Below are 47,426 nucleotides of genomic sequence, written 5' to 3'. Positions count from 1 at the left end.
ACGATCCACTCCCGGGAGGCTTCGGGGCACCGCCCTGGGGACACTACGATCCCTGTGCGAGGAGCTCGCTGGGAACGGCCGATGGCATCACGCCTTCGTCCCATGCCCGAGTAGACGCGACAAGGCGCTGAGCCGAACTGGCGTCGAAAGGGCTCGCGGCGAAGGATGGCTGCAGGCCCGGTAAGCGCGGCCCGGAGACTTAAGAACGCCGATAAGCGGAGCGCCACGGGGCGTGCGGAGGGTGGCTCAATCCCTCCGCGCCGCATCCTGGCTCAATGGAAGCGGCCTGATACCCAACCGCGCCTCGCGGCGCTCCGCTGCCCCTCATCTCTCAACGCCCCCGCCCGGCGGCGTGGGCGGCGATGATGCGCGTCCTTTCGCGGTGAAGCGCGGGCAACCCGCTGCCGCAGCGAAGCCGGCTTTTGCAGCGTTCGACGCTTCGCGGGCCGGTCCCGGACAAGTCCGCGATCGGCGGGAAGGGCAGGGCGGGAGAGCACCGCCGACGATCGAGGTGGCGACAGGGCGGCCGCGCCTTGCCCGGTGACGGCAGGCCCGCCCTTCTCCACACGGGAAACGGGTTCATCGCGCCTTTTCGGGCCCGATTAGGGTAAGCTCACCGCGCAAAGCGATTCACGGAACCCTCCCCATGGCCAAAAAGACCCCCGAACAGCTCGCCCAGGAATTCGAGGGCCGCAAGGCCAAGGGGCTGGCCAAGGGCGGGGCGGCGTATTGGCCCAACATCATCGCCAATGCCGTGCTGAAGCTCACCGCGGCGCGGGCCGAGATTTCGCCGGAAACGCTGATCGAGATGATCGAGCGCGAGGCGCCGACGCTGGAGATCACGGTCCGGTCCGGCGCGACGGAGGCGGTCGCGCGGTTGAAGCAGGCCATCGCCAAGGGAGCGTGAGGCGCGGGCTTGAGGCGCGACGGGCGTGAGACGCGATCTCTTGGGGGCGGTGGCGGATGGATAATCGCGCGGGTGAGATGGATGTCTTCGTCACGGCGGCGGATGCCGGGAGCTTCTCGGCGGCCGGGCGCAAGCTCAACCTCTCGCCCTCGGCCGTCAGCAAGCTGATCAGCCGCGTCGAGGACCGGCTCGGCACGCGGCTTCTGGTGCGCACGACGCGCGCCCTGCAGCTCACGCCGGAAGGCGAGGTCTATCTGGCGCGGGCGCGGCGCATCCTCGCCGAGATCGAGGAGACGGAGAGCGCGCTCTCCAGCGGGGCGCGGGCGGTGCCGCGCGGCCGGCTCAGGGTCAGCGTCTCCGTCGGCTTCGGGGTGATGTATGTCCTGCCGCGGGTGCAGGAATTCCTGACGCTCTATCCCGAGATCGAGCTGGACATCTCGCTGAACGACGAGGTGATCGACCTGGTCGAGGAGCGCGCGGACATCGCCATCCGCGCCGGCATCCTGCGGGATTCCCGGCTCAAGGCGCGCAAGCTCCTGGAGACGCGCCGCATCGTCATCGCCTCGCCCGCCTATCTCGAACGGCACGGCACGCCCCGGACCCCGGACGATCTCGAGCGGTTCAACTGCCTGCGCTTCAATTTCCGCTCGAGCTTCGACGAATGGCTGTTCCGCGATCCGGCAAGCGGCGAGCGCTTCAGCCGCACGGTCGCCGGGAACTTCCTGGCCAATAGCGGCGCCACGCTGCGCAATCTCTGCCTGCGCGGCATGGGGCTGGCGCGGCTCGGCCGGTTCCATGTCGAGCCGGATCTCGCCGCGGGCCGGCTCGTGCCGGTGCTGGAGGCCTATGACGCGGATGACCGCGAGCTGATCCACGCCGTCTTCGCCGGCCACGAGCATATGGCGGGGCGCATCCGCGCCTTCGTCGATTTTCTCGCCGAGCGGATGCGGGAGCCTCAGGCGGTTTCCGGCTCGCCGCCCTTGGCGAGATAGCGCTCGACCGAGACGACGACCTTGTCGTCGAGCGGGCCGATCGCCGCCTCGTCCTTGTCCTTGTAGGGGATCGCCCGCAGGACATGGCGGATGGCGTTGAGCCTAGCGCGCAGCTTGTCGTTGCTGCGCACGACGACCCAGGGCGCGTCTTTCGTCGAGGTGCGGCCGAGCATCTCGTCGAAGGCGCGGGAATAATCGTCGAAGCGCGGGATCGCCTCGAAGTCGATCGGCGAGAGCTTCCAGCGCTTGAGCGGATCGTGCCAGCGGGCATGCAGGCGCATCATCTGCATCTCGCGGCCGATGGTCAGGAAGAGCTTGACGATGCGGATGCCGCCGCGCGTCAGCATGCCCTCGAAGACGGGGGCCTCGCGCAGGAAGCTCTCGGTCTGCTCCGGCGTGCAGAAGCCCATGACGCGCTCGACCCCGGCGCGGTTGTACCAGGAGCGGTCGAAGAAGACGATCTCGCCGGCCGTCGGCATTTCGGCGGCGTAGCGCTGGAAATACCACTGCCCCTTCTCGGTGTCCGAGGGCTTGGGCAGGGCGACGATGCGGGCCTGGCGCGGATTGAGATGCTGGGTGAAGCGGGCGATGGTGCCGCCCTTGCCGGCGCCGTCGCGGCCCTCGAAGACGACGACGATGCGCTCGCCATGCTTCTGGGCCCAGCGCATCAGCTTCTGCAGTTCGATCTGCAGCGGCTCCAATTCGCGGTTGTAGCGCTTGCGCTTCATCCGCTTGCCATAGGGGTAGTCGCCGCTGTGATAGGCCGCGTCGACGATCGCTTCCGGCAGGGTATCGGCCTCGATGTCGAAGCCCTTGGCCTTGCCGGCCTTTCGGGCCTTGCCGGTGCTCTTGGACTTGCCCGGCTTGGGCGGCCGCTTCTCCTTCGGGGTCGATTGCGTCGCCGGCAGCTGGATCAGGTTTTCGATCTCGGCGCCTGAGAATTTCTTCGCCATCGTTTCTGTCTCCTCGCCGGGGCGAGCCCGTTTCTTCCCCGGTGGAGCCTAGCCGGCTACCGCGCCGAAGGGAATTGACGCCCTCTGCCGTTCCGCGCAGGAAGAGCCGAGCCGGCAACGGCCGGCAGCTTCGGACGTTCCATGATCGACACCGCCGTTTTCCCCATCGCCGCTGCGCGCGGCTTCGTCGAGGCGCTCGGCACTGCCGTCGTGCTGCTCGACGAGCTCGGCGTCGCGCAGGCGCTGAGCCCGGCGATGCGCGCGCTGATCCCGGGGCTCGAGACCGGCAAGCTCCTGGCGCTGGTGCTGCGCGACCCCGACCTGATCGAGGCGATCGAGGCGGTGGCGCTGGATGGCGGGCGCAAGACGATCGAGCTCGTCGAGCGCGTTCCGGTGGAGCGGACCTTCCGCATCCACATCGCCGCGCTTGCCGGGCGGGCCGAGCGCCGTCCGACGCTCCTGACCTTCGAGGATCTGAGCGAGCAGCGCGTCATCGAGCGCATGCGCGTCGATTTCGTCGCCAATGCCAGCCATGAATTGCGCACGCCGCTGGCCTCGCTGCTCGGCTTCGTCGAGACGCTGCAGGGGCCGGCGCGCAACGACGAGAAGGCCCGCGAACGCTTCCTCGGCATCATGCGCGAGCAGGGCTTGCGCATGGCGCGGCTCGTCGACGACCTGCTCTCGCTGTCGCGGATCGAGCAGCGCGCCCATGTCGCGCCCGACGCGCCGGTGGATCTCGCCGGCATCGCGCGCGAGATCGTCGATTCCCTCGCGCTGCTGGCGCGCGAGCGCGAGGTGACCCTCAAGCTGAAGGCGCCGTCCGAACCGCTGCAGGTGCCGGGGGACCGGGACGAGTTGCTGCGGCTGATGGAGAACCTGGTCGAGAACGCGATCAAATACGGCAAGCGCGGCGGCGAGGTCGCAATCGCGGTCGAGATTCATGACGGGGAGGCCAGCGTCTGCGTCCGCGACGACGGGCCGGGCATCGCGCCCGAGCATCTTCCGCGCCTGACCGAGCGCTTCTACCGCGTCGATACGGCCGCCAGCCGCGAGGCCGGCGGCACGGGGCTGGGCCTCGCCATCGTCAAGCACATCGTGCTGCGCCATCGTGGCCGGCTCACCATCGAGAGCAAGCCGGGGCAGGGCGCTGCCTTCAAGGCGATCCTGCCGCGCTACGGAACGGGCCGCAGCGCGGCCTGAGCCCTGACAATCCGGAACGGCCTGAGCCTTTGTTCTGGCGACGAGCAAATATTGGCACTCGGAGACCTAATAAGCCGCTGATATCATTGACGCAGATCAGCGCTTTGACCACGCGATCCGTGGTTCGGAGCTCCTTCCTGGCTTGAGTCATCGTCGGATCTTCGAGTGCCCTCCGACGCACGAGGCCTCGGATTTCATCGGCGTCAAGTATCAACGAACTGAGTCCGTGGAGATCCGGTCGGCGCCGAACTCTGGATAGTTTCTGCGCGAGGAGAAGTTTGACGATGTCGATCTGGCTGCAATACGCGCGCTTCGCGGCTGTGTGAAGATCCTCACCGGGAGCATCCGCTTCGTCGGCGATCGGCATAGCTGCCGCCGGTGACGTTGAAGAAGCATAGATATAGCTCTCGGCATGATGGAAAAGCCCTGCGCCGCCCAGCACAGGAGCCGCCATAGATCGGCTGCGGACCGAAGCAGTCGCGAAGGCGGGCGATCTTGGCCGCGAGCCGGTCGAGTATTCGTTTCGGATGATCGCGATGAGATCGTCCGAAAAGCCCCGGTTGATCTCTGCTGAAATTCGTGCAATTAAATGACCGACCGGTCGGTTGATAAAAACAAGACAGCGGATTTCGGAGGAGACACCGTGGCGGACGCTTTCATCTGCGATGCGGTTCGGACGCCCGTCGGCCGTTATGGCGGAGCGCTTTCCAGCGTCCGTGCCGATGATCTTGCGGCGATTCCCCTTGCGGCGCTGATGCAGCGCAATCCGTCCGTCGATTGGGCCGAGGTCGACGATGTCATTCTCGGCTGCGCCAATCAGGCCGGCGAGGATAATCGCAATGTCGCGCGGATGGCCGTGCTCCTGTCCGGGCTGCCGGTCGATGTTCCCGGCACCACGGTCAACCGGCTTTGCGGCTCGGGTCTCGATGCGCTCGGCCTGGTCGCTCGCTCAATCCGCGCCGGCGACTGCGATCTAATGATCGCCGGCGGCGTCGAGAGTATGTCGCGCGCGCCTTTCGTGATGCCGAAGGCGGATGCCGCCTTCTCGCGCGCCATTGCCGCGTACGACACGACGATCGGTTGGCGCTTCGTCAATTCGAAGATGAAGAAGGCCTACGGCATCGATTCCATGCCTGAGACGGCCGACAATGTCGCGTCGGATTTCTCGGTGTCGCGCGCCGATCAGGATGCCTTCGCTCTACGTAGCCAGCAGCGCTGGGCCGCCGCCCAAGCGGCGGGCCGGTTCGCCGACGAGATGGCACCGGTCTCCGTCCTGCAGAAGAGGGGCGATCCGCTTGTCGTGGATCGCGACGAGCATCCGCGCCCTGATGCGACGCTGGAGCAGTTGGCGAAGCTGAAGGGCGTCAACGGCCCCGATCTTGGCGTGACCGCGGGCAATGCCTCTGGTGTCAACGATGGCTCAGCCGCGCTGATCGTGGCGAGCGAACAGGCCGCGCAGGCGAACGGCCTGACGCCGCGCGCTCGCGTCGTCGCTATGGCTGCTGCCGGGGTCGCCCCGCGCATCATGGGCATTGGTCCGGTACCAGCGGTGCGCAAGGTGCTGCAACGTGCAGGACTCGAGCTCGCGCAGATGGACGTGATCGAACTCAACGAGGCGTTTGCAGCGCAGGGGCTCGCCGTACTGCGCGAACTCGGTCTGCCAGACAACGCTCCGCATGTGAACCCGAACGGCGGCGCGATCGCGCTCGGCCATCCGTTGGGAGCGAGCGGCGCCCGGCTGGCGACGACGGCGATGTGGCAACTCCAGCGCACCGGCGGACGTTTCGCCCTGTGCACGATGTGCGTCGGGGTCGGACAGGGGATTGCAGTGATCCTCGAGCGCGTCTGACGCGCGAACCGGAAGAGGAGGCGAGCCGATGTATGCCCAGATGGTGAAGACCGAGGCGAAGCGCGTCTGCAGACTCGACGAGATGGAGCCGCAGGAGCGCGCCTTCCAGGAGCGTATCGACGCCGGCCAGAAGATCGAGCCGAAGGAGTGGATGCCGGAGGATTACCGCAAGACGCTGATCCGCCAGATCAGCCAGCACGCCCATTCCGAGATCGTCGGCCAATTGCCGGAGGGCAACTGGATCACCCGCGCGCCGACGCTGGGGCGCAAGGCGATCCTGCTCGCTAAGGTCCAGGACGAGGCCGGCCACGGCCTCTATCTCTATTGCGCGGCCGAGACGCTCGGCATCAGTCGTGACCAGATGTACGAGCAGCTCCATTCCGGCAAGGCGAAGTACTCCTCGATCTTCAACTATCCGACGCTGAGCTGGGCCGATATCGGCGCGATCGGCTGGCTGGTCGACGGCGCCGCGATCATGAACCAGGTGCCGCTGCAGCGCTGCTCCTATGGCCCTTACGCCCGCGCCATGGTGCGCATCTGCAAGGAAGAAAGCTTCCACCAGCGCCAGGGCTTCGACATCATGACGGTGCTCAGCAAGGGCACGCCGGAGCAGAAGGCGATGGCGCAGGACGCGCTCGACCGCTGGTGGTGGCCGTCGCTGATGATGTTCGGCCCCTCCGACGACGCCTCGGTGCATTCGGCGCAGTCGATGGCCTGGAACATCAAGCAGGATTCCAACGACGAGCTGCGCCAGAAATTCGTCGACCAGACCGTGCCGCAGGCCAAGTATCTCGGCCTCACCGTCCCCGATCCCGCGCTGAAATGGAACGAGGCGAAGGGCGGCCATGATTTCGGCGAGCCGGACTGGACCGAGTTCTTTGCGGTCATCGCCGGGGAAGGGCCGTGCAATCGCGAGCGGCTGGAGGCGCGGCGCAAGGCCTGGAACGACGGCGCCTGGTTCCGCGAGGGGCTCACTGCCCATGCGGAGAAGCAGGCGGCGCGGCGCCAGGCCGCCAGGATCGCCGCCGAGTAACACTCCGACGGAAGGGAGCTGATGATGTCGAGCGAATGGCCCCTCTGGGAGGTTTTCATCCGCGGCCAGCACGGCCTCAACCACCGGCATGTCGGCAGCCTGCACGCGCCGGATGCCGAGATGGCGATCCTCAATGCCCGCGACGTCTATACGCGCCGCAATGAGGGCGTCAGCATCTGGGTGGTGCGCTCGGCCGACATCGTCGCCAGTGCGCCCTCCGACAAGGGCCCGCTGTTCGACCCAGCCAACGCCAAGGTCTACCGGCACCCGACCTTCTTCGACGTGCCGGACGAAGTGGGGCACATGTGATGAGCGCTTCGGCCTCTTCCTCGGCGGTCGCCGAGTTCGCGCTGCGCATGGGCGACAACTGCCTGATCCTCGGCCATCGCAACTCGGAATGGTGCGGCCATTCCCCGGCGCTGGAAGAGGACATCGCGCTCGCCAATACCGCACTCGACCTGATCGGCCAGACCCAGCTCTGGCTCGGGCTCGCCTGCGAGGCCGAGGGCAAGGGCCGCACGCCCGACAATCTCGCCTTCCTGCGCGACGTCTCCGGCTATCGCAATCTCCTGCTGGTCGAGCAGCCCAACGGCGATTTCGGCCGCACGCTGATGCGGCAATATCTGTTCGACGCCTGGCATCTGCCGCTGCTGAAGGCGCTGATGGTCTCGGTCGACAGGCGCATCGCCGAGATCGCCGAGAAGGCCTCCAAGGAGGTCGCCTATCACCTCGAGCGCAGCGCCGATCTGGTCGTCCGCCTCGGCGACGGCACTGCCGAAAGCCATGCTCGCATGCAGGCCGCTCTGGATTTCCTCTGGCCCTATACCGGCGAGATGTTCCTTGCCGACGCGCTCGACGAGGAGCTGGCGGCATCAGGCCTCGCGCCGGAGCCGGGCTCGCTGAAGGCCGCCTGGCAGGAGCATGTCGGCCGGACCCTGGCCGAGGCGACATTGAAGGCGCCGGAAAAGAGCTTCGCCCAGAAGGGCGGCCGGCGCGGCGTCCATTCCGAGCATCTCGGCTTCATCCTGGCGGAGATGCAGTTCCTGCAGCGCGCCTATCCCGGCGCCAGCTGGTGAGGAGGCGCTGATGGACGCCGCCACCATTTCCCGTCCGGCCGTCGCCGAGATCTGGTCCTGGCTCGGCGAGATCCCCGATCCCGAGATCCCGGTGATCTCGCTGGTCGATCTCGGCATCATCCGCGACGTGGCCTGGGCTGGCGATCTGCTGGAGGTGACGGTGACGCCGACCTATTCCGGCTGCCCGGCGACCGGAGTGATCAATTTCGAGATCGAGCGCGGCCTGCGCGAGCGCGGCATCGAGAAGTTCGTCCTGAAGCGGCAATTGTCGCCGGCCTGGACCACAGCCTGGATCAGCGCCGAGGGCCGCGCCAAGCTGCGCGACTACGGCATCGCTCCGCCGGTCGAGGGCACCTCCGCCTGCGCCGGCGCGCTGGTGCCGCTCAAAGTCAGCTGCCCACGCTGCGGCTCGTCGCGGACCGACCGCGTCAGCCAGTTTGGCTCGACGCCGTGCAAGGCGCATTTCCGCTGCACCGACTGCCTGGAACCGTTCGACTACTTCAAGAGCATCTGAGGGACCGATGGCCCGCTTCTTTCCGCTGGAGGTCGCCGATATCCGCCGCGAGACGCGCGATGCGGTGGTCGTCACGCTCGCGCCACGACTTGAGGACCGCGCCACCTTCGACTTCACCCAAGGCCAGTACCTGACCTTCCGCCGGGATTTCGAGGGCGAGGAGCTGCGCCGCTCCTATTCGATCTGCGCCGGCAAGGACGAGGGCATCCTCAAGGTCGGCATCAAGCGCGTCGATGGCGGCGCCTTCTCGACCTGGGCGAACGAGGAGCTGAAGCCCGGCGACGTGGTCGAGGCGATGCCGCCGATGGGCGCCTTCCATGTGCCGCTGAAGCCGGAGGAGAAGCGGCATTATCTCGGCTTCGCCGGCGGCAGCGGCATCACGCCGGTGCTCTCGCTGATCAAGACGACATTGGCGCGCGAGCCGGGATCGCGCTTCACGCTGGTCTACGGCAACCGCTCGGTTAGTTCGATCATGTTCCGCGAGGAGCTGGAGGACATCAAGAACACCCATCTTGGCCGCTTCAACGTCGTGCATGTGCTGGAGAGCGAGGCGCAGGAGGTCGAGCTGTTCTCCGGGCGCATCGACGCCGAGAAATGCGCCAGGCTGTTCAAGGGCTGGATCAACATCGCCGCCATCGACATGGCCTTCATCTGCGGCCCCGAGCCGATGATGCTGGCGATCGCGGCGGCCTTGCGCGAGCACGGCCTGCGCGACGACCAGATCAAGTTCGAGCTGTTCGCCTCCGCGCCGCGCCGCGGCAAGCATGTCGTCAGGACCGCAGCCGACACCGGCAAGGCCGCGACCTGCACTGCGACGATCACCCTCGACGGCACCACACGGGTGATCGAGATGGCCAAGACCGGGCAGACCATCCTGGAGGCTGCGCTCGGCGCCAGTCTCGATGCGCCCTATGCCTGCAAGGCCGGCGTCTGCTCGACCTGCCGCGCCATGGTCGTCGAAGGCGAGGTCGAGATGGCGACCAACCATGCCCTCGAGGACTACGAGGTCCGCCAGGGCTATGTGCTGAGCTGCCAGTGCTATCCGCTCTCGGACCGGGTGGTGGTGACCTATGACCAGTGACGCCGACACCATGCCGCTCGAAGCCTATCTGGCGCAGGGCGGCAAGCTGACCACGCCCGAGAACGCCCCGCCGCGCTATCGCGGCGAGTTGCTGCGGCTGATGGCGACCTTCGTCGACAGCGAATTGGCCGGAGCCGCCGGCTTCGCGGATATCATCAATCAGGGGCCGGGCATCAAGGAGCGTATCGCGGCATCCCGCATCGTGCTGGAGAAGCTCGACCATGCCGAGCGTGTGCTCGCCGTGATGGGTGAGTTCGGCGCCGACATCTCGCGCTATGCCAATCACCATCCCTGGGCCGAGCGCGTCGCGCGCGACAGCGATCTCGGCGCCGCCCGCCACGGCGCCGACATGCGGCTCGCCGTGCTGCATTATCCGCTGCAGGGCTGGCTCGACGCGGTCGTGATGAACGTGCTGATGGGCCACGCCGTGGTGATCCAGATCGAGGAATTCGCGGGGCTTTCCTACCAGCCGCTCGGCGAGATCTTCCGCGCCATCCTGCCGCGTGAGCGCCGGCATAAGGAACTTGGCGAGGAAGGCTTGCGGAAGCTTTTGGAGGACGCCGGCAATCGGCCGCTGGTTGCCGACGCGCTCGCTTATTGGCGCCCGCGCGTCGCGGCGAGCTTCGGCCGCGGCAGCTCGGCGCATTTCGAAACGCAGAGGAAGTTCGGCCTGCGCCGTACCGGCAATGCCGAGCTCGCTGCCGCCTGGGAGCGGCAGGTGGGCGAGCTCCTGCACGCCATCGGCATGGCCTGACCCGCACACCTAACCGACGACGGCGACAAGCCGCACACTGCGATCGACAAGGGATCTCAAGGGATGAACGCGCCAGTGAACACCGCCCGCCAGCTCGAATCCTACATCGCCGGAGATTGGGTCCGCGGCGCCGGCAAGGCCGTGCCGCTGCTCGATGCGGCGACCGGCGCCGAGGTCGCGCTGATCGACGCCAGCGGGCTCGACATGAAGCGCGCGCTGAACCATGGCCGCGAAGAGGGCGGCCCGGCGCTGCGCAAGCTCAGCTTCCACGAGCGCGCCCTGATGCTGAAGGCGCTCGGCCAGGCGCTGATGGAGGCGAAGGAGGAGTTCTATGCTCTCTCCACCGCCACCGGCGCGACGCGCACCGATAGCTGGATCGACATCGAGGGCGGCATCGGCACCTTGCTGTCCTATGCCTCGAAGGGCCGTCGCGAACTGCCGAACACGCGCGCCCTCGTCGACGGCGAGGTCGAGCCCCTGTCGCGCGACAATACGTTCTCCGGCCAGCACATCCTGACACCGCTGGAAGGCGTCGCGATCCATATCAACGCCTTCAATTTCCCGTGCTGGGGCATGCTGGAGAAGCTCGCGCCGACGCTGCTTGCCGGCATGCCAGCCATCGTCAAGCCGGCGAGCCAGACCGCCTATCTGACCGAATTGATGGTGCGCAGGATCATCGCGACCGGCATCCTGCCGGCCGGCGCGCTGCAACTGATCAGCGGCTCGGTCGGCGACCTGCTCGACCATGTCGATTGCCAGGATGTCGTCACCTTCACCGGTTCGGCTGCCACCGGCCGCAGGCTCAGGACCCATAAGGCGATCGTCGAGAACTCCGTGCGCTTCACCATGGAGGCGGATTCGCTGAACGCCGCCATCCTCGGACCGGACGCGGTGGCGGGAACCGAGGAGTTCGATCTCTTCGTCAAAGAGGTGGCCCGCGAGATGACGGTGAAGGCCGGGCAGAAATGCACGGCGATCCGCCGCGTGATCGCGCCGCGCGCCACAGTCGAGCCGCTGATCAAGGCGCTCGGTGAGCGCCTGGCCAAGACCGCGATCGGCAATCCCGGAGAGGAGGCGACGTGGATGGGGCCGCTCGCCAGCCTCGCCCAGCGCGACGAAGTTCGCGCCCGCATCGCCGATCTGCAAGGGGAGGCCGAGATCGTCGCCGGCGATCCCGCTCGCGCCGATCTCACGTCCGGTGATGCCGAGGCCGGCGCCTTCCTGAGCCCCGTTCTGCTCTATTGCGACAAGCCCGGCGGCGCCAAGGCCGTGCATGATGTCGAGGCCTTCGGGCCGGTCAGCACGATCATCCCCTACGAAACCTTGGAGGAAGCGGCAGAGCTCGCACGCCGCGGCAAGGGCAGCCTCGTCGCCTCGGTCTTCACCAATGACGCCGCCTTTGCCCGCGAGGCCGTGCAGGCGCTCGGCCCTTGGCATGGCCGCGTCATGCTCGGCAATCGCGTCAGCGCCAAATCCTCCACCGGCCATGGCTCGCCCTTGCCGGTCTTGGTCCATGGCGGGCCGGGCCGGGCCGGCGGCGGCGAGGAGCTCGGCGGCATGCGCTCGGTCAAGCACTATATGCAGCGCACCGCCGTCCAGGGCGCGCCCTGGCTCCTGTCGGAGGTCACAGGCCGCTGGATGCCGGGCGCGAAGACGCGCCGTGACGGCATCCATCCCTTCCGCAAGTCGCTGGCCGAGCTGGAGATCGGCGATCAACTCGTCACGGCGTCACGCGTCGTGACGCTGGAGGATATCGAGCATTTCGCGCATTTCACCGGTGATACCTTCTATGCCCATATGGACGAGGAGGCGGCAAAGGCGAACCCGTTCTTCGACGGTCGTGTTGCGCATGGCTATTTGATTGTATCGTTTGCGGCGGGCCTTTTCGTCGATCCGGCGCCAGGCCCGGTGCTCGCCAATTATGGTGTCGATGCGCTGCGCTTCCTGACCCCGGTCAATCCGGGCGACGCATTGCAAGTGACGCTGACCTGCAAGCAGATTAGCCCGCGCGAGACCGAGAGCTATGGCGAGGTGCGTTGGGACTGTGCGGTCAGCAACCAAGATGCCCAGCTCGTCGCGCAATATGACGTGCTGACCATGGTAGCGAAGAACTGGCCGGCGGCGTAAGTGCCGCCCGGTCGGGCCTATTTCAGCGTCGCCGCGCCGTCAAGGAACAGCGCAGTGACCATGTCGGCATAGCCTTCGCGACTCAGCGCGCCGCTGGGCCGGAACCATGTGTAGACCCAGTTCAGGATCCCGAAGAGCGACATGGTGACCGGCGTCACGCCGGCGCGGCTGTCCGCAAGGGCCGGGTTGATGTCGACCAGCACATCCGAGAACGCCTTGACGATGCGGCGCTCCATTTCGCGCAGCTCCAGCCGCTGGGCCTCGGTCAGGGAGCCGGTGCCGTTGAGCAGCACCTGATGGAAGTTGGAGGCCGTGCGGTAGTTCTCCAGCACTCCGCCGATCAGGTGGCGAAAACGCGCCCGTGGCGCAAGATCGGGCCGGTCGGCCTGGCTGATCGCCGCTTCCAGCTCGACGAGATGGGTGCGGCCGATATCGAAGATCAGCAGGTCCTTGCTCGGGTAGTAATGGTAGAGCAGCGCCTTGGAGACATTGTTCTCCTTCGCGATCTGCGCCATCGAGGCGCGCTCCATGCCGAGCTTGGCAAAGACGGCGGCGGCGCTGTCGAGGATGCTGCGCCGCTTCTCGTCGAAATCCGCAGCCCTGGTCCGGGCCATCGCCTGCTATCCTTTCGGCCTGTTGTCGACGACGCGCCGGGCCTTGCCGGCCGAGCGCTCGACCGAATCGGGGTCGCCGACCATCACTTTGGTGCTCACTCCCACCACGCTTTTGACGTGGTGCGCAAGCTCCCTCGCCGAGGCGGCGCGCGCGCCGGCATCGGCGGCGTGGGGCATGGCTTCGACACGCACGATCATGTCGTCCATCCGGCCGGCACGCACCAGCTCGATCTGGAAATGCGGAGCAAGGCCGCTGCATTTCAGCAATTGCTCCTCGATCTGCGTCGGGAAGATGTTGACGCCCCGCAGGATTATCATGTCGTCCGTCCGGCCGGTAACCTTATCGATCCGGCGCATCGCCCGCGCCGTGCCGGGCAAGAGCCGCGTCAGGTCACGCGTGCGATAGCGGATGATCGGCAGCGCCTCCTTGGTCAGGGAGGTAAAGACCAGCTCGCCTAGCTCGCCATCGGGAAGGACCTCGCCGGTCTCGGGATCGATGATCTCCGGATAGAAATGGTCCTCCCAGACATGCAGCCCGTCCTTGGTCTCGACGCATTCGCTGGCGACGCCCGGGCCGATCACCTCCGACAGGCCGTAGATGTCGACGGCGTGCATGTCGAAATCCTGTTGGATCTCCTCGCGCATCGCATTGGTCCAAGGTTCGGCGCCGAAGATGCCCACGGCAAGCGAGGATTTGCGGGGATCGAGACCCTGGCGACGGAACTCGTCGAGGATCGACAGCATGTAGGATGGCGTCACCATGATGATGCGCGGCTTGAAATCCTGGATCAGGCCGACCTGGCGTTCGGTCATGCCGCCGGAGATCGGGATCACCGTGCAACCGAGTTTCTCGGCACCGTAATGCGCGCCAAGGCCGCCAGTGAACAGGCCGTAACCATAGGCGACATGGCAGATATCGCCGGCCCGGCCACCCGCCGCCCGGATCGAGCGGGCGACGCAGGTCGCCCACATGGCGATATCGTTCTGGGTGTAGCCGACGACGGTCGGTTTGCCGGTCGTGCCGGAGGAGGCGTGAATGCGGGCGATTTTCTCGCGCGGCACCGCGAACATCCCGAACGGATAGGTGTCGCGCAGGTCTTTCTTCACCGTGAAGGGGAATTTCGCGAGATCGGACAGCGTCTTGAGGTCGCCAGGATGAACCCCGACCTTGTCGAAACGGGCCCGGTAATGCGGCGAATTGCGATAGGCATGCTCCAGCGTCGTCTTCAGCCGCTTGAGCTGGAGCGCCGAAATCTCGTCGCGGGAGGCCGTTTCGATGGGGTCAAGATCGCCCGGCCGGGGCGAAAGGTCTTCCATATGCTTCCTCCGCTTCTTGGCGGCCGCCTCGTTCAGCCTGTTTGGGCGATGGGCGTGCCTTTGATGGTGCGGGAGTGGCCGCGGAATTCCGCGACATGCTCGCCGTTCTGGTTGGTCACCTTGATATCGTAGATGCCGCCGCGGCCGATGCGCGAGACCTCGCGGGCGGCGGCGGTCAGTCGATCACCCTCGAAGGCCGGGCGCAGGAACGTCACCGAGCAGTGCTGCGCGACGGTGTTCTGGTTGTAGCTGTTGCAGGCGAAGGCGAAGGCCGAATCCGCCAGGATGAAAATATAGCCGCCATGGCAGGTCTTGTGACCATTGGTCATGGCGGCGGTGACGGTCAGGGACAAGGTCGCTGCGCCTGGGCGGGCTTCGTCGAGGCTCATGCCGAGGCTGCGGGAGGCGAGATCCCTGTCCCACATCACCTGCGCGACAGCGCGGGCGAGCGCGTCGGAATCGGAAAAATCGAGACTCATCGCCCGGAGAACGCGGGCTGGCGTTTGTCGAGGAAGGCCAGAACGCCCTCGGCATAGTCAGCGCTTTGCCCGGCGCGGCGCTGCAGATCGCGCTCGAGATCGAGCTGCTGGTCGAGCGTGTTCCCGGCCGAAGCCTGGAGCGCCTGCTTGATCAGCCCGAGCCCGAAGGTTGGGCCGGTGGCGAGCTTCTTGCCCAGCGCCTCGGCTTCGTTCATCAGCTCGGCGTCATCGACGACGCGCCAGATCAAGCCCCAGCTTGCGGCGGTCTCGGCCGTCAGCTGTTCGGCCAGCAAGGTCAGCGCCTTGGCGCGCGCTTCGCCGATCAGGCGAGCGAGGGTCCAGGTCCCGCCTGAATCGGGAACGAGGCCGATCTTGGAAAAAGCCTGGATGAACTTCGCCGAGCGGGCGGCAAGGACGATGTCGCAAGCGATCGCGATATTGGCGCCTGCACCGGCAGCCACGCCGTTGACGGCACAGATGACCGGCTTGTCGAGGCTGCGGATCAGCCGCACGAGCGGATTGTAGAAGGTCTCGATGGTTCGGCCGAGATCGGGCCTCGTCTCTTTGCGCGGGTCGCGGTCGCCCAGGTCCTGGCCGGCGCAGAAGCCCCGGCCGGAGCCCGTCAGCAGCACCGCCCGGACGTCGTTGTCGTCATGGGCGCGCTGGAAACCGGCGCGCAGCGCCAAATGCATCTCGTCGTTGAAGGAATTCAGCTTGTCGGGACGATTGAGCGTCAGCCGCAGCAAGCCGTCGGCAAGCGCCACCTTGACTGTGTCGGACACGTTTCGTCCCTCCGCATCGTTGCGGCTTTTTTGCGCCGCTTCAAAAAAGCCTTGCATAGTCCGAACGGTCGGTCAATTATTAATCCAACAACGGCGCGAGCAGCCCAGCCGGATACACATGTCCGGCTCGTGGCTCAGCTTCATGCCTCAGGGGAAAACGCCGCCAGCGCTTTGAATTTTCAGCCGCGCGGGCGACGAGAGACGAAAACGCTTCGGCACGAAAGCGCTCGGGAACGCGGAGGAAACAATGAAGTTCGGACTTTTCGGCAGTGCGCTCGCGCTGTCGCTCGGCTTGGCGAGCCCTGCTTTCGCCGACATCAAGATCGGCGCCTCGGTCTCCGAGACCGGGCCGGCTTCCTCCCTCGGGGATCCCGAGGCCAAGACCCTCAAGCTGCTGGTCGACGAGATCAACGCCGCCGGCGGCGTGCTCGGCCAGAAGATCAAGCTCTTCCTCTATGACGATGGCGGCGACCCCAACAAGGCGCGCACTTTCGCCACCCGCCTGGTCGAGGACGACGAGGTTGTCGCGATCGTCGGCGGCTCGACGACCGGCACGACCATGTCGATCATCTCGGTTGTCGAGAATGCCAAGATCCCGTTCATCTCGCTGGCGGGCGCGATCGAGATCGTCGATCCCGTCAAGCCCTTCGTCTTCAAGACGCCCCATACCGACCGGATGGCCTGCCGCAAGATCTTCGAGGACATGAAGGCCAAGGGCTTCACCAAGATCGCCCTGATCTCCGGCTCCGACGGCTTCGGCGCCTCGATGCGCAAGCAGTGCCTGCAGGTCATCGGCGAGTTCGGCATCACCGTATCGGCCGAGGAGACCTATGGTCCCAACGACGCCGACATGACGCCGCAGCTCACCAATATCCGCTCCAAGGCGGAGGTGCAGGCGATCCTCAATCCCGGCTTCGGCCAGGGGCCGGCGATCGTCACCCGCAACTACGGCCAGCTCGGCATCAAGACGCCGCTCTACCAGTCGCACGGCGTCGCCTCGAAGAGCTTCATCGACCTCGCCGGCCCGGCTTCGGAGGGCGTGCGCCTGCCCGGCACCGCCGTGCTCGTCGCCAACCTCTTGCCGGCGAGCGACCCGCAGAAAGCCATCGTCTCCGCCTATACGGGCGCCTATCAGGCGAAGTTCAATCAGCCCGCATCCACCTTCGGCGGATACGCGCATGACGGCCTGCGGCTCCTGGTCGACGCCATCAAGCGCGCAGGCAGGGCCGACCCGAAGGCGATCCGCAACGCGCTGGAGAACACGAAGGGCTTCGTCGGCGTGACCGGCACCTTCAACATCGCGGCAACGGACCATCTCGGCCTCGACCTCTCCGCCTTCCGCATGCTGGAGATCAAGGGCGGCGATTGGGCGCTGGTGCAGTAAGCGAAGAGCGCTAGGGGCCTGCGATCGTCGAGCGGTGCCCTTTCCCGTCATGGCCGGGCCTGTTCCGACCATCCACGTCTTCCGTCGGGCAAGGCGGTGTTCGAGACGTGGAAGCTCGCCGCATGGGCGAGCATAGCGGGCTGAAACGGTGATCGGCCACAGGGAGCCCAGAGTGCCCGAACTTCTCCAATATCTGTTGTCGGGGGTGACGGTCGGTGCGGTCTATGCGCTCGTCGCGCTCGGCTTCACCCTGATCTACAACGCCTCCGACGTGGTGAACTTCGCGCAGGGCGAGTTCGTCATGCTCGGCGGCATGATCACATTCTTCGCCTGGCAAGCCGGCGTGCCGCTGCCGCTGGCCGCCCTGCTCGCCATCCTTGCCGCTGCGGCCATCGGTGTGCTCCTCAACAAGCTGGCGATCGAGCCGGCCCGCGGCGCCCCTGTCGCCAGCCTGATCATCATCACCATCGGCGCCTCGATCTTTCTGCGCGGCGGCGCCCAGCTCGTCTTCGACAAGCAGCTCCATCGCTTCCCGAGCTTCTCCGGCGACGATCCGCTCCGGGTATTCGGCGCGACGATCCTGCCGCAGAGCCTTTGGGTCATCGCGGGGGCGGTCGCGATCTTCCTCGCGCTCTGGCTGTTCTTCGCCCGCACCTTGACCGGCAAAGCGGTGCTCGCAACCGCCAATAACCGCATCGCGGCAAGCCTCGTCGGCATCAACCCCAACCACATGATGACGCTGAGCTTCGCCGTCTCGGCCGCCATCGGCGCGCTGGCCGGCGTGCTGGTCACGCCGATCACCCTAACCAGCTACGACCTCGGCGTCGCGATGGCGTTGAAGGGCTTCGCAGCCGCCATGCTTGGCGGCATGGGCGTTCCGGCGGGTGCTCTCGTCGGCGGCCTGCTGCTCGGGCTGATCGAGGCACTCACCGCCGGCTATGTCTCGTCCGTCTACAAGGACGCCGTCGCCTTCGTGCTCATCCTCGCGATCCTGTTCATCAGGCCTCAGGGCCTGTTCGGGCGCGGGACGATGGACCGGGTATGACGATGCGCCTGTCCCGCAAGCATCTCACCCTCATCGTGCTCGCCGCGCTGGTCGCGCTGGCGCCGGCCTTCTTCCCGTCGAACTTCTACTACCGCATCGGCTCGCTGATCTTCGTGAACGGTCTTGCCGTCACCGGCCTCGTCGTTCTCATCGGCTTCGCCGGCCAGATCAGCCTCGGCCATGCCGGTTTCGCCGGCATCGGCGCCTATGCCTGCGCGCTGGCGCCGGGCTATCTCGGCCTGCATCCCGGCCTCGCCATGCTGGGGGGAGCAGGGCTCTCAGGGGTTGTCGCGTGGCTGATCGGCCGCCCGATCCTGCGGCTCAAGGGCTATTATCTCGCTGTCGCCACCCTCGGCTTCGGAATCCTGGTCTCGATGGTGCTCGCCAACGAAGCTGGGATTACCGGCGGCCCGGATGGGCGCGAGGTCGCCGAACTCGGCCTGCGCAGTGCGCTCGCCGCCATAGGGATCGGCCTGAACAACGCCCAGTTCTGGTACGCCGCCACCGGCCTGTCGATGCTGGCCGGCGCCTGGGTCGCGCTCAACCTGCATGACAGCCCGTCGGGGCGTGCCTTGCGCGCCTTGCATGATTCCGAGGTCGCCGCCCGCACCGTCGGCGTCGACGTCGCCCGGCTGAAGCTCCAGGCCTTCGTGATCTCGGCGGTCTACGCGTCGCTCTCCGGCTCGCTGCTCGCGCTGATGAACCGCTTCATCACCCCGGATGTCGCCGGCTTCCTGCATTCGGTCGAGCAGGTGACGATGACGGTGTTCGGCGGCGTCGGTTCGGTGCCGGGCGCGATCCTCGGCGCGGCGGTGCTGACGCTGCTGCCGCAGGCGCTCACCGTGCTGCAGCAATATGAGAACCTCATCCTCGGCCTGATCATGATGCTGGTGATGATCTTCATGCGTGACGGGCTTTTGCCCTCGCTGATGCGGCGCCTGAAGGGGAGGGAGTGATGACGCTCCTTTCGGTCGAGGGTGTTGGCATCGATTTCGGCGGCCTGCGGGCGGTCAATGATGTCGGCTTTTCGGTTTCGCCGGGTGAGATCGTCTCGATCATCGGCCCCAATGGTGCGGGCAAGACCACGCTGTTCAACATGATCTCGGGTGTCTACCGGCCCCAGCGCGGCAGAATCGCGCTGGACGGCACGGACGTCACCGGCATGGCGCCGAACCGTCTCGCTGAACGCGGCCTGTCCCGCACCTTCCAGAACCTGCAGATCTTCCAGCGCATGAGCGTGCTGGAGAACGTCATGACCGGTTGCCACCTCCGGGAGCGCGGGCCGGTCCTCGGCGATCTCCTCAGCCTGCCGTCCTCGCGCCGCCGCAGTGCCGCGACCAGCGCCCGTGCAAACGCGCTGCTGGAGCGCGTCGGCCTCGCGCGCGCCGCCGAACGGGAGGCATCCTCGCTTTCCTATGGCGCGCTGAAGCGTCTCGAGATCGCGCGGGCGCTGGCGCTGGAGCCGCGCATTCTCCTGCTCGACGAGCCCGCAGCGGGCTGCAACGCGGTCGAGACCGAGGAAATCGACCATCTGATCGCCGAGGTCGCCAAATCCGGCGTCGCGATCCTGCTGGTCGAGCACGACATGAAAATGGTGATGCGCATATCCGGGCACATCGTCGTCCTCGATCGCGGCGAGAAGATCGCGGAAGGCGCGCCGGCTACCGTCTCGCGCAATCCCAAGGTGATCGAGGCCTATCTCGGCACGCAGGCGGCGGAGGCGGGCGATGCTGTCGGTTGAGGGGTTGCGCTCGCGCTATGGCCGCATCGAAGTCCTGCACGGCGTCGACCTGGAGGTCGGTTCGGGCGAGATCGTCACGGTCGTCGGTGCCAACGGAGCCGGCAAGACGACGCTGCTGCGCTGCATCTCCGGCGTTCAGCCGGCGAGCGGCGGCGCGATCATCTTCCGGGGCGAGGCGCTGAAGGCTATCCCCGCCCATCGCCGCGTGGGCTTAGGCCTCGCGCAGTCGCCGGAAGGCCGGCTGATCTTCACCAGCCTCACGGTGGAGGAGAATCTGCGGCTCGGCGCCTATCTCTATGCCGACGAACGCGTCGAGCGCGACATGGAAGATGCCTTCGCCATGTTCCCGATCCTCAGGGAGAAGCGCAATCTGCCGGCCGGCGGGCTCTCCGGCGGCCAGCAGCAGATGCTGGCGATCGGCCGCGCGCTGATGGCGCGACCTGCCTGCCTGCTGCTCGACGAGCCGAGCATGGGCTTGGCGCCGATCCTGGTGGCGCAGATCTTCGATGTCGTGCGGAACCTGAAATCGCTCGGTGTCACCGTGCTGCTGGTCGAGCAGAACGCCTACGCAGCCCTGCGGATCGCCGATCGAGGCTATGTCATGGAGACCGGTCGCATCGGTCTCTGCGGACCCGCCGAGGAATTGATCGCCGATCCGCGCATCCGCGAGGCCTATCTGGGTATCTGAGATGGCGCTCATCACGATCGACTGCGTCACGGGGACCACCAAATATGCCGTGCTGTCCGAATAGCTCGGGCCACGAGGAGACAAGACACGCAGGCGATCACTCCGGAGACGCCGTCCCCGCTCGTGATCGTTCCGACGACAGCACGGAGAGCCAGATCGGGGTCTTCCAGTTCCGGGGCGCCCGGGATGATCATTCAACGGCCTCCTGCGTGCCGGTGCCTGACTTCGGCGATCGCCCCGCGAATGGATGATTGTTGTTGAGGCTATGGCCTGGGACCTGCTGATCCCCGTGGATGAGAAGCCTCATGCGCCGTGTCCTGACCTCAATCGCATTGGCGAAGCGACCTGATCCTGAATCCGATCTAGCAGGTCTTCGAACAGGTGTTTCGCGACACCGCGTCAGAGATTTTCGATGGTGGGCCAATGTATTCGGAGGCGGAGAAAGAGCCTTGACGCCAGAGGCTGTCTACTGGGTCGCACGAGCCCGTGCGGGTGATGGGCAAGGTGCGAGCGACCCCCTCGTGTCAGAACAAGAAAGCGGGCCGTTGGCCCGCTTTTGATTGTTGTCGCTCGGGAGCCGAGGCGCGATGGGCACGTCACTTCTGGTTTGCGGCCTTTTCGATGAAGTCTGCGACGACCTTGGGCTTTGAGACATAGACGGCGTGGCTGCCCTTGGTCTCCGCGACGGTCGCGCCGGCGCGCTTGGCCATCTGGCGCTGGGCCGGGGGCGGGATCATGTGGTCGTCGGTGGCGACGAGATAGTAGCTGGGCTTGACCTTCCAGGCCGGGTTGGTGACGGCGCCGCCGGCAGCCGCGACGTTCCAGGGCACCTGCGAGTCGGCCATGAAGGCGGCGGTCTTCGCGTCGACATCGGCGGCGAAGGAGGCGGCGAACTTCGCCTTGTCGAGCATGAGGAAGCCGTCGACCGGTGGCAGGATCGGCGGGACGGGGGCGCCTGCGGGCGGGTTGGCGATCAGGGACATCACCGACTCACCGGCATCCGCTGCGAAGGCGGCGATATAGACGACAGACTTCACCTTCGGATCGGTGCCGGCCTCGCTGACGACGACGCCGCCATAGGAATGGCCGACGAGTACGACCGGGCCGTCCTGCTGGGCGATGGCGCGCTTGGTGAAGGCGACGTCGTCGGCGAGCGACGTGGTCGGGTTCTGGACGATGGTGACGTTGTAGCCCTTGGCCTTGAGGGCGTTGTAGACACCCTGCCAGCCGGAGCCGTCGACGAAGCCGCCATGGACGAGGACGATGTTCTTGACGGCGGGGGCGGCCTGGGCGGAGGTCAGCGAGACGGTGGTGGAGAGGGCAAGCGCAGCGGCGGCGAGGATGGACTTGGTCATGGCGGGCTCCTTGGGTTAATCTGTTCGCGGCAATCATTATCGCGATAATCAATATCTACCCGCAAGCTCGGGGCTTGTAAAGCGCTTTCTTTATCGCGATATCATTTTTCTCGACAGCGACACGCCAGCCCGATTCCGGAGACCGCCATGACCGATGCCCAGAATCCTCCCGCCGCGCCTGCACCCGCGGGGCCGACGCTGCCGCTCGACGGCCAGCTCTGCTTCTCGATCTATTCGGCCTCGCTGGCGATCCAGCGGGTCTACAAGCCGATGCTCGATGCGATGGGCGTGACCTATACGCAGTATCTCGTTCTCAGCACGCTATGGGAGCGGGACGGGCTGACGATCGGTGCGATCGCCGAGCGGCTGGCGCTGGAGCCGAGCACGATCACGCCGGCGGTGAAGCGCCTGGAGGCGGCGGGCTTCCTCGCGCGCCGGCGCAGCACCACGGACGAACGGCTCGTCGAGGTGCACCTGACCCAACAGGGCCGGGAGCTCCACCCAAAGACCGCCTGCCTCACCGACGCCCTGCTGCGAAACTCAGGCTTCGAGATTCCCCAGATGATCGCGCTCAACCGAACCGTACAGGACCTCCGACAAGGTATGCGCAAGGCCGTCGGCGATAGCGGCGCGGTTCCTGCCGACAGCGAGTGAGCCGGAGCCCCGGGAGAATCGGATGGTCAAAACGGACTTGGCGCGCCGGGCAGGTCAGGCCGCATCGGGTTGACGGGATCGACGCAGCAGGTGACGCCGGAAATCGCGGTCGCTGCGGCCGGCACCTCGATCGTGCTGCTGGCGCCATTGCCGCTGTTCGCGCGCTGGCTCCAGATCCTCCCCTTGGGAGATGCGACCGCGGCTGGCATTGGCGTCGCTATCAAGCCGGCCAAGACTTGGCTCGTGATCTTCGCCTCGCTGCTGACGGGGCTGCGACGCTGATCGTCGGGCCGGTCAGCTTCATCGGCCTGATGGCACCGCATCTGCCGCGGATGCTCGGCCTGCGCTGCGCCGAGACCCATCTCGCCGGTGCGGTGCTGGTCGGGGCGCTGCTGCTGGCGATGGCTGATTGGCTGCCGCGGCTGGTGTTCTTCCCGTCGGAGCGCCGCCCTATCTGGTCTGGACGCTGGTAAGGGAACCGGCTCGCTAGGACTTGGAAACCAGCGTCCACCGACTGCAGACGAGACAGCGCCACAATGTCGGCCTCGGCAGCAGACGCTCCAACTGCTCGAAATGCGCCATTAACGGCCTCTGGATTGGTAGCCGAAAGCAGACTCAATGGCAGCAGTGACGCCTGTTCCGTCATGACCTGTCGTGGAGAGCGTGGGCGTCCGCCAACGTCTCGAGACGGTAGATATCTCTCGCGGTGTCGCAGAACAGCGCCGATCTGTCTTCGTCGGGAAGGCTGGCCGTCAGGCGCTTGAAGGCGTTCCAGCCTGTGGCGCAGGCATAGGAGCCGCGGTCCACAGGTGTGTTGCTTTCGAGCATGCAGCGCTTCGGTCCGAAGGCCTCGACCGCGGTTTCGACATAGGGCCGCCACGTCTCCGCGAGCAAGGCCGAAGCGGGCGGTTGCTCGCCCTGATCGAAGCCGAACCCGTTGATCCGCATCCCGAGGCCACCGACCTTGGCGACGACGTTCGGGCAGCGGGCGAGGTCGCGGATCGCGCGCGCCCAATCCTGAAACAGCTCATCGCGCCGTCCCCGATAGGCGCCGGCGCCGAGGATGCCGCCGAGATGGTTCAGCACGATCACCGTCTCCGGGAAGGCCTGCGCCAGCGCCGTCAATTCGTCGATCTGCGGCTGGAAAAGCCAGGCGTCGAAGCTGAGACCCAGCGGCGCGAGCCGGGCGAAGCCTTCGCGGAATCGAGCGTCTCCGAGCAGGCCGGGCGGGCCGGCGCTGAGCGGATTCATCAGACTGGAATCCGCATCCCAGACCGTGATGTGGCGGATGCCACGGAACCGGCCGCGCCCCTTCTCGATATGCGCTAGCAGGACGTCTTCGACTGCAGCGCCGAGGCCAAGGTCGGCGTGGCCGACGATGCCGGCGCACAGCGCGGGTTCATCTGGGCCGAGCCGCTCGGCTTCGGCCGCGATATAGGCGGTCTCACCGACCGGGCGCAGATGCGGTGGCAGGGCCAGGTCATAGCCGGTCTGACATTGCATGAAGACAGAAGCGACGATGCGGTGGCCGCTCGCGGTGAGCTCCGTCTTGTAGTCATCCATCAGAAAGCGCCAGCCCGGCCGGCTCCAGAGATGATGATGGGCGTCGACGATCGGCAAATCGGGTTCGAGCGCAGCCTCCGGCGCCAGTGCCAACCAGTCGGGCCGGACGGGCAGATAATTGATGACCGGAGCGCTCATGGCTCGCGGACAGGCACGGGCCGCCTTGCCGGCCCGTCATAGCGATAGGCGAAGCTGCGCGGGATCGGCCCCTTGTTGCGCTCGCCCCGCCCGCTCTGTTCCCAGGCATGGGCGAGGATGCCGACCGCCCGCGATAGGCAGAACACGCCGCGCGCCAGCGGTGCGGCGAAGCCAAGCTCGCCATAGATCACCGCGGTGGCGCCATCAATGTTCATCGGGATCAAGCGCCCCTTGCGCTGCTCCAGGCAACGCTCGACGGCGCGCGCGGCGGCAGCGTAGCGGCCGGTGATGCCGCCCTGGCCGACCGCGGCATCGACAAGCGCCAGCAGGCGGCCGGAGCGCGGATCGACCGGGTGGAAGCGATGGCCGAAGCCGGGCAGGTACTTTCCGCGCTTGGCGGTGAAGGCGTCGATTGCGGCGGCCGCCGCATCGTCCAAGCCGGCGCCCGCCTCGCATCGCGCCAGCAGGTTGTCATAGAGTTCGAGCGCCTGCTCGCCCGCCCCGCCATGCACGTCGTCGAGCGTGTTGAGCGCCGAGGCCAGCACTCCGTTGAGCGGCAGCCCGCAGGACACCGCCATCCGCGAGATCGCGATCGAGGGCGCATGCGGACCGTGGTCGACTGAGGCGACGAGCGCGGCCTGAAGCAAGCTCTCCTGCTCCAGGCTCGGCAGCTCGCCGCGCAGCATCAGCCAGATCATCGACGGGAAGGAGACGGCGCCGATCAGCTCCTCGATCGGATAGCCGCGAAAGGCGATCCGCCCCGGCGCGATGTCGGCGATCGCGGTCGACCAGTAATCCGCGATTCGATCGCGATCGGAGGACAAGATTTCGACGCTCATGCCGCGCTCCTCTGTCGTTCGCAGCCGACGACCCCGCGCGCGACCAGGCTCTCGATCTCGTCCTCGCCATAGCCGAGGCGCCGCAGCCACGCGGCCGTGTCCGCCCCCAGCGCCGGCGGTTGTGTCGGCGGCGGGAAGGGCTCGTCGAGCAGGAAGCCCGGCCGGGTCACGCGCAGCGGGCGGCCGCCGCGGCCCTTGGCATCGACCGGCTCGACGAAGGCGCGACCTGTGACCTGCGGCTCCGCCATCACCTCGGGCACCGAGAGGACGCAGCCGGCCGGGACGCCGGCGGCGTTCATCAGGCGCTCCCACTCACGGGCCGGACGGGCACTGAGCGCCTGTTCGAGCGCCTCATTCAGCGCCCGGCGATTGTCCTTGCGGGCCTGGCGGGAGGCGAAGCGCGGATCCTCGATCAGCGCGGGCCGTTCGACCAGCCGGCAGAGCGCCTCATATTGCTTCTGCTCGTTGGCGGCGATGTTGAGCGGCCCGTCGGCCGCCCGGAAGGTTCCGGACGGGGCGGCGGTGAAGTTCTCGTTGCCGATCGGGCGCGGATCGACATCGGCGTTGAGATGGTTCGAGACGACCCAGCCCATCGCGGCCAGCGTCGCTTCGAGCAGGGAGACGTCGATGAAGCGACCCCGGCCCGTCTGTTTCTGGTCGACCAGTGCCGCCGAGATCGCGAAGGCGGCGGTCAGGCCGGAGATTGTATCGGAGATCGGAAAGCCGGTGCGCAGCGGCGCGCTCTCCGCATCGCCGGTCACGCTCATCACGCCGGAAAGGCCCTGCACGATCTGGTCATAGGCCGGCCGCCCCGCCCAGGGCCCAGTCTGGCCGAAGCCGGAAATGGCGCAATAGACCAAGCGAGGATTGACCTGCGCCAGCGCCTTATAGGCGAGGCCGAGCCGGTTCATCACGCCGGGGCGGAAATTCTCCAGCACGACATCGGCGGTTGCGACCAGCCGCAGGAAGATGTCGCGGCCCTCCGGCGCCTTGAGGTCGAGCGCGATCGACTGCTTGTCGGCATTGACCGCGACGAAGGACAGGCCGGAGAGGCGCGCCGCCATCTCGGGATCGGCGCCGAGCTTGCGGGCGAGGTCGCCGCCATCCGGCTTCTCGATCTTGATCACCTCGGCACCGAGGCGGGCGAGGTTGTAGCCGCAGAAGGGACCGGCGAGCACGTTCGAGAGGTCGAGCACGCGCACGCCCGCAAGTGGCATCGTCATCGTCTGTCTCCGATCGCGCGGGATCACTGGCCGAGGCGCTTGGCGGCTTCGTCGGCGAACTTGTTGGTGTAGGTCCTGGAAAGGTCGATGCCGGCGGCGGCGATCGCCGGGTCATAGGCGGTGAGCACCGCGAGCGGAGTCTTCAGGGTGTCTGGCGAAAAGCGGCCATCCCTGGAGAACAGCCCGGTCGAGGCGCGCATGATCTCGATATTGAGCGCGCGGTCGTCGAGCTTGTAGGCCGACGGGATCGCGTCGACGACGGTCTCCGGGCTGTTGGAATGGATCCAGCGCACGGTCCGCAGCAGGGCGTCGGCGAGGCGCTGCACGGTTTCCGGATTCTTGTCGATATAGCTCTGGTTCAGATAGAGGCAGGCGGTCGGATAGACACCGCCGAAGGCCTTCTTCGAGCCCTCCTCGGTGCGGCCGTCGAACAGGATCTTCACCGCGTTCTTGCGGGTCAGGATGGTCGCGGTCGGGTCGTAGAAGCCGAGCACGTCGACGGCCTTGCTTTCGAGCGCCTTCATGCCCGGCGCGCCGCTGCCGACGCCGATGAACTCGACGTCGCGGGGGCCGAGCCCGCTGACCTTGGCGTAGTAGCGGGCGATCATGTCGGTCGAGGAGCCCGGCGTGGTGACGCCGATCTTCATGCCCTTCAGGTCGGCGCCGCTCTTGACCTTGTCGGCCAGATCGGCGCGGACGCCGAAGACGATCCCGGGCACGTCGTTGAGCAGGAAGACGCAGGAGATGTCCTTCTTCTTCGCCTGCATCTGGATGGTATGGTCGTAGAAGCCGACCACGCCGTCGACGGAGCCGCCGACCAGTGCCTGCAGCGCCTTTGAGCCGCCGGCCTGGAAGTTCTGGATGGTGACGTCGAGCCCCTCCTTCTTGAAGTTCCCGAGGGAGTCGGCGAGCGCCAGCGGCATGTAGTTGAGGATGGCGGAGCCGACGGCGATGGTGATCGCCTTCTTCTCCGGCTCGGCGGCGCGGACGGCGCCGGCCGGGAGAAGGAATGCGAGGGCAAGGGCCGCGGCCCGGCTGGCGAACGCTGTCATCTGTTTCCTCCTGCGCGTGTCTGCGTGTCGTTGCGGTGCGGGTCAGGCATCGTCATGGGACGGGGCCGGACGCCAGACGAGGAGTCGCTTCTCCAGCCGGTCGACCGCGAGGTCGAGCAGCACGACGAAGACGGAGAGCACGACGATGCCGGCGAAGACGCCGGTGGCGTCCATCACGCCCTCGGCCTGGGCGATGATGTGGCCGAGGCCCATCGACGAGCCGAGATATTCGGCGACCACCGCGCCCATCACCGCCATGCCGACCGAGACGCGCAAGGAGGACAGGATCCAGCTCATCGCCGAGGGGATGTAGACATGGCGCAGCAGCGAAAGCTTGCTCGCCCGCAGCAGCCGGGCATTGGCCAGCACGACCGGATTGACCTCGCGCACGCCCTGATAGGTGTTGAAGAAGGCGATGAAGATCACGATCGTCATGCCGAGCGCGACCTTGGAGGCGAGCCCGAGGCCGAACCAGATCACGAAGATCGGCGCCAGCAGCACGCGCGGAATGGCGTTGAAGACCTTGATGATCGGCTGGATGACGTCGGCGGCGAAGCGCGACAGGCCAAGCCAGAGGCCGAGCGCCGTGCCGCCGGTAACGCCGAGCAGGAAGGACAGCACGGTCTCGAGCAGGGTGATGCCGAGATCGCCCCAGATATCGCCTTCCGCGAACCATTGCGCGATGCGCCCGAGGATCGCCGAGGGCGACGGGAAGAAGAAGGGGTCGATCAGGCCCGCCCTGGCGCCCGCCTCCCAGGCGAGGAAGAACCCGCCGACCAACGCGAGCCGGGTCAGCCTCACCTTGGTGCGGTAGGCCGAGGCCGCGCCGCGGCGCCGTGCCTCGATGGCCTCGTCGGAGGTGGTGGACCCGGCGGATGATGCCAGCGCGAGCGTCTGCGGCTTACTGGACGACATAGCTCTTCTCCACTTCGGCGCCGAGGAGGTTCCAGATCTCGCGGTAGAGGCTGACGAATTCGTCGGTGGTCGCGAGCGCGGAGACGTCGCGCGGCCGCGGCAGAGTGATCTCGACCTCGCCGACCACGCGGCTGGCGGGTCCGGCGGACATGACGACGACCCGGTCCGCCAGCGTGATCGCCTCGTCGAGGTCGTGGGTGATGAAGATCAGCGAGCGCCGGTCTGCCTGCCACAGATCGAGCAGGATGCGGTGCATCAGCCGGCGGGTGTGAACGTCGAGGGCCGAGAACGGCTCGTCCATCAGGACGATGCGCGGCTCCATGATCAGCGTCTGTGCCATGGCGACGCGCTTGCGCTGCCCGCCCGAAAGCTGGTGCGGATAGCGCTTCTCGAAGCCCTTCAGCCCGACGCGGGCGAGCCAGCCCTGTGCCTTGGCGCGGGCCTCATCCTTGGCGACCCCGCGGAAGATCAGGCCGAGCGCGACATTGTCCTCGGCGGTCTTCCAAGGAAGGATCGCCTCCTGCTGGAGCATGTAGCCACTGTCGCCGTTCAGGCCTTCGAGCGGCTTGCCGAACACCGCGACCTCGCCGGCGGCCGGGCGCAGCAGCCCGGTGACGACGTTGAGGATGGTCGACTTGCCGCAGCCGGTCGGCCCGACCACCGCGACGAACTCGCTGTCGCCCACTGTGAGATTCATGTTGCCGACGGCGGTGAAGGCGCCAAAGCGCACAGCGACGTCGTGCAGCCGGACGGCTGCTCTCTCCTCGGCCATTCGTTCCTCCTGACAGAACATCATTCTATTTTCTCCGCTACTAGGCGGAATCGAACACGTTCGTCAAGAGAGTTTCGCTTGTCAGAACGAATTAAATTGAAAAATACGGAGCTATTGCGCCACGAGGCAAATCGCGTTCTATTAGACAGAACGTTTGCAGCGATGAGGCCGACATGTCCGAAGCCGGAACCAAGCGTGAGGGCGTCGACGCGGTGGAGCGGGCGCTCGCCATCCTCACGGCCTTCACCGAGCAGGCACAGGAGCTCAGCCTGGCCGAGCTCGCCCGGCGCACCGGGCTCTACAAGAGCACGATCCTGCGGCTGGCGGCCTCGCTAGAGCACACCCGCTTCCTGACGCGCAGCAGCGACGGCACCTTCCGCCTCGGGCCCGAGCTTTGGCGGCTCGGCTCGCTCTATCGCCGCAGCTTCGATCTCGGCGAATATGTCCGGCCGACGCTGCGTGCGCTGGTCGAGGCGACGCAGGAGACGGCGTCGTTCTATATCCGCGACGGGGACCAGCGCATCTGCCTCTACCGGCTGAATTCGCCGCGCTCGGCCCGACACCATCTCGACGAGGGCGTGCGGCTGCCGCTGGGCCGCGGCGCGGCCGGGCGCGTGCTGCTAGCTTTCACCGAGCGTGGCGACGCTTCGCTGCAGGCAATCCGCGACGCGGGGCTGGTGGTCTCACGCGGCGAACGCGATCCGGAGGTAGCGGCGGTGTCCGCACCGGTGATCGACAGCGCCGGGCATCTGCGCGGCGCCCTCTCGCTCTCGACATTGATGAGCCGTTTCGACGAGGCAGCCGAGAGCAAGCTGGTGCAAGCCATCGTACCAGCGGCGAAGCATCTCGCGGCCCGGCTTCCGGCGGAATGAGAGGCTCCGGAGAAAACTGGAATGCCGAAAGCGGCCTAGCAAATATGCAAATAGCAAAAAACATCGCGGTGTTCGTGGAGCGCCAACAGCCGACGTCGAAGCTTGCCCTGAACCGGACATTCGTGATCGATCGGGATGAGTGCGCTTCTCAGCTGACCGTGGACGCTAGCGCCTCGCTCCACGCCACCTTAAGAGCGTGCCGAAAAGCGCTCTAGCACCGCAGTCAGGTTATGGCTTTCGCCCTGAGCCTCATCGAGCACGAGCCGACTCTCGAGATCGTCGAGATGCTCGCTCATCTGAGCGATCGCACCTGTCTTGTCCCCGCGAGCCACCGCTTCGATGATCTGACGATGATGATCGGCGCCGCATTGATCGCCGCTCTTCCGTCGGTATAGAGCGTCGACCAGCGAAATGCGGGCGAGAACTTTCTCCAGCAGTTCAAGCAGCACGGGATTCCCGCTGAGCCTGGCCAACTCTACATGAAAGCGGCCGGCGAGCCTGGACTTCGCAGCGGCGTCGGGAGCAGCGTGAACGCGCTCCTCCTCGATCGTGAGCTCCTCCAATGCGGCAATCCGTTTTGGGTCGGCGCGTTCGCAGGCACGCTCCAGCATCAGCAATTCGAGGCTACGGCGCGCCTCCAGAAGAGCACGCGCCTCCTCGATACCGGGCTCCGCGACGAAGGCGCCGCGGTTGCGCTTGCGTTCGACGATGTGATCGCGCTGTAGCACCGCGATGGCTCCGCGAACCACCGTCCGGCTGACGCCGAAATGCGCTCCGATCACGTCCTCCGGCAGCTTCATACCGGGACGCAGTGCGCCCTCGGCGATCGCTTCCGAGAGCGTGTCGCAGATGCGCACGACGACGTCGTCGCCAGAGAGGTCGCTGCCTCGCTCGTTCATTTGGCTTCCCTGATCGCCGTCCTACCTGCCGATCACAGATAGCTTCCCGTGGCATCAGGATACAGCCCATTTAATGCGCATTATGCTGAAACATGTGCAATCATAAATGGTTTCAATTTTGAAACCAGATAAGATTTTTGTTTTGATATCGCTATAAGAAGCATATTTTCTGATTTTATTTCAATATGTTAGATGTTTTCTCGCAAGGCTAAGCTGCCCATTGGCATGCGCCTTGCCAGACAGTCTTCAGAAATAGCAGAGAGACGAGCGCTCACGATCATTGCGGATGGTCAGGCGTTCGATCGCAAACGATCGGATGGCGCAGCATGTCGGTGGCGGCTGAGACGAACCTGGAGGCTTCTGCGCCGCGGCTCGGACAGCGGCTCGCTGTGGCAGGCCTCAGCCACGCCTATGCCGGGGCGGCAGCCATAGAAGATGTCGGCTTCGAGGTGCCGGCGGGAACGATTGCAGCGATCCTGGGACCAAGCGGCTGCGGCAAGTCGACCATGCTGCGCGTCATCGCCGGCCTCCTGCGACCAAACGCCGGCTCCGTGCGGATCGGCGAGCGCGATGTCACGAATATCCCCGCGCGCGAGCGCAGCGTCGGCATGGTCTTCCAGAATTATGCGCTCTTTCCGCATCTCACAGTGGCCGAGAACATCGCTTACGGTTTGTCGCGCATTCCGCGGGCGGAACGCCGCGAACGCGTCGATGAGATGCTCCGGCTGGTACGGCTCGCCTCGTTTGCGGATCGCCTGCCACGGCAGCTCTCCGGCGGTCAGCAGCAGCGGGTCGCGGTCGCCCGCGCTTTGGCGCCGAGCCCGGCGATCATGTTGCTCGACGAGCCCTTCGCGGCGCTCGATCGCGGCCTGCGCGCCGATCTCCAGTTCGAGTTCGTCCGGCTCCAGCGCAGCCTGGGCATCACCGCGATCATCGTGACGCACGACCAGGACGAGGCGCAGTCGGTCGCGGACCGGCTGATCGTCATGAACCGGGGCCGGGTCGAACAAACGGGCCGGCCGGCCGAGCTCTACGATCGTCCGGCGAGCCTGTTCGTCAACGGCTTCGTAGGCCACGCCTCACTGCTCGATGCCGTCGTCGAGGCGCAGGCCGGTGACGCCAGCCTGCTGCGGCTAAGCTCCGGCGCCGTGCTCCCGATGCCTGCTCAGGTCGGATTCGTGCCGGGTTCGCCTGTCGTCCTTGCGGTCAGGCCCGAGCACGTGACGCTTCAGGCCAGTCCATCCGCAGGCGCCCTGCCTGCGAAGCGCATGCTTTCCGTCCCCCAGGGACCGCTGATGATGCACGACCTTCTGGTCGCCGGCGCGCATCAGGTCCGCGCCGCCGAAAACCGCGTGCCCGGCGCTTCCACCGAGAACCTGCCGGAAGACGTCTTCGTGACCTTCGCTCTCGATCGCTGCCGCCTTTTCCCTGCTCCCTGACTCCCATCGGAAGGATCGCCGCCATGACCAGCCATCCGTTCAGCCGTCGTCGATTCACTGCCGGCCTCGCCAGCCTCCCGGCGCTGGGGCTGCTGTCGCCGCGATCCGCCCGCGCCGCAGGTTCCGTCGTCGCCGCGTCGTTTCCGAACGCCTGGGAGGACGCCTATCGCAAGATCGTCGCGCCCCTCGTCCAGGCACAGGGCACCGAGCTGGTGGTCGCACCCGCGCTGGCGCAGGACCAGCTCGCCAAGCTGCTCGCCAATCCCTCCAAGCCGCCCTTCGACGCACTCCTGATGTCGCCCGGCCAGACGGCTGAAGCGGCGTCGCATGGGCTCATCGAGAAGATCGATCCGTCGAAGCTGAAGAACTGGTCCAAGCTCGACGCCGCCGCGCGCACCGAATACGGGCCGAACGTCACCGTCGAGATCAACGGCATCGCCTATAATCCGAGCCTGGTTCCCAAGCCCGCCGGATACAAGGATCTCTTCGAAAACCGCGCCTATGACGGCAAGGTCGCCTGGATCGGCTTCGGTTCGAACACCGCGACCATGGCCTGGGTCGAGATCGCCAAGCTCTATGGCGGTAGCGAGGACGATATGGCGCCCGTCTTCGAGCTACTCGCCTCGCATCTGCCGAAGATCGGCGCCATTGCCAATAATGGCAGCCAGCAGATGACGATGTTCCAGCAGGGCGAGATCGCCGTCTTCATGGCCAGCACCGGCAATGTCGCGCGGCTCAAGTCGCTCGGCGTGCCCTGCGAATTCGTCCATCCCGTCAGCGGATCGCCCAGCGTCCCGGTGACGATCCATCTCGCCAAGGGCGCGGCCAATCCCGAGGGCGTCTACCAATACATGGACGCGGCGATCTCGGCAGAAGCCCAGTCCAAGCTCGCCCTGCCGCCGACCGAGATGATCCCGACCAACGCGGACGTGCCGCTTCCTCCCGGCATCAAGGCCTTCGTCTCCGACGAGCAGATGAAGACTCTCGTCTACCCCGATTGGGCGAAGATCAACGCCAAGCGCGCGGCCTGGACGGCCGAGTTCGACCGCGTCGTGCGCAAGTAACCGAAGGGGCGAGCGCAGGATGAACCGCAACGGACTGCCATTTCTGCTGCCCATGCTGGCACTGTCGCTGGCAGGGTTCCTCGTGCCGCTCGCCTTGCTCGGGGTTTTCAGCCTCGTCGACACCTCCGGCGCGCCGACGCTGGAGAATTATCGACGCCTGTTCGCCGACCCGTTCATCCTGAGCGTCCTCGTCGATACGCTGGCACTCGGCGTGAAGGTGGTCGCGCTGACGACGCTCATCGCCCTGCCGATCGTGCTGCTCTACTGGCACGCCGGCTCGAAGATGCGTCGCGTCATCGTCTTCCTGACGCTGCTGCCGATGCTGACCAGCAATGTCGTGCGCACCTTCGCCTGGATCGTCATCCTCGGCCGACTGGGGCCGATCAGCCAGGCGATGGTCGAGCTCGGCTTCTTCCCGGCTCCGCGCAGCCTTCTGTTCAATGAAATCGCGCTCGTCGTCGTGCTCGCCCAGATCGAGCTGCCGTTGCTCGTCCTGCCGGTGACCGCGGTGATGACGCGTAGCGACGGCAGCCTGGCCGCCGCAGCGGCAACGCTCGGAGCGGGGCCCTGGCGCATCCTGTCGACGATCCTGCTGCCGATGATGGCGCCGGGCATCCTCGCCGGCTGGGTGCTGGTCTTCGCGGGGGCGACAACCTCCTACGTGACCCAATCGGTCATCGGCGGCGCCCGGCTGATCTATCTGCCGCAGTTCGTCTATCGCGAGGTCGGCGTCCTCTTTCAATGGCCGTCGGCCGCCGCGGCCGCCTTCGTGCTGCTGGCGGCGACCAGCGTCGTCATGCTGGCGATGACGGCCGCCTCCCGCCATCCGAGGCTCGCCGGCCATGCTTGACGGCTCCCGTCCATCCGACTGGGCCTACCGGCTCTTCGTCTATGGCCTAGGCGGTCTCGCCATCGCCTTCATGATCGCCCCCGTCGCGGTCGGGCTCGCAATGTCGTTCACGGCAGGGCAGACGCTGAAGTTCCCGCCGGACGGACTCTCTTTGCGCTGGTACAGCGCCCTGCTCGACCCGGCGCAGTCGGCGCCGATCCACACAGCGATCCTTCACTCCGTGCAGATCGCCGTGCTGACGGTGCTCGGCGCCGTGCTGGTCGCCGCACCGGCCGCCTATGGCATCACCCGGCTGAAGCCCGCGGCCTCGGCGGCGATCGAGCCATTGATGCTCGCTCCGCTTGTGCTGCCGAGCCTCGTCTATGGTCTTGCGGCCCTGATCGCATCGGGGCGTGCAGGTCTGAGCCCTTCTTTCGGGCTGGTCGTTTGCGGCCACATCGTGGTGTTCGGTCCGCTGATGTACCGCGCCTGTGCGGCGATCACCCAGCGGCTGGACCCAAGCCTCGAGGAGGCCTCGGCGCTTCTTGGAACGGGCCCGCTGCGCACCTTCCTGCGCGTGACGCTGCCGCTCATGCTGCCCGGCATCCTGGCAGGGATGTTCCTCGTCTTCATGCAGTCGCTCGACAATGTGTCGGTGACGCTGTTCCTCGCCGATGCGCGTACCACGGTGCTGCCGCTGCGAATGTTCCAGATGATCGAGGAATCGCTCGATGTCCGGGTCGCCGCGATCTCCGGCCTGCTGATCGGCGCGGTTCTCCTCTGCCTCATCGTCTCCTGGCGAGCGCTCGAGTCCAAGCGCCAAGGCTAGGCCCACCTCACATTCAGTCTCCTGGAAGGATCACGCCCGTGACGTTCATGCCGCCTGCCGGCCGCCGCCGCATCGAAGCAATGCTGGCCGATTTCGAACCCGATTTCCAGTTCGACGCGCCTTTGCCGCTGCCGCTCGAGGAGTTCGAGGAGCGGCTGCGCAAGGTTCGCCGCGAATGCGTCGTCGCCGGGCGCGATGTCCTGATCGTCCACACCGACATGATCGGCTGGTTTCACACCTCCAACGCTTATCTGCGCTATCTCTGCGACTGGATGCGCGAAGGCGTGCTGATCGTCCCGATGGACGAGGATAAGCCGCTGACATTGCTCTCCTTCTTCACCCAGGCCGTCATTCTGCCGCCTGGCGGCGAGCCGGTCCTGGTCGAGGACATCTGGCAGATCGGGGCGATCGGGCGCGAATATGCCGACCGGCCGGGCTCCTCCGTCGTCAAGACGGCGGAGGCTTGCGCCAAGCTGCTTGGCGGCCTCGTTCCCGCCCGTCCACAGATCGGCTGGATGGGCGACGCCAAATCCGGAGAATTCATCAGTCTGTTGAAGGAGCTGATCCCGGGTGCACAGTTCATCGACGACAGCAGCATCATCGACCGGATGCAGCGCGTGCGGTCGCCGCGCGAGGTCGACATGTTCCGGGCGGCATCGCAACTGATCGATATCGGCATCCAGGCGGCCTATCACGTGGCGAGGCCCGGCGTGACCGATCATGAGATCTTCGCCGCCTTCACCTACGCGCAACTGGCGCGGGGCGGTGAAACGGCAGATGGCTACCAGATCGGCGCGAACGCCTTCGGCACCCATTGCGGCAAGCCCTATGGCCACGTCATGCGGTCCGGCGATATCGCCAATCTCTACATCTCGAACGTGACCTTCCGCGGCTACAACGCCCAGACCTCCCGCATGATCGCCTTCGGCGACATCACCGATCGGCAGGAGCTGGTGCTGTCAGCCTGCGAGGAGGGGGTGAAGCGCGCCGAGAAGCTGATCCGCCCCGGTGCGCTGATGCGGGACATCAACAACGCCGCTTTCGAGCCACTGATCGAGAAGGGGCTCCTGACATCTCCGGAGACGCGCACCATGCCTTATAACTGGAGCACGGCCGAGGATGGCGGGCCGCGGCTGATCAAGCGGCAGCAGGTCAGCGCCCCCGACTGGGAGGCGCAGGGCCGCAAGCTGATGCACGTCTATCCGGCGACGCACGGCCCCCATAACCCGAATATCGGCCACGCCGTCGGCATGGCCGGGGCAGGCAACAGCTTCAACCTCGCCTCTCATAATTACGACCGTCTGGAGGAAGGCATGGTCTTTGTCCTGCATGCGCAATGGCTGGAGCCGCTCTCGGCAGGCGCCAATCTCGGCGACTTCTACGCCGTGACATCAGACGGCTTCGAGAACCTGAGCTGTCACACGCCCTTGGCCACGCATCGCGTTCGGATTTGAAATGAAGCCGCGCAATCGGCCGTTTCCGAGTGCCGAGCGCGCTCGGCGTCGAATACCGGCCGACTGGCGCGCAGAAGGACAAGGCGCGCGCGCAATGATCGGGAGACGCTTGCCTTCACGGTGAACGTCGTTCCCAATGCGCTGGTCGCCGGGATGAATGTCTGCGCCGTGCCGTTTCCTGCCGGGGCCGACGAACTGGCGGAAGCGGGCCTGACCGCGCGGCCCGACGAAAAGGCGCCTTGTCCCTGGATTGGCGAGGCGCCGGCCGCCTTCGAATGCTGCCACCACACCACGCTCGGCATCGGCAATTCGCGCGAGATCATTCTCGACGAGGTGGTCTATGCGCATTTCCGGGCAGACGCGGTCAATGAGCGACGGCATGTCGACCCTGCCACGCTCGACGCGGTCGATCGCATAGGCGGACAGGGCGACGCGACGACGCACGACTATTTCGACCTGCCAACGCTATCCGTGGACGATGGGAAGGCCGCCCGGGCGGCGCGAATGCGCGCAACCTGCCGAAGGATGATCGCTAAGAAGCGCTGCAGGGTTCCGTGCGGTATGCTCACTGGAAGACAGCGCCCTTCGGCGGAGGGACCCGCTGCGCACCCGCTTCGATCGACTCATCACAGTGCCCGAAACCGGACCGTGTGAGAGTCGGCAATGGGCCAAAGTCCGACTTCGCCCTAATGTGACGGCAGCCTTTCTTCCAGCCAGCCCTCCCGTGCCCTCAGCTGAGATCGAAATCGCTTGCACGATAAAAGGCGCCCGGCATGAGCCGGGCGCCTTACGAGTTTGCGGAACTCTTCCTGCAATCGCGGCAACATTATGCCTCGATTTTCACACGAGGCAGTTGGAACTCCTTGAGCGCCCGTTGAATCCGCATTTCTTGCAACCCAAACATCCACCGATACATAGCAGTGCCAAACTTGCGGCGTATCGGTGCCACATTGCCGCTTGGGGCGCCAATGCTACTGCGCTCTGAGACTTTGTGACAGTTTTCATGACGGAATGTCATGTGGCTGTCATACTGAGGGTGTTCTGACGAGGTCGCTGCAAACAGCGACCCAGAGAGGACATCTCAATGCGCAAGATTCTCGTTCTCGCGGCCGTTGCCGCCGGGATCGCCGGTTCCGCCCAGGCTGCCGACATCACCGGCGCCGGCGCGACCTTCCCCTTCCCGATCTATTCGAAATGGGCCGAGGCCTATCAGAAGGAAGCCGGCATCGGCCTGAACTACCAGTCGATCGGCTCGGGTGGCGGCATCCGCCAGATCAAGGCGAAGACCGTCGCCTTCGGTGCGACCGACGCCCCGCTCAAGGGCGAGGAGCTCTCCAAGGACGGCCTGATCCAGTTCCCGACCGTGATGGGCGGCGTCGTTCCGGCTGTGAACATCGCCGGCATCGAGCCGGGCAAGCTCAAGCTCTCGGGCGAGATCGTCGCCGGGATCTATCTCGGCGAGATCAAGAAGTGGAACGACCCGAAGATCGTCGCGCTCAACGGCGATCTGAAGCTCCCCGACGCCAACATCAACCCGGTCTACCGTTCGGACGGCTCGGGCACGACCTTCGTCTTCACCGACTACCTCTCCAAGGTTTCGGCCGAGTGGAAGACCAAGATCGGCAACAACACCGCCGTGCAGTGGCCGGTCGGTATCGGCGGCAAGGGCAATGAGGGCGTTTCCGCTTCGGTGAAGCAGGTCGCGAACTCGATCGGCTATGTCGAGTACGCCTATGCCAAGCAGAACAAGCTCTCCTACGCCCTGGTGAAGAATGCCGACGGCAACTTCCCGATGCCGACGATCGAGGCCTTCCAGGCCGCGGCCGCCAATGCCGACTGGAAAGAGCAGCCGGGCTTCGGCATCTCGCTCAACAACCAGAAGGGCAAGGATGCCTGGCCGATCACCTCGGCGACCTTCATCCTGGTCCATGCCAAGCCGGAAAGCCCGGCCGACGTGCAGGCCGCGCTGAAGTTCTTCGACTGGGCCTACAAGAGCGGCGACAAGCTGGCGAGCGATCTCGACTACGTGCCGCTCCCGGCCAACGTCAAGGACGAGGTCCGCGCCGCCTGGAAGGGCGTGACCGACAACTCCGGCAAGCCGATCTTCTGATGGCAGCCTGACCGACAGGGCGAGGCGGGTTATCCCGCCTTGCCCGACCACGCTCAGCCTTCATCCTGAGGAGCCGCCGGTCGCGGCACCGGAGGCTCTTCAGGATGAGGGCTGAGGCCGATCGAACCGGACCGGCTCGAGCAGCCTCGGCGACATTATCGGAGCCTCGCGGAATGACCGCCGTAACCGACATGAAAAGCATTCCCCCGGCGCCGGTGATCCGGAAGACGCCGAAGGCGACCTTCGATCTCGTCTTCCGCAATGCGAGCTTCCTCGCCGCGCTGCTGGTGCTGGTGCTGCTCGCCGGCATCATGCTCTCGATGATCGTCGGCGGCTGGCCGGCCTTCCGCGAATTCGGCCTCGGCTTCATCACCTCCAGCGTCTGGGATACGCAGAACGAGCAGTACGGCGCCTGGCCGGCGATCGTCGGCACGCTCTCGACGGCGTTGATCGCGCTCGTCATCGGCGTGCCGCTCTCGCTCGGCATCGCCGTGTTCCTGACGCAGCTCGCCCCGCCCTGGTTCAAGCGGCCGGTCGCGACCGCGATCGAGCTGCTCGCCGCCGTACCCTCGATCATCTACGGCATGTGGGGGCTGTTCGTCTTCGCGCCGCTCTTCGCGGCCTATGTCCAGATCCCGCTCTCGAATATCGTCGAGGGCATCCCGATCGTCGGCACGGTGCTCTATTCGCGCTCGCCCTCGGGCCTTGGCATCTTCACCGCGGGCATCATCCTCGCCTTCATGATCGTGCCCTTCATCGCCTCGATCACCCGCGACATGCTGGAGCAGATCCCCTCGGTGCTGCGCGAGAGCGCCTATGGAATTGGGGCGACCACCTGGGAAGTCGTGCGCCATGTGCTGGTGCCGCAGGCCGGCGTCTCGATCATCGGCGCGATCATGCTCGGGCTCGGCCGTGCGCTCGGCGAGACGATGGCGGTGACCTTCGTGGTCGGCAACGCCAACCGGCTCTCGGCCTCGATCCTCGACCCCGGCTCGACCATCGCCTCGCGCATCGCCAACGAGTTCAACGAGGCGATGGGCCTGCAGCTCAATTCGCTGATCGCGCTGGGCTGCATCCTGTTCTTCGTCACCTTCGTCGTCCTCGTCATCGCGCGGCTGCTGGTCGCCCGGGTCAAGAAATTCTGAGGTCTGGGTCAGATGAGCATGTCCACCTCTTCCGCACCGGCCGCATCGCACATCGCCTGGGGGCGCGTGCGCCAGTCGCGCCGCACCGCCGACCGCGCGATGAAGGTCATCGCCACCGGCTTCACCTTCTGCGCCATCTTCGTGCTGTTCTGGATTCTCGGCATGCTGCTGGTGAAGGGCATCGGCGGGCTCTCGCTCGCGACCTTCACCCATGTCACGCCCGGGCCGGGCTCCGAGGGCGGCGGCCTCGCCAACGCCATCGTCGGCTCGATCGTGCTGACCTTCCTGGGCATTGCGGTGGCGACGCCGATCGGCGTGCTCGCCGGCACCTGGCTGGCGGAATACGGCCGCGGCTCCAAGCTCGCCAACATCATCCGCTTCATCAACGACATCCTGCTCTCGGCGCCGTCGATCCTGATCGGCCTGTTCGTCTACGTCATCCTGGTCGAGCCGTTCCGCGGGTATTCGGGCTGGGCCGGCGGCGTCGCGCTCGGCATCATCGCGATCCCGGTCATCGTGCGCACCACCGAGGACATGCTCAGCCTCGTGCCCGGCCCGCTGCGCGAGGCAGGCTCGGCGCTCGGCGCGCCGCCTTCCGTCGTCATCACCAGTGTGACCTGGCGCGCGGCGAAGGCCGGCATGGTCACTGGCATCCTGCTGGCACTCGCCCGCATCGCCGGCGAGACGGCGCCGCTGATCTTCACGGCGCTGAACAACAATTTCTGGTTCTCGCCCAATCTCGTCGGCGGCGTTTCCAACCTGCCGGTCACGATCTACCAGTTCGCCTCCGCCCCTTACGAGAACTGGCAGCAACTCGCCTGGGCCGGTTCGCTGATCATCACGATCTCGATCCTGCTGCTCTCGATCATCGCTCGGCGCGTCGTCGCCGGCGGCAAATAAGACTTGAATCCAGCCCGGTCGCGCCCGACCTTGAGGACCATGTCGATGCTTTCGACCCTTGAACTCTCCCCGCAGTCGCTCGATGCCGAGGCTCCCGTCCGGATCGCGGTGAAAAACCTCGATTTCTACTACGGCGAGCACAAGGCGCTGAAGAACATCAATCTCGACTTCCGTGACCGCCATGTCACGGCGCTGATCGGGCCTTCGGGCTGCGGCAAGTCGACCCTGCTGCGCATCTTCAACCGGATCTACTCGCTCTATCCGGAGCAGAAGGCGACCGGCGAGATCATGCTCGACGGGCGCAACATCATCTCCAACGACGTCGATGTGAACGAGCTGCGCTCGCGCGTCGGCATGGTGTTCCAGAAGCCGACGCCCTTCCCGATGTCGATCTACGACAACGTCGCCTTCGGCATCCGCCTCTACGAGAAGCCGCCGAAGTCGGAGCTCGACGACCGCGTAGAGGGCGCACTGCGCCGCGCCGCGCTCTGGGACGAGGTCAAGGACAAGCTGAAGAGCTCCGGCATGGGCCTCTCCGGCGGCCAGCAGCAGCGCCTGTGCATCGCGCGCACCATCGCGCAGAAGCCGGAAGTGATCCTGTTCGACGAGCCGACCTCGGCGCTCGACCCGATCTCGACCGGCAAGATCGAGGACCTGCTGGAGCAGCTCAAGAGCGACTTCACCATCGCCATCGTCACCCACAACATGCAGCAGGCGGCGCGCATCTCGCAGTACACGGCCTTCATGTATCTCGGCGAGGTCATCGAGTTCGCGCCGACCAACACGATCTTCATGAACCCGGCGAAGAAGCAGACGCAGGATTACGTCACCGGCCGGTTCGGCTGAGCGGCGACGGAGGAGGAACCCCATGACCGACCATATCGTCCGCTCCTACGACGCCGATCTCGAAGGCCTTCGCCGCAGCCTCGCCGAAATGGGCGGGATGGCCGAGCGCATGCTCGGCGATGCGACCGTGGCGCTGGTGCGCCGCGACACCACGCTGGCCCAGAAGATCATCTCCGCCGATCAGCGCCTCGACAATCTCCAGCGCGAGGTCGAGGAGAAGGCGGTGCTGACCATCGCCCGGCGCCAGCCGCTGGCCAACGATCTGCGCGAGCTGATCTCCGCCATCCGCATCGCGGCGGATGTCGAGCGTGTCGGCGATCTCGCCAAGAACATCGCCAAGCGCGCCGTCGCCATCTCCGGGCAGTTCCAGCCGCCGCACCGCGCCGTGGTCGGGCTGGAGCACATCAGCCGCCTCGTTCAGGCGCAGCTCAAGGACGTGCTCGACGCCTATGCCGCCGGCAACGAGCAGAAGGCGCTCGAGGTCTGGCGCCGCGACGATGAGATCGACGCGCTCTACACCTCGCTGTTCCGCGAGCTCCTGACCTATATGATGGAAGATCCGCGCAACATCACCTTCTGCACGCATCTTCTGTTCTGCGCCAAGAACATCGAGCGCATCGGCGACCACACCACCAACATCGCCGAGACGATCCACTATCTCATCACCGGTGACTCGCTCGACGCGAACCGGCCGAAGCTCGACACGACCAATATCGAGGTCGAGGCGATCACGGGTAGCTGAGGCTAAGGAATCATGGCGGCACGCATCCTGATCGTCGAGGACGAAGAGCCTCTCACCCTGCTGCTGCGCTACAACCTCGAAGCCGAGGGCTTCGAGGTCGACAGCGTGGCGCGGGGGGACGACGCCGAACTGCATCTGCGCGACCACACGCCCGATCTGGTGCTGCTGGACTGGATGCTGCCGGGCCTTTCCGGCATCGAGCTCTGCCGCCGGCTGCGCTCGCGGCGCGACACCGAGCGGGTGCCGATCATCATGTTGACGGCGCGCGGCGAGGAGACCGAGCGGGTGCGCGGGCTCGCGACCGGCGCCGACGACTATGTCGTGAAGCCGTTCTCCCTGCCGGAGCTGACCGCGCGCATCCAGGCGCTGCTGCGCCGGGCGAAGCCCGGCCATGTCGCCGGTCTTCTGCAGGCGGGCGACCTCGAGCTCGACCGCACCACGCGGCGCGTCCGCCGCGCCGGCAGCGAGCTGCATCTGGGACCGACCGAGTTCCGCCTGCTCGAGTTCCTGATGCAGGCACCGGGCCGCGTCTATTCCCGCGCCCAGCTCCTCGACGCCGTCTGGGGCCGGGACGTCTATATCGACGAGCGCACGGTCGACGTGCATGTCGGCCGCCTGCGCAAGGCGATCACGCCTGCCGACGCCAAGGACCCGCTCCGGACCGTGCGCGGCGCGGGCTATGCCTTCGACGAGACGTTCGCCAGAAGCTGACTGCCGCCGGAGCTGACACGCGAGCCGAGCCCCGGCTCGCAGCGCCCGTGCTTCAGGTGTCGGGGCCGCCCTCGATATCGGCGGCCCAGGCCAGCGCGGCTTCGCGCTCGGCCGGCGGGAAGGTGCGGATCTCGACGAAGGGGACCACCGGGGCGAAGAGCCGCGCGACGCGATCGAGCCAGCCCTTCTCGACGATGATCGCCTCCTTGGGGAAGCGCCTGAGTTCCCAGAGCTTGCCGAAGCTGTAGCGCGCGTCCTTCCAGGCCGCGGCGAAGGTCATGTCGTCGAAGGCGGTGATGTCGGCGAGGATCGAGACCTTCTCGTGCCGGCTCAGCCGGTCTTCGACATCGGCGGCGACGCGCTCGATATCGGCCGGCTCGATGGTGCCGCTGAGCGCGATGGCGAGAACATGGTCGGGCGCCGGAAGAATGGTGATCATGGCGGCCTCCTCCTGTACCGATCAACGCATGGCCGGCCGGGAGGTTGCGGGCGCTCAGGCTGCTCGCGTCGCCGCGTCGAAAGCCGCCGCCTCCGTCCTCAGCCAGGCGATGAAGGCGTCGAGGCCGGGGCGCGAGGGCTGGTCCAGGCGGCGGGTCAGCCAGCAGCCGGTGACGCTGGTGAAGCCGATATCGAGCGGGTTGACCAGCGCGCCCGAGGCCAGTTCCTCGGCGACATAGCAGCGTGGCGCCAGCGCGACGCCGAGCCCCGCGACCGCAGCGCGGATGATGACGGAGTAATAGCCGTAGCGGACGGTATGGGCCGGCACCGCGCCGCGCAGGCCATGCGCCTCGGTGAACTCGGCCCAGAAGGCCGGCATCTGGTAATGCTGCAGCAGCGTCATCTTCTGGATGTCGGCGGCGCGGCGGAAACCGCCCATGCGCTCCAGCAATTCGGGCGCGGCGACGAGGGCGACATCGCGGCCGAACAGATAATGCGCCTCCTTGCCGGGCCAGGGCGGGGTGCCGTGGTTGATCTCGATGTCGGGCTCTTCCGTCTCGTTTTCGCTGACATAGTTGGTGAACTGGACGTCGACGCCGGGATGGGCCTCGGCGAAGACGGGGAAGCGCTCCATCAGCCAGCGCTCGCCGGCGATGGCGACCATGTGCAACCGGATCGGCCGGGCGATGGCGACGCGCTCGGCTAGGCGCATCGCACCGCGTTCCATCTGCTCCAGGGCGGCTTCGGCATAGGGCAGGTAGATCGCGCCGGCCTCGGTCAGCTTGAGGCCGACCGGATTGCGCTCGAACAGCACGGTGCCGAGATGGTGCTCGAGCGACAGGATCTGCTTGGAGACCGCGCTCTGCGTCAGGTTGACGACGCCGGCGGCGCGGGCGGTCGAGCCCAGTCGCGCGACGGTGACGAAGGCGCGCATGGCGGTGGAGGAGGGCGGGGGCCGCAAGGCCATGGGTATTCCGTTTTGGACTAGGCTACCGGAGATCGTTTCGTTTGCTGGCTGCCGGGTCAAGAGGTCATTCTTACGCTTGGGGAGGAGGTGCTCGCATGAATTTGACAATCTGCCCGTGCTGCGGTGGTTTCCGCGGACCAACGGCTTCGCGGTCGATGGCGCTTTCGAGAGCCGCCGGCAAGCCTGTCCGGGAGTGCCGTCGATGAGCCATGCCGTCACCTCGCCGGTCGCCAGCCGCGATCTGGCCGCGATCGCGCGACTCAGGATCGTGCCGCGTCGCTTTTATGGGCGCTGGGTCGCGGCGGCGCTCATCATTGCCGTCCTCGCCTGGATTATCGCCGCCTTCGTCAAGGGCGACATCGCCTGGCCGGTGGTCGGACAGTTCTTCACCGCGCCCGCGATCCTCTCCGGTCTCGGCAACACGCTGATCATGACGGTCTGCGCGATGACGCTGGGCATCGTGCTCGGGGTCGTCTTCGCGATCATGTATATGTCGCCGAACCCGGTGCTGCGCAGCGTCGCGCTGTTCTACATCTGGTTCTTCCGCGGCACGCCGCTGCTGCTGCAGCTGCTGATCTGGTTCAACCTGGCGCTGGTCTTCCCGACCATCGGCATTCCCGGGCTGTTCTCCTGGCGCACGATCGACATCATCGGTCCGTTCATGGCGACGCTGCTCGGGCTCGGCATGAACCAGGGCGCCTATACCGCCGAGGTGGTGCGCGGCGGCATCCTCTCCGTCGATACCGGCCAGACCGAAGCCGCCAAGGCGATCGGCATGACGCGGCTGACGACGCTGCGCCGGATCGTGCTGCCGCAGGCGATGCGCGTCATCATCCCGCCGGTCGGCAACGAGGTGATCAGCATGGTGAAGCTGACCTCGGTGGCGAGCGTGATCCAGTATGCCGAGATCCTGCGCAACGCCCAGACGGTCTATTACGCCAATGCCCGCGTCATCGAATTGCTGATCGTCGCCGCCGGCTGGTATCTGCTCGTGGTGACGCTGCTGCAGATCGGGCAGTATTTCCTCGAGCGCCATTTCTCGAAGGGACGCGGCGAGAGGCGGGCGAAACGCACCGTCAAGATCGAGGAGGAGCCGGCATGAGCGCGGCGCAGAACCAGGCGGATGCGGATACCGCCATCGTCACCGTCGCCAATGTCAGCAAGTTCTTCGGCGATCTGAAGGCGCTGAACGACGTCTCGCTCTCGGTCGAGCCCGGCATGGTCCAGTGCATCATCGGGCCGTCCGGCTCGGGCAAGTCCACGCTGCTGCGCTGCATCAACCAGCTCGAGAAGATCGACCAGGGCGCGATCCGCGTCGATGGCGAACTGATCGGCTATCGCCGCGTCGGCGACGAGCTGCACGAGCTGACCGACCCGGAGATCGCGCGCCAGCGCCTCGTCACCGGCATGGTGTTCCAGCGCTTCAACCTGTTCAACCACATGACGGCGCTGCAGAACATCATCGAGGGGCCGCTCACGGTGCTGAAGCGGCCGCGCAAGGAGATCGTCGCGGATGCCATGGCGCTGCTGGAGCGTGTCGGCCTCGCCGAGAAGCGCGACGCCTATCCGAGCGAGCTCTCGGGCGGGCAGCAGCAGCGCATCGCCATCGCCAGGGCGCTGGCGATGAAGCCCAAGCTGATGCTGTTCGACGAGCCGACCTCGGCGCTCGATCCCGAGCTCGTCGGCGAGGTGCTGAACGTGATGCGCGACCTCGCCGCCAGCGGCATGACGATGATCGTCGTCACCCATGAGCTCGGCTTCGCGCGAGAGGTGGCCAACGACGTCGTCTTCATGGACAAGGGCGAGATCGTCGAGCGCGGCACGCCCGACACGGTCCTGGTCGCACCGACCCAGGCCCGCACCCGGGATTTCATCGCAGCCGTCCTGAAATGACGACCGGCGGGATTCTTGTCGTTTTGCGCATGGCTTCAGCGAAAAACCGGTTCCCGCTTCTTCGCGCAATGCTTTGAGTTCATAAGAGGGAGAGACCACATGCTTCGTTTGACACTGACGGCGGCGCTGCTCGCCGCGACCACGCTGGCCGCTCAGGCGCAGACCGTGCCGGACCGGATCAAGACCGCCGGCAAGCTCGTGATCGGAACCCAGCCGAACTATCCGCCGATCACCTCGAAGGACCCGGCGACCAACCAGCTCATCGGCTTCGACATCGAGCTGGGCGAGGCCATCGCCAAGGAACTCGGCCTCAAGGTCGAATGGCAGGAAACGGCCTTCGCCCAGATGCTGCCCTCGATCCAGACCGGCCGCGTCGACATGGCGCTGGCCGGCATGAGCGATCTGCCGGCCCGGCGCGAGCAGGTCGACTTCGTCGATTATCTCGAATCCGGCGCGCAGTTCTACACGGTCACCCCGTTCAAGGACACGGTGAAGAGCCCTGACGACCTCTGCGGCAAGAGCGTCGGCGCCAGCCGCTCGACCAACTGGCCGCAGCAGATCGGCGATTGGAGCCAGGCCAATTGCGTCGCCAAGGGCAAGCCCGCGATCAACGTCGTCGGCACCGAGGGCTCGGTCGATGCCCGCACCCAGCTCAAGACGCAGCGCCTGCAGGGCGGCGTCCAGGGCAGCGAGACGATGAGCCATTTCCAGAAGCTCGAGCCCAACACCTACATCCCGCTCGGCAAGCCGTTCACGACGACGCTGATGGGCATCCCCTTCGCGAAGACGGCCGAGGGCGCGCAGCTGCGCGACGCCGTGAAGGCCGCGCTGGAGAAGCTCCAGGCCAACGGCACCTATGACGCGCTGATCCAGAAATACGGCCTCCTCGACAACCCGCTGAAGCCGGTCTCGATCAACAAGGGCCAGTAGTTCCCTCGCGAATGCGCGGCGGCCTCGAAGCCGCAAGCCGAGGTTCGCTTCGCTACCGTCATCCCGGCCGGTCCGCCCTGCCGGGATGACGTGTTTTTGGGCCGATGAGGCCGGGTGCGGGCCGCGGAGATGGCGGGTGCGATCTCGCCGGGCTTGCGATGGCGGCCGGGCTGCCGTAACCCGGAAGCCTCTTTCCGCGACCCGTCGTTCCCAGCCGCCATGCCAGCCTCGATCACCGACCGCTATGCCGCCCTGGTCGAGGCGGGCGCCATCGAGCGCGATCCGGCCCAGGTCGCCGTCGTCAGGAAGCT

Annotated in this window: 51 protein-coding genes (1 of these 51 only partly in view); 36 read left to right on the top strand and 15 right to left on the bottom strand. The window is 66.3% G+C overall.

All coding sequences use genetic code 11. The annotated features are described in order from the left end of the window. Positions 1-646 precede the first annotated feature (646 nt). A complete protein-coding gene (locus GY40_RS07310) occupies positions 647-907 on the top strand; it encodes a hypothetical protein (RefSeq protein ID WP_038359832.1) in 261 nt (86 codons plus the stop codon). 56 nt (positions 908-963) lie between these two features. Beyond that, positions 964-1,899: a LysR family transcriptional regulator gene (locus tag GY40_RS07305; protein WP_038359830.1), complete on the top strand. Its 936-nt coding sequence runs from the start codon at positions 964-966 to the stop codon at positions 1,897-1,899. Here the strand turns inward: GY40_RS07305 and ppk2 are convergent. Continuing rightward, complete coding sequence (gene ppk2, locus GY40_RS07300; protein ID WP_081925208.1) at positions 1,863-2,852, bottom strand: polyphosphate kinase 2; 990 nt, start codon at positions 2,850-2,852, stop codon at positions 1,863-1,865. The two genes, GY40_RS07305 and ppk2, sit on opposite strands and share 37 nt — an antisense overlap. Before the next feature lie 141 nt (positions 2,853-2,993). Between ppk2 and GY40_RS07295 the strand changes: the two genes are divergently transcribed. From GY40_RS07295 to paaZ, 9 genes are all read left to right on the top strand, one after another. Beyond that, positions 2,994-4,052, top strand: coding sequence for an ATP-binding protein (locus tag GY40_RS07295; protein ID WP_038359828.1), 1,059 nt, complete (start codon positions 2,994-2,996; stop codon positions 4,050-4,052). Between the two features lie 643 nt (positions 4,053-4,695). Then, positions 4,696-5,901, top strand: a complete 1,206-nt coding sequence (gene pcaF / locus GY40_RS07290; protein WP_038360408.1) for a 3-oxoadipyl-CoA thiolase — start codon at positions 4,696-4,698, stop codon at positions 5,899-5,901. Between the two features lie 28 nt (positions 5,902-5,929). Next, the gene (paaA, locus tag GY40_RS07285; protein ID WP_038359827.1) at positions 5,930-6,934 is read left to right on the top strand and encodes a 1,2-phenylacetyl-CoA epoxidase subunit PaaA; all 1,005 of its coding nucleotides are present in this window, start codon (positions 5,930-5,932) and stop codon (positions 6,932-6,934) included. 24 nt (positions 6,935-6,958) lie between these two features. Further along, positions 6,959-7,243, top strand: coding sequence for a 1,2-phenylacetyl-CoA epoxidase subunit PaaB (paaB, locus tag GY40_RS07280; RefSeq protein ID WP_038360406.1), 285 nt, complete (start codon positions 6,959-6,961; stop codon positions 7,241-7,243). Next, positions 7,243-8,010 carry a 1,2-phenylacetyl-CoA epoxidase subunit PaaC gene (gene paaC, locus GY40_RS07275; RefSeq protein ID WP_038359825.1) on the top strand — a complete coding sequence of 256 codons (768 nt, stop codon included), beginning with the start codon at positions 7,243-7,245 and terminating at the stop codon, positions 8,008-8,010. Before paaB ends, paaC begins: the two co-directional genes overlap by 1 nt. Before the next feature lie 10 nt (positions 8,011-8,020). Further along, positions 8,021-8,524, top strand: a complete 504-nt coding sequence (paaD, locus tag GY40_RS07270; RefSeq protein WP_038359823.1) for a 1,2-phenylacetyl-CoA epoxidase subunit PaaD — start codon at positions 8,021-8,023, stop codon at positions 8,522-8,524. Positions 8,525-8,531: 7 nt separating this feature from the next. Further along, positions 8,532-9,605, top strand: a complete 1,074-nt coding sequence (paaE, locus tag GY40_RS07265; protein WP_038359822.1) for a 1,2-phenylacetyl-CoA epoxidase subunit PaaE — start codon at positions 8,532-8,534, stop codon at positions 9,603-9,605. After that, complete coding sequence (locus GY40_RS07260) at positions 9,595-10,359, top strand: Phenylacetic acid catabolic protein (protein WP_038359821.1); 765 nt, start codon at positions 9,595-9,597, stop codon at positions 10,357-10,359. The genes paaE and GY40_RS07260 overlap by 11 nt, the downstream gene beginning before the upstream one ends. Positions 10,360-10,422: 63 nt before the next feature. Beyond that, positions 10,423-12,486, top strand: coding sequence for a phenylacetic acid degradation bifunctional protein PaaZ (gene paaZ, locus GY40_RS07255; protein ID WP_038359820.1), 2,064 nt, complete (start codon positions 10,423-10,425; stop codon positions 12,484-12,486). Between the two features lie 17 nt (positions 12,487-12,503). Here the strand turns inward: paaZ and GY40_RS07250 are convergent, their stop codons facing one another. The 4 genes from GY40_RS07250 to paaG are packed head-to-tail and all read right to left on the bottom strand — an operon-like array spanning position 12,504 to position 15,735. Next, the gene (locus tag GY40_RS07250) at positions 12,504-13,100 is read right to left on the bottom strand and encodes a TetR/AcrR family transcriptional regulator (RefSeq protein WP_038359819.1); all 597 of its coding nucleotides are present in this window, start codon (positions 13,098-13,100) and stop codon (positions 12,504-12,506) included. A 6-nt stretch (positions 13,101-13,106) separates the two neighbouring features. Continuing rightward, on the bottom strand, positions 13,107-14,417 hold the full coding sequence (gene paaK, locus GY40_RS07245; RefSeq protein WP_038359817.1) for a phenylacetate--CoA ligase PaaK: 1,311 nt from the start codon (positions 14,415-14,417) through the stop codon (positions 13,107-13,109). A 32-nt stretch (positions 14,418-14,449) separates the two neighbouring features. Beyond that, on the bottom strand, positions 14,450-14,896 hold the full coding sequence (paaI, locus tag GY40_RS07240; RefSeq protein ID WP_038359815.1) for a hydroxyphenylacetyl-CoA thioesterase PaaI: 447 nt from the start codon (positions 14,894-14,896) through the stop codon (positions 14,450-14,452). Then, positions 14,893-15,735 (bottom strand): 2-(1,2-epoxy-1,2-dihydrophenyl)acetyl-CoA isomerase PaaG, encoded by an 843-nt coding sequence (paaG, locus tag GY40_RS07235; RefSeq protein WP_051987595.1) that lies wholly within the window; start codon positions 15,733-15,735, stop codon positions 14,893-14,895. Before paaG ends, paaI begins: the two co-directional genes overlap by 4 nt. 190 nt (positions 15,736-15,925) lie before the next feature. Here paaG and GY40_RS07230 point away from each other — a divergent pair, with 190 nt between their 5' ends. The 5 genes from GY40_RS07230 (at position 15,926) to GY40_RS07210 (ending at position 20,536) form a co-directional block, all read left to right on the top strand. After that, a complete protein-coding gene (locus tag GY40_RS07230; RefSeq protein ID WP_038359813.1) occupies positions 15,926-17,062 on the top strand; it encodes an ABC transporter substrate-binding protein in 1,137 nt (378 codons plus the stop codon). A 172-nt stretch (positions 17,063-17,234) separates the two neighbouring features. Further along, positions 17,235-18,107, top strand: a complete 873-nt coding sequence (locus GY40_RS07225) for a branched-chain amino acid ABC transporter permease (protein ID WP_038359811.1) — start codon at positions 17,235-17,237, stop codon at positions 18,105-18,107. After that, positions 18,104-19,063: a branched-chain amino acid ABC transporter permease gene (locus GY40_RS07220; protein ID WP_038359809.1), complete on the top strand. Its 960-nt coding sequence runs from the start codon at positions 18,104-18,106 to the stop codon at positions 19,061-19,063. Before GY40_RS07225 ends, GY40_RS07220 begins: the two co-directional genes overlap by 4 nt. Beyond that, positions 19,063-19,848, top strand: a complete 786-nt coding sequence (locus GY40_RS07215; RefSeq protein WP_038359807.1) for an ABC transporter ATP-binding protein — start codon at positions 19,063-19,065, stop codon at positions 19,846-19,848. Before GY40_RS07220 ends, GY40_RS07215 begins: the two co-directional genes overlap by 1 nt. After that, positions 19,835-20,536 (top strand): ABC transporter ATP-binding protein, encoded by a 702-nt coding sequence (locus GY40_RS07210; RefSeq protein ID WP_038359805.1) that lies wholly within the window; start codon positions 19,835-19,837, stop codon positions 20,534-20,536. Before GY40_RS07215 ends, GY40_RS07210 begins: the two co-directional genes overlap by 14 nt. Positions 20,537-21,132: 596 nt before the next feature. Here GY40_RS07210 and GY40_RS07205 read toward each other — a convergent pair. Further along, positions 21,133-21,891, bottom strand: a complete 759-nt coding sequence (locus GY40_RS07205; RefSeq protein WP_051987594.1) for an alpha/beta hydrolase — start codon at positions 21,889-21,891, stop codon at positions 21,133-21,135. Positions 21,892-22,038: 147 nt separating this feature from the next. Between GY40_RS07205 and GY40_RS07200 the strand changes: the two genes are divergently transcribed. The 3 genes from GY40_RS07200 (at position 22,039) to GY40_RS26970 (ending at position 23,018) form a co-directional block, all read left to right on the top strand. After that, positions 22,039-22,545: a MarR family winged helix-turn-helix transcriptional regulator gene (locus GY40_RS07200; RefSeq protein WP_051987593.1), complete on the top strand. Its 507-nt coding sequence runs from the start codon at positions 22,039-22,041 to the stop codon at positions 22,543-22,545. A 69-nt stretch (positions 22,546-22,614) separates the two neighbouring features. Then, positions 22,615-22,827: an iron chelate uptake ABC transporter family permease subunit gene (locus GY40_RS07195; RefSeq protein ID WP_197062703.1), complete on the top strand. Its 213-nt coding sequence runs from the start codon at positions 22,615-22,617 to the stop codon at positions 22,825-22,827. After that, positions 22,782-23,018, top strand: coding sequence for an iron chelate uptake ABC transporter family permease subunit (locus GY40_RS26970; protein ID WP_156115890.1), 237 nt, complete (start codon positions 22,782-22,784; stop codon positions 23,016-23,018). Before GY40_RS07195 ends, GY40_RS26970 begins: the two co-directional genes overlap by 46 nt. Positions 23,019-23,187: 169 nt before the next feature. Here the strand turns inward: GY40_RS26970 and GY40_RS07190 are convergent, their stop codons facing one another. The 6 genes from GY40_RS07190 to GY40_RS07165 are packed head-to-tail and all read right to left on the bottom strand — an operon-like array spanning position 23,188 to position 29,047. Then, the gene (locus tag GY40_RS07190; protein WP_038359801.1) at positions 23,188-24,246 is read right to left on the bottom strand and encodes an amidohydrolase family protein; all 1,059 of its coding nucleotides are present in this window, start codon (positions 24,244-24,246) and stop codon (positions 23,188-23,190) included. After that, complete coding sequence (locus tag GY40_RS07185) at positions 24,243-25,085, bottom strand: citryl-CoA lyase (protein WP_038359800.1); 843 nt, start codon at positions 25,083-25,085, stop codon at positions 24,243-24,245. Before GY40_RS07185 ends, GY40_RS07190 begins: the two co-directional genes overlap by 4 nt. After that, entirely contained in the window at positions 25,082-26,308 is a 1,227-nt protein-coding gene (locus GY40_RS07180; RefSeq protein WP_038359798.1) for a CaiB/BaiF CoA transferase family protein, read from the bottom strand. Before GY40_RS07180 ends, GY40_RS07185 begins: the two co-directional genes overlap by 4 nt. Positions 26,309-26,331: 23 nt before the next feature. Continuing rightward, complete coding sequence (locus GY40_RS07175; protein WP_038359796.1) at positions 26,332-27,360, bottom strand: ABC transporter substrate-binding protein; 1,029 nt, start codon at positions 27,358-27,360, stop codon at positions 26,332-26,334. 42 nt (positions 27,361-27,402) lie between these two features. Next, a complete protein-coding gene (locus GY40_RS07170; RefSeq protein ID WP_051987592.1) occupies positions 27,403-28,275 on the bottom strand; it encodes an ABC transporter permease in 873 nt (290 codons plus the stop codon). Beyond that, on the bottom strand, positions 28,262-29,047 hold the full coding sequence (locus GY40_RS07165; RefSeq protein ID WP_038359793.1) for an ABC transporter ATP-binding protein: 786 nt from the start codon (positions 29,045-29,047) through the stop codon (positions 28,262-28,264). Before GY40_RS07165 ends, GY40_RS07170 begins: the two co-directional genes overlap by 14 nt. A gap of 173 nt (positions 29,048-29,220) precedes the next feature. Between GY40_RS07165 and GY40_RS07160 the strand changes: the two genes are divergently transcribed. Further along, the gene (locus tag GY40_RS07160; RefSeq protein WP_038359792.1) at positions 29,221-29,919 is read left to right on the top strand and encodes an IclR family transcriptional regulator; all 699 of its coding nucleotides are present in this window, start codon (positions 29,221-29,223) and stop codon (positions 29,917-29,919) included. 188 nt (positions 29,920-30,107) lie between these two features. On the opposite strand, the gene GY40_RS07155 is transcribed toward GY40_RS07160, so the two are convergent. Further along, the gene (locus tag GY40_RS07155; RefSeq protein WP_038359789.1) at positions 30,108-30,818 is read right to left on the bottom strand and encodes a GntR family transcriptional regulator; all 711 of its coding nucleotides are present in this window, start codon (positions 30,816-30,818) and stop codon (positions 30,108-30,110) included. Positions 30,819-31,144: 326 nt separating this feature from the next. Between GY40_RS07155 and GY40_RS07150 the strand changes: the two genes are divergently transcribed. The 12 genes from GY40_RS07150 to phoB all read left to right on the top strand — a co-directional run bounded on the left by GY40_RS07150 (position 31,145) and on the right by phoB (position 42,887). Further along, positions 31,145-32,257, top strand: coding sequence for an ABC transporter ATP-binding protein (locus GY40_RS07150; RefSeq protein ID WP_051987591.1), 1,113 nt, complete (start codon positions 31,145-31,147; stop codon positions 32,255-32,257). Positions 32,258-32,280: 23 nt separating this feature from the next. Continuing rightward, positions 32,281-33,321 carry an extracellular solute-binding protein gene (locus GY40_RS07145; protein ID WP_038359787.1) on the top strand — a complete coding sequence of 347 codons (1,041 nt, stop codon included), beginning with the start codon at positions 32,281-32,283 and terminating at the stop codon, positions 33,319-33,321. A gap of 19 nt (positions 33,322-33,340) precedes the next feature. Next, positions 33,341-34,171 carry an ABC transporter permease gene (locus tag GY40_RS07140; protein WP_038359784.1) on the top strand — a complete coding sequence of 277 codons (831 nt, stop codon included), beginning with the start codon at positions 33,341-33,343 and terminating at the stop codon, positions 34,169-34,171. After that, positions 34,164-34,979 (top strand): ABC transporter permease, encoded by an 816-nt coding sequence (locus GY40_RS07135; protein WP_038359782.1) that lies wholly within the window; start codon positions 34,164-34,166, stop codon positions 34,977-34,979. Before GY40_RS07140 ends, GY40_RS07135 begins: the two co-directional genes overlap by 8 nt. 47 nt (positions 34,980-35,026) lie before the next feature. Then, a complete protein-coding gene (locus tag GY40_RS07130; RefSeq protein ID WP_038359780.1) occupies positions 35,027-36,433 on the top strand; it encodes a M24 family metallopeptidase in 1,407 nt (468 codons plus the stop codon). A gap of 63 nt (positions 36,434-36,496) precedes the next feature. After that, a complete protein-coding gene (locus GY40_RS26495; RefSeq protein WP_282568280.1) occupies positions 36,497-37,087 on the top strand; it encodes a flavin reductase family protein in 591 nt (196 codons plus the stop codon). A 430-nt stretch (positions 37,088-37,517) separates the two neighbouring features. After that, complete coding sequence (gene pstS, locus GY40_RS07120) at positions 37,518-38,543, top strand: phosphate ABC transporter substrate-binding protein PstS (RefSeq protein ID WP_038359778.1); 1,026 nt, start codon at positions 37,518-37,520, stop codon at positions 38,541-38,543. A gap of 173 nt (positions 38,544-38,716) precedes the next feature. After that, a complete protein-coding gene (gene pstC / locus GY40_RS07115) occupies positions 38,717-39,688 on the top strand; it encodes a phosphate ABC transporter permease subunit PstC (RefSeq protein ID WP_038359776.1) in 972 nt (323 codons plus the stop codon). A gap of 18 nt (positions 39,689-39,706) precedes the next feature. After that, on the top strand, positions 39,707-40,588 hold the full coding sequence (gene pstA / locus GY40_RS07110) for a phosphate ABC transporter permease PstA (protein ID WP_038360388.1): 882 nt from the start codon (positions 39,707-39,709) through the stop codon (positions 40,586-40,588). Between the two features lie 39 nt (positions 40,589-40,627). Then, complete coding sequence (gene pstB, locus GY40_RS07105) at positions 40,628-41,434, top strand: phosphate ABC transporter ATP-binding protein PstB (RefSeq protein WP_038359773.1); 807 nt, start codon at positions 40,628-40,630, stop codon at positions 41,432-41,434. A gap of 22 nt (positions 41,435-41,456) precedes the next feature. After that, complete coding sequence (phoU, locus tag GY40_RS07100) at positions 41,457-42,176, top strand: phosphate signaling complex protein PhoU (RefSeq protein WP_038359770.1); 720 nt, start codon at positions 41,457-41,459, stop codon at positions 42,174-42,176. 12 nt (positions 42,177-42,188) lie between these two features. Further along, a complete protein-coding gene (phoB, locus tag GY40_RS07095) occupies positions 42,189-42,887 on the top strand; it encodes a phosphate regulon transcriptional regulator PhoB (protein ID WP_038359768.1) in 699 nt (232 codons plus the stop codon). 52 nt (positions 42,888-42,939) lie between these two features. Here phoB and GY40_RS07090 read toward each other — a convergent pair whose 3' ends face one another. Both GY40_RS07090 and GY40_RS07085 read right to left on the bottom strand, forming a co-directional pair. After that, positions 42,940-43,326, bottom strand: a complete 387-nt coding sequence (locus GY40_RS07090) for a SpoIIAA family protein (protein ID WP_038359766.1) — start codon at positions 43,324-43,326, stop codon at positions 42,940-42,942. 54 nt (positions 43,327-43,380) lie between these two features. Next, positions 43,381-44,292 carry a LysR substrate-binding domain-containing protein gene (locus GY40_RS07085; RefSeq protein ID WP_038359764.1) on the bottom strand — a complete coding sequence of 304 codons (912 nt, stop codon included), beginning with the start codon at positions 44,290-44,292 and terminating at the stop codon, positions 43,381-43,383. Between the two features lie 202 nt (positions 44,293-44,494). On the opposite strand from GY40_RS07085, the gene GY40_RS07080 reads away from it, so the two are divergent. The 4 genes from GY40_RS07080 to zapE all read left to right on the top strand — a co-directional run. Further along, positions 44,495-45,394 (top strand): amino acid ABC transporter permease, encoded by a 900-nt coding sequence (locus GY40_RS07080; protein WP_038359762.1) that lies wholly within the window; start codon positions 44,495-44,497, stop codon positions 45,392-45,394. Further along, positions 45,391-46,185 carry an amino acid ABC transporter ATP-binding protein gene (locus GY40_RS07075; protein ID WP_051987589.1) on the top strand — a complete coding sequence of 265 codons (795 nt, stop codon included), beginning with the start codon at positions 45,391-45,393 and terminating at the stop codon, positions 46,183-46,185. The genes GY40_RS07080 and GY40_RS07075 overlap by 4 nt, the downstream gene beginning before the upstream one ends. Before the next feature lie 99 nt (positions 46,186-46,284). Beyond that, positions 46,285-47,115: an ABC transporter substrate-binding protein gene (locus GY40_RS07070; RefSeq protein ID WP_038359760.1), complete on the top strand. Its 831-nt coding sequence runs from the start codon at positions 46,285-46,287 to the stop codon at positions 47,113-47,115. A gap of 219 nt (positions 47,116-47,334) precedes the next feature. Further along, positions 47,335-47,426, top strand: the 5' end (the start) of a protein-coding gene (zapE, locus tag GY40_RS07065; RefSeq protein ID WP_038359758.1) for a cell division protein ZapE. The gene runs 1,087 nt beyond the window's last position; the window shows 92 of its 1,179 coding nt (coding positions 1-92); the start codon lies at positions 47,335-47,337; the stop codon falls past the right edge of the window.

This window comes from Allobosea sp. UNC402CLCol (assembly GCF_000745475.1).
Taxonomy (GTDB): domain Bacteria; phylum Pseudomonadota; class Alphaproteobacteria; order Rhizobiales; family Beijerinckiaceae; genus Allobosea; species Allobosea spartocytisi.
This window is presented reverse-complemented; position numbering and strand designations above follow the sequence as displayed.

What these genes read in the sequence shown, in the direction of transcription:
- paaD (WP_038359823.1), top strand. Translation starts at nt 8,021, where the DNA reads ATGGACGCCGCCACCATTTCCCGTCCGGCCGTCGCCGAGATCTGGTCC.
- GY40_RS07085 (WP_038359764.1), bottom strand. Translation starts at nt 44,292, where the DNA reads ATGGCCTTGCGGCCCCCGCCCTCCTCCACCGCCATGCGCGCCTTCGTC.
- paaB (WP_038360406.1), top strand. Translation starts at nt 6,959, where the DNA reads ATGTCGAGCGAATGGCCCCTCTGGGAGGTTTTCATCCGCGGCCAGCAC.
- GY40_RS07160 (WP_038359792.1), top strand. Translation starts at nt 29,221, where the DNA reads ATGTCCGAAGCCGGAACCAAGCGTGAGGGCGTCGACGCGGTGGAGCGG.
- GY40_RS07150 (WP_051987591.1), top strand. Translation starts at nt 31,145, where the DNA reads ATGTCGGTGGCGGCTGAGACGAACCTGGAGGCTTCTGCGCCGCGGCTC.
- paaA (WP_038359827.1), top strand. Translation starts at nt 5,930, where the DNA reads ATGTATGCCCAGATGGTGAAGACCGAGGCGAAGCGCGTCTGCAGACTC.
- paaG (WP_051987595.1), bottom strand. Translation starts at nt 15,735, where the DNA reads ATGCAAGGCTTTTTTGAAGCGGCGCAAAAAAGCCGCAACGATGCGGAG.
- GY40_RS07145 (WP_038359787.1), top strand. Translation starts at nt 32,281, where the DNA reads ATGACCAGCCATCCGTTCAGCCGTCGTCGATTCACTGCCGGCCTCGCC.
- GY40_RS07205 (WP_051987594.1), bottom strand. Translation starts at nt 21,891, where the DNA reads ATGACCAAGTCCATCCTCGCCGCCGCTGCGCTTGCCCTCTCCACCACC.
- GY40_RS07130 (WP_038359780.1), top strand. Translation starts at nt 35,027, where the DNA reads ATGCCGCCTGCCGGCCGCCGCCGCATCGAAGCAATGCTGGCCGATTTC.
- pstC (WP_038359776.1), top strand. Translation starts at nt 38,717, where the DNA reads ATGACCGCCGTAACCGACATGAAAAGCATTCCCCCGGCGCCGGTGATC.
- GY40_RS07260 (WP_038359821.1), top strand. Translation starts at nt 9,595, where the DNA reads ATGACCAGTGACGCCGACACCATGCCGCTCGAAGCCTATCTGGCGCAG.
- GY40_RS07075 (WP_051987589.1), top strand. Translation starts at nt 45,391, where the DNA reads ATGAGCGCGGCGCAGAACCAGGCGGATGCGGATACCGCCATCGTCACC.
- GY40_RS07080 (WP_038359762.1), top strand. Translation starts at nt 44,495, where the DNA reads ATGAGCCATGCCGTCACCTCGCCGGTCGCCAGCCGCGATCTGGCCGCG.
- ppk2 (WP_081925208.1), bottom strand. Translation starts at nt 2,852, where the DNA reads ATGGCGAAGAAATTCTCAGGCGCCGAGATCGAAAACCTGATCCAGCTG.
- GY40_RS07090 (WP_038359766.1), bottom strand. Translation starts at nt 43,326, where the DNA reads ATGATCACCATTCTTCCGGCGCCCGACCATGTTCTCGCCATCGCGCTC.
- GY40_RS07250 (WP_038359819.1), bottom strand. Translation starts at nt 13,100, where the DNA reads ATGGCCCGGACCAGGGCTGCGGATTTCGACGAGAAGCGGCGCAGCATC.
- GY40_RS07135 (WP_038359782.1), top strand. Translation starts at nt 34,164, where the DNA reads ATGCTTGACGGCTCCCGTCCATCCGACTGGGCCTACCGGCTCTTCGTC.
- GY40_RS07165 (WP_038359793.1), bottom strand. Translation starts at nt 29,047, where the DNA reads ATGGCCGAGGAGAGAGCAGCCGTCCGGCTGCACGACGTCGCTGTGCGC.
- GY40_RS07305 (WP_038359830.1), top strand. Translation starts at nt 964, where the DNA reads ATGGATAATCGCGCGGGTGAGATGGATGTCTTCGTCACGGCGGCGGAT.
- GY40_RS07070 (WP_038359760.1), top strand. Translation starts at nt 46,285, where the DNA reads ATGCTTCGTTTGACACTGACGGCGGCGCTGCTCGCCGCGACCACGCTG.
- GY40_RS07310 (WP_038359832.1), top strand. Translation starts at nt 647, where the DNA reads ATGGCCAAAAAGACCCCCGAACAGCTCGCCCAGGAATTCGAGGGCCGC.
- GY40_RS07180 (WP_038359798.1), bottom strand. Translation starts at nt 26,308, where the DNA reads ATGACGATGCCACTTGCGGGCGTGCGCGTGCTCGACCTCTCGAACGTG.
- GY40_RS07215 (WP_038359807.1), top strand. Translation starts at nt 19,063, where the DNA reads ATGACGCTCCTTTCGGTCGAGGGTGTTGGCATCGATTTCGGCGGCCTG.
- paaI (WP_038359815.1), bottom strand. Translation starts at nt 14,896, where the DNA reads ATGAGTCTCGATTTTTCCGATTCCGACGCGCTCGCCCGCGCTGTCGCG.
- paaK (WP_038359817.1), bottom strand. Translation starts at nt 14,417, where the DNA reads ATGGAAGACCTTTCGCCCCGGCCGGGCGATCTTGACCCCATCGAAACG.
- GY40_RS07155 (WP_038359789.1), bottom strand. Translation starts at nt 30,818, where the DNA reads ATGAACGAGCGAGGCAGCGACCTCTCTGGCGACGACGTCGTCGTGCGC.
- GY40_RS07190 (WP_038359801.1), bottom strand. Translation starts at nt 24,246, where the DNA reads ATGAGCGCTCCGGTCATCAATTATCTGCCCGTCCGGCCCGACTGGTTG.
- GY40_RS07295 (WP_038359828.1), top strand. Translation starts at nt 2,994, where the DNA reads ATGATCGACACCGCCGTTTTCCCCATCGCCGCTGCGCGCGGCTTCGTC.
- pstB (WP_038359773.1), top strand. Translation starts at nt 40,628, where the DNA reads ATGTCGATGCTTTCGACCCTTGAACTCTCCCCGCAGTCGCTCGATGCC.
- paaC (WP_038359825.1), top strand. Translation starts at nt 7,243, where the DNA reads ATGAGCGCTTCGGCCTCTTCCTCGGCGGTCGCCGAGTTCGCGCTGCGC.
- paaE (WP_038359822.1), top strand. Translation starts at nt 8,532, where the DNA reads ATGGCCCGCTTCTTTCCGCTGGAGGTCGCCGATATCCGCCGCGAGACG.
- pstS (WP_038359778.1), top strand. Translation starts at nt 37,518, where the DNA reads ATGCGCAAGATTCTCGTTCTCGCGGCCGTTGCCGCCGGGATCGCCGGT.
- phoB (WP_038359768.1), top strand. Translation starts at nt 42,189, where the DNA reads ATGGCGGCACGCATCCTGATCGTCGAGGACGAAGAGCCTCTCACCCTG.
- GY40_RS07175 (WP_038359796.1), bottom strand. Translation starts at nt 27,360, where the DNA reads ATGACAGCGTTCGCCAGCCGGGCCGCGGCCCTTGCCCTCGCATTCCTT.
- GY40_RS07210 (WP_038359805.1), top strand. Translation starts at nt 19,835, where the DNA reads ATGCTGTCGGTTGAGGGGTTGCGCTCGCGCTATGGCCGCATCGAAGTC.
- GY40_RS07170 (WP_051987592.1), bottom strand. Translation starts at nt 28,275, where the DNA reads ATGTCGTCCAGTAAGCCGCAGACGCTCGCGCTGGCATCATCCGCCGGG.
- pstA (WP_038360388.1), top strand. Translation starts at nt 39,707, where the DNA reads ATGTCCACCTCTTCCGCACCGGCCGCATCGCACATCGCCTGGGGGCGC.
- GY40_RS07230 (WP_038359813.1), top strand. Translation starts at nt 15,926, where the DNA reads ATGAAGTTCGGACTTTTCGGCAGTGCGCTCGCGCTGTCGCTCGGCTTG.
- GY40_RS07200 (WP_051987593.1), top strand. Translation starts at nt 22,039, where the DNA reads ATGACCGATGCCCAGAATCCTCCCGCCGCGCCTGCACCCGCGGGGCCG.
- GY40_RS07185 (WP_038359800.1), bottom strand. Translation starts at nt 25,085, where the DNA reads ATGAGCGTCGAAATCTTGTCCTCCGATCGCGATCGAATCGCGGATTAC.
- paaZ (WP_038359820.1), top strand. Translation starts at nt 10,423, where the DNA reads ATGAACGCGCCAGTGAACACCGCCCGCCAGCTCGAATCCTACATCGCC.
- GY40_RS07220 (WP_038359809.1), top strand. Translation starts at nt 18,104, where the DNA reads ATGACGATGCGCCTGTCCCGCAAGCATCTCACCCTCATCGTGCTCGCC.
- phoU (WP_038359770.1), top strand. Translation starts at nt 41,457, where the DNA reads ATGACCGACCATATCGTCCGCTCCTACGACGCCGATCTCGAAGGCCTT.
- GY40_RS07140 (WP_038359784.1), top strand. Translation starts at nt 33,341, where the DNA reads ATGAACCGCAACGGACTGCCATTTCTGCTGCCCATGCTGGCACTGTCG.